Annotated in this window: 48 protein-coding genes, 1 pseudogene and 1 riboswitch; of the genes and pseudogenes, 22 read left to right on the forward strand and 27 right to left on the reverse strand. The window is 71.1% G+C overall.

From position 1 onward, the window contains the following. Positions 1–438: 438 nt before the first annotated feature. Positions 439–1,668: an MFS transporter gene (locus tag AB0N07_RS19880; RefSeq protein ID WP_365836691.1), complete on the reverse strand. Its 1,230-nt coding sequence runs from the start codon at positions 1,666–1,668 to the stop codon at positions 439–441. 124 nt (positions 1,669–1,792) lie between these two features. Between AB0N07_RS19880 and AB0N07_RS19885 the strand changes: the two genes are divergently transcribed. The 9 genes and pseudogenes from AB0N07_RS19885 (at position 1,793) to AB0N07_RS19925 (ending at position 9,700) form a co-directional block, all read left to right on the forward strand. After that, entirely contained in the window at positions 1,793–2,386 is a 594-nt protein-coding gene (locus AB0N07_RS19885; RefSeq protein WP_365836693.1) for a TIGR03086 family metal-binding protein, read from the forward strand. A gap of 211 nt (positions 2,387–2,597) precedes the next feature. Then, entirely contained in the window at positions 2,598–3,350 is a 753-nt protein-coding gene (locus AB0N07_RS19890; RefSeq protein ID WP_365836695.1) for an MBL fold metallo-hydrolase, read from the forward strand. A 158-nt stretch (positions 3,351–3,508) separates the two neighbouring features. Continuing rightward, complete coding sequence (locus tag AB0N07_RS19895) at positions 3,509–4,177, forward strand: GntR family transcriptional regulator (RefSeq protein ID WP_365836697.1); 669 nt, start codon at positions 3,509–3,511, stop codon at positions 4,175–4,177. Continuing rightward, positions 4,174–5,085 carry a dihydrodipicolinate synthase family protein gene (locus tag AB0N07_RS19900; RefSeq protein WP_365836699.1) on the forward strand — a complete coding sequence of 304 codons (912 nt, stop codon included), beginning with the start codon at positions 4,174–4,176 and terminating at the stop codon, positions 5,083–5,085. The genes AB0N07_RS19895 and AB0N07_RS19900 overlap by 4 nt, the downstream gene beginning before the upstream one ends. Further along, a complete protein-coding gene (araD, locus tag AB0N07_RS19905; protein ID WP_365836700.1) occupies positions 5,082–6,812 on the forward strand; it encodes an L-arabinonate dehydratase in 1,731 nt (576 codons plus the stop codon). Before AB0N07_RS19900 ends, araD begins: the two co-directional genes overlap by 4 nt. Positions 6,813–6,905: 93 nt before the next feature. Next, complete coding sequence (locus AB0N07_RS19910) at positions 6,906–7,430, forward strand: hypothetical protein (protein ID WP_365836702.1); 525 nt, start codon at positions 6,906–6,908, stop codon at positions 7,428–7,430. After that, positions 7,427–8,572 carry a Gfo/Idh/MocA family oxidoreductase gene (locus tag AB0N07_RS19915; protein WP_365836704.1) on the forward strand — a complete coding sequence of 382 codons (1,146 nt, stop codon included), beginning with the start codon at positions 7,427–7,429 and terminating at the stop codon, positions 8,570–8,572. The genes AB0N07_RS19910 and AB0N07_RS19915 overlap by 4 nt, the downstream gene beginning before the upstream one ends. Beyond that, a pseudogene (locus AB0N07_RS19920) lies at positions 8,572–8,700 on the forward strand (DUF6807 family protein); the annotation flags it as partial. The gene AB0N07_RS19915 and the pseudogene AB0N07_RS19920, both read left to right, overlap by 1 nt. Before the next feature lie 202 nt (positions 8,701–8,902). After that, entirely contained in the window at positions 8,903–9,700 is a 798-nt protein-coding gene (locus tag AB0N07_RS19925) for an HAD family acid phosphatase (protein ID WP_365836706.1), read from the forward strand. Between the two features lie 176 nt (positions 9,701–9,876). Here the strand turns inward: AB0N07_RS19925 and AB0N07_RS19930 are convergent, their stop codons facing one another. From AB0N07_RS19930 to AB0N07_RS19940, 3 genes are all read right to left on the reverse strand, one after another. Further along, positions 9,877–11,559, reverse strand: a complete 1,683-nt coding sequence (locus tag AB0N07_RS19930) for a rhamnogalacturonan lyase B N-terminal domain-containing protein (protein ID WP_365836708.1) — start codon at positions 11,557–11,559, stop codon at positions 9,877–9,879. A 140-nt stretch (positions 11,560–11,699) separates the two neighbouring features. Next, on the reverse strand, positions 11,700–12,527 hold the full coding sequence (locus tag AB0N07_RS19935; protein WP_365836710.1) for a hypothetical protein: 828 nt from the start codon (positions 12,525–12,527) through the stop codon (positions 11,700–11,702). After that, the gene (locus tag AB0N07_RS19940) at positions 12,524–13,090 is read right to left on the reverse strand and encodes a SigE family RNA polymerase sigma factor (RefSeq protein WP_365836712.1); all 567 of its coding nucleotides are present in this window, start codon (positions 13,088–13,090) and stop codon (positions 12,524–12,526) included. Before AB0N07_RS19940 ends, AB0N07_RS19935 begins: the two co-directional genes overlap by 4 nt. A 267-nt stretch (positions 13,091–13,357) precedes the next feature. Between AB0N07_RS19940 and AB0N07_RS19945 the strand changes: the two genes are divergently transcribed. Then, complete coding sequence (locus AB0N07_RS19945) at positions 13,358–14,809, forward strand: NCS2 family permease (protein WP_365836714.1); 1,452 nt, start codon at positions 13,358–13,360, stop codon at positions 14,807–14,809. Positions 14,810–14,819: 10 nt separating this feature from the next. Here the strand turns inward: AB0N07_RS19945 and AB0N07_RS19950 are convergent, their stop codons facing one another. The 3 genes from AB0N07_RS19950 to AB0N07_RS19960 all read right to left on the reverse strand — a co-directional run bounded on the left by AB0N07_RS19950 (position 14,820) and on the right by AB0N07_RS19960 (position 17,614). Then, positions 14,820–16,271 carry a penicillin-binding transpeptidase domain-containing protein gene (locus AB0N07_RS19950; RefSeq protein WP_365836716.1) on the reverse strand — a complete coding sequence of 484 codons (1,452 nt, stop codon included), beginning with the start codon at positions 16,269–16,271 and terminating at the stop codon, positions 14,820–14,822. Between the two features lie 80 nt (positions 16,272–16,351). After that, complete coding sequence (locus AB0N07_RS19955) at positions 16,352–16,822, reverse strand: GNAT family N-acetyltransferase (RefSeq protein WP_365836718.1); 471 nt, start codon at positions 16,820–16,822, stop codon at positions 16,352–16,354. Between the two features lie 18 nt (positions 16,823–16,840). Beyond that, positions 16,841–17,614 carry an IclR family transcriptional regulator gene (locus AB0N07_RS19960; RefSeq protein ID WP_365836720.1) on the reverse strand — a complete coding sequence of 258 codons (774 nt, stop codon included), beginning with the start codon at positions 17,612–17,614 and terminating at the stop codon, positions 16,841–16,843. Positions 17,615–17,777: 163 nt separating this feature from the next. Here AB0N07_RS19960 and AB0N07_RS19965 point away from each other — a divergent pair, with 163 nt between their 5' ends. Together AB0N07_RS19965 and AB0N07_RS19970 are read left to right on the forward strand one after the other, a co-directional pair. After that, on the forward strand, positions 17,778–19,307 hold the full coding sequence (locus tag AB0N07_RS19965) for an aldehyde dehydrogenase (NADP(+)) (protein WP_365836722.1): 1,530 nt from the start codon (positions 17,778–17,780) through the stop codon (positions 19,305–19,307). 48 nt (positions 19,308–19,355) lie between these two features. After that, entirely contained in the window at positions 19,356–19,964 is a 609-nt protein-coding gene (locus tag AB0N07_RS19970; RefSeq protein WP_365836724.1) for a DUF1349 domain-containing protein, read from the forward strand. Between the two features lie 78 nt (positions 19,965–20,042). On the opposite strand, the gene AB0N07_RS19975 is transcribed toward AB0N07_RS19970, so the two are convergent. After that, the gene (locus tag AB0N07_RS19975) at positions 20,043–21,410 is read right to left on the reverse strand and encodes an MFS transporter (RefSeq protein WP_365836726.1); all 1,368 of its coding nucleotides are present in this window, start codon (positions 21,408–21,410) and stop codon (positions 20,043–20,045) included. A 70-nt stretch (positions 21,411–21,480) separates the two neighbouring features. Here AB0N07_RS19975 and AB0N07_RS19980 point away from each other — a divergent pair, with 70 nt between their 5' ends. From AB0N07_RS19980 to AB0N07_RS19995, 4 genes are all read left to right on the forward strand, one after another. Continuing rightward, positions 21,481–22,476: a helix-turn-helix domain-containing protein gene (locus AB0N07_RS19980; RefSeq protein WP_365836728.1), complete on the forward strand. Its 996-nt coding sequence runs from the start codon at positions 21,481–21,483 to the stop codon at positions 22,474–22,476. Further along, on the forward strand, positions 22,473–22,979 hold the full coding sequence (locus AB0N07_RS19985; protein WP_365836730.1) for a GNAT family N-acetyltransferase: 507 nt from the start codon (positions 22,473–22,475) through the stop codon (positions 22,977–22,979). The genes AB0N07_RS19980 and AB0N07_RS19985 overlap by 4 nt, the downstream gene beginning before the upstream one ends. Positions 22,980–23,048: 69 nt before the next feature. After that, complete coding sequence (locus AB0N07_RS19990; RefSeq protein ID WP_365836732.1) at positions 23,049–23,765, forward strand: DsbA family oxidoreductase; 717 nt, start codon at positions 23,049–23,051, stop codon at positions 23,763–23,765. Positions 23,766–23,864: 99 nt separating this feature from the next. Further along, the gene (locus AB0N07_RS19995) at positions 23,865–24,914 is read left to right on the forward strand and encodes an aminotransferase class V-fold PLP-dependent enzyme (protein ID WP_365836734.1); all 1,050 of its coding nucleotides are present in this window, start codon (positions 23,865–23,867) and stop codon (positions 24,912–24,914) included. A 247-nt stretch (positions 24,915–25,161) separates the two neighbouring features. Here the strand turns inward: AB0N07_RS19995 and thpD are convergent, their stop codons facing one another. The 6 genes from thpD to AB0N07_RS20025 all read right to left on the reverse strand — a co-directional run bounded on the left by thpD (position 25,162) and on the right by AB0N07_RS20025 (position 30,441). Next, complete coding sequence (gene thpD, locus AB0N07_RS20000; protein ID WP_365836736.1) at positions 25,162–26,049, reverse strand: ectoine hydroxylase; 888 nt, start codon at positions 26,047–26,049, stop codon at positions 25,162–25,164. 7 nt (positions 26,050–26,056) lie between these two features. Next, positions 26,057–26,467, reverse strand: coding sequence for an ectoine synthase (locus AB0N07_RS20005; RefSeq protein WP_030933607.1), 411 nt, complete (start codon positions 26,465–26,467; stop codon positions 26,057–26,059). A 30-nt stretch (positions 26,468–26,497) separates the two neighbouring features. Continuing rightward, positions 26,498–27,769: a diaminobutyrate--2-oxoglutarate transaminase gene (ectB, locus tag AB0N07_RS20010; RefSeq protein WP_365836738.1), complete on the reverse strand. Its 1,272-nt coding sequence runs from the start codon at positions 27,767–27,769 to the stop codon at positions 26,498–26,500. Positions 27,770–27,862: 93 nt separating this feature from the next. After that, positions 27,863–28,369 carry a diaminobutyrate acetyltransferase gene (gene ectA / locus AB0N07_RS20015; RefSeq protein ID WP_030933613.1) on the reverse strand — a complete coding sequence of 169 codons (507 nt, stop codon included), beginning with the start codon at positions 28,367–28,369 and terminating at the stop codon, positions 27,863–27,865. Between the two features lie 318 nt (positions 28,370–28,687). Continuing rightward, positions 28,688–29,206 (reverse strand): DinB family protein, encoded by a 519-nt coding sequence (locus AB0N07_RS20020; RefSeq protein WP_365836740.1) that lies wholly within the window; start codon positions 29,204–29,206, stop codon positions 28,688–28,690. Between the two features lie 134 nt (positions 29,207–29,340). Further along, complete coding sequence (locus AB0N07_RS20025) at positions 29,341–30,441, reverse strand: aminotransferase class V-fold PLP-dependent enzyme (protein ID WP_365836831.1); 1,101 nt, start codon at positions 30,439–30,441, stop codon at positions 29,341–29,343. Between the two features lie 189 nt (positions 30,442–30,630). Here AB0N07_RS20025 and AB0N07_RS20030 point away from each other — a divergent pair, with 189 nt between their 5' ends. The 5 genes from AB0N07_RS20030 (at position 30,631) to AB0N07_RS20050 (ending at position 35,362) form a co-directional block, all read left to right on the forward strand. Continuing rightward, entirely contained in the window at positions 30,631–31,488 is an 858-nt protein-coding gene (locus tag AB0N07_RS20030; RefSeq protein ID WP_365836742.1) for a transporter substrate-binding domain-containing protein, read from the forward strand. 3 nt (positions 31,489–31,491) lie between these two features. Continuing rightward, positions 31,492–32,328 (forward strand): amino acid ABC transporter permease, encoded by an 837-nt coding sequence (locus AB0N07_RS20035; protein ID WP_365836744.1) that lies wholly within the window; start codon positions 31,492–31,494, stop codon positions 32,326–32,328. Further along, positions 32,325–33,098: an amino acid ABC transporter ATP-binding protein gene (locus AB0N07_RS20040; protein WP_365836746.1), complete on the forward strand. Its 774-nt coding sequence runs from the start codon at positions 32,325–32,327 to the stop codon at positions 33,096–33,098. Before AB0N07_RS20035 ends, AB0N07_RS20040 begins: the two co-directional genes overlap by 4 nt. 71 nt (positions 33,099–33,169) lie before the next feature. Further along, on the forward strand, positions 33,170–34,258 hold the full coding sequence (locus AB0N07_RS20045) for an amidohydrolase family protein (RefSeq protein WP_365836748.1): 1,089 nt from the start codon (positions 33,170–33,172) through the stop codon (positions 34,256–34,258). Positions 34,259–34,435: 177 nt separating this feature from the next. Continuing rightward, entirely contained in the window at positions 34,436–35,362 is a 927-nt protein-coding gene (locus AB0N07_RS20050) for an SCO1860 family LAETG-anchored protein (RefSeq protein WP_365836750.1), read from the forward strand. A gap of 105 nt (positions 35,363–35,467) precedes the next feature. Here AB0N07_RS20050 and cobC read toward each other — a convergent pair whose 3' ends face one another. From cobC to cobM, 6 genes are read right to left on the reverse strand one after another with little or no spacing between them, the layout of a single operon-like run. Further along, a complete protein-coding gene (gene cobC / locus AB0N07_RS20055; RefSeq protein ID WP_365836752.1) occupies positions 35,468–36,538 on the reverse strand; it encodes an Rv2231c family pyridoxal phosphate-dependent protein CobC in 1,071 nt (356 codons plus the stop codon). Then, positions 36,528–37,451, reverse strand: a complete 924-nt coding sequence (locus AB0N07_RS20060) for a sirohydrochlorin chelatase (RefSeq protein WP_365836754.1) — start codon at positions 37,449–37,451, stop codon at positions 36,528–36,530. Before AB0N07_RS20060 ends, cobC begins: the two co-directional genes overlap by 11 nt. After that, a complete protein-coding gene (locus tag AB0N07_RS20065) occupies positions 37,448–38,038 on the reverse strand; it encodes a precorrin-8X methylmutase (protein WP_365836833.1) in 591 nt (196 codons plus the stop codon). Before AB0N07_RS20065 ends, AB0N07_RS20060 begins: the two co-directional genes overlap by 4 nt. A gap of 20 nt (positions 38,039–38,058) precedes the next feature. Next, entirely contained in the window at positions 38,059–39,750 is a 1,692-nt protein-coding gene (gene cobJ / locus AB0N07_RS20070; RefSeq protein WP_365836756.1) for a precorrin-3B C(17)-methyltransferase, read from the reverse strand. Beyond that, positions 39,747–40,985 (reverse strand): precorrin-6y C5,15-methyltransferase (decarboxylating) subunit CbiE, encoded by a 1,239-nt coding sequence (gene cbiE, locus AB0N07_RS20075; protein WP_365836758.1) that lies wholly within the window; start codon positions 40,983–40,985, stop codon positions 39,747–39,749. Before cbiE ends, cobJ begins: the two co-directional genes overlap by 4 nt. Beyond that, on the reverse strand, positions 40,982–41,800 hold the full coding sequence (cobM, locus tag AB0N07_RS20080) for a precorrin-4 C(11)-methyltransferase (protein ID WP_365836760.1): 819 nt from the start codon (positions 41,798–41,800) through the stop codon (positions 40,982–40,984). Before cobM ends, cbiE begins: the two co-directional genes overlap by 4 nt. A 112-nt stretch (positions 41,801–41,912) precedes the next feature. Between cobM and AB0N07_RS20085 the strand changes: the two genes are divergently transcribed. After that, complete coding sequence (locus tag AB0N07_RS20085; RefSeq protein WP_365836762.1) at positions 41,913–42,641, forward strand: ZIP family metal transporter; 729 nt, start codon at positions 41,913–41,915, stop codon at positions 42,639–42,641. Between the two features lie 8 nt (positions 42,642–42,649). Here the strand turns inward: AB0N07_RS20085 and cobI are convergent, their stop codons facing one another. From cobI to AB0N07_RS20120, 7 genes are read right to left on the reverse strand one after another with little or no spacing between them, the layout of a single operon-like run. Further along, positions 42,650–43,393, reverse strand: coding sequence for a precorrin-2 C(20)-methyltransferase (gene cobI, locus AB0N07_RS20090; RefSeq protein ID WP_365836764.1), 744 nt, complete (start codon positions 43,391–43,393; stop codon positions 42,650–42,652). After that, the gene (locus tag AB0N07_RS20095) at positions 43,390–44,919 is read right to left on the reverse strand and encodes a cobyrinate a,c-diamide synthase (RefSeq protein WP_365836766.1); all 1,530 of its coding nucleotides are present in this window, start codon (positions 44,917–44,919) and stop codon (positions 43,390–43,392) included. The genes cobI and AB0N07_RS20095 overlap by 4 nt, the downstream gene beginning before the upstream one ends. Continuing rightward, complete coding sequence (gene cobO / locus AB0N07_RS20100) at positions 44,882–45,481, reverse strand: cob(I)yrinic acid a,c-diamide adenosyltransferase (RefSeq protein WP_365836768.1); 600 nt, start codon at positions 45,479–45,481, stop codon at positions 44,882–44,884. Before cobO ends, AB0N07_RS20095 begins: the two co-directional genes overlap by 38 nt. Further along, positions 45,481–47,478: a putative cobaltochelatase gene (locus AB0N07_RS20105; RefSeq protein WP_365836770.1), complete on the reverse strand. Its 1,998-nt coding sequence runs from the start codon at positions 47,476–47,478 to the stop codon at positions 45,481–45,483. The genes cobO and AB0N07_RS20105 overlap by 1 nt, the downstream gene beginning before the upstream one ends. After that, positions 47,475–51,128, reverse strand: coding sequence for a cobaltochelatase subunit CobN (cobN, locus tag AB0N07_RS20110; protein WP_365836772.1), 3,654 nt, complete (start codon positions 51,126–51,128; stop codon positions 47,475–47,477). Before cobN ends, AB0N07_RS20105 begins: the two co-directional genes overlap by 4 nt. Beyond that, positions 51,125–52,672 (reverse strand): cobyric acid synthase, encoded by a 1,548-nt coding sequence (locus tag AB0N07_RS20115; RefSeq protein ID WP_365836774.1) that lies wholly within the window; start codon positions 52,670–52,672, stop codon positions 51,125–51,127. Before AB0N07_RS20115 ends, cobN begins: the two co-directional genes overlap by 4 nt. After that, complete coding sequence (locus AB0N07_RS20120; protein WP_365836776.1) at positions 52,669–53,682, reverse strand: cobalamin biosynthesis protein; 1,014 nt, start codon at positions 53,680–53,682, stop codon at positions 52,669–52,671. Before AB0N07_RS20120 ends, AB0N07_RS20115 begins: the two co-directional genes overlap by 4 nt. Before the next feature lie 99 nt (positions 53,683–53,781). Beyond that, positions 53,782–53,924: riboswitch (cobalamin riboswitch) on the reverse strand. Between the last annotated feature and the right edge of the window lie 134 nt (positions 53,925–54,058).

Raw genomic sequence — 54,058 nt, forward strand, 5'->3', positions numbered from 1 at the left:
GCCGGGCATCTGAGCGAGGGAGGCGGCGACAAGTCGGCAGCACGGTTTCGCCGGCCGCGGATCTGCGTGGACAGGGCGTCGGAGCGGTCGAACTGTAGCTGTGGGGTGCGGGGTTGGCGTCGGGCGGCGACTCGGAGGCGGTGTGTTCGGTGCTTGCCGGGCATCTGAGCGAGGGAGGCGGCGACAAGTCGGCAGCACGGTTTCGCCGGCCGCGGATCTGCGTGGACAGGGCGTCGGAGCGGTCGAACTGCGGCTGCGGGGTGCGGGGTTGGCGTCGGGCGGCGACCTGGAGGCGGTGTGCTCGGTGCTCGCCGGGCATTTGATGGAGGCGGCCGGCAGGGTTGCGGCAGGGGCCTGCCGGCGCCCTTTGCCGGGGATGGGTGGCAGTCCGCGGGCGCTGGCCGCGGACGCGGCGTGGGCGGTCGAACTGCGGCTGTATCACGCCGGGTTGGCATCGGACCGTGACCTGGAGGCGGTGCGGTCGGTGGTTGCCGGGCTTTGGAGGAGTCGGGTGGCCGTGGGTAGCAGGGTTGCGCCGAGGGCTATGAGCAGGGGTCGGTAGTCCGTGAGTTCGACCAGGGCTGCCCCCGTGGCCAGACCGAGTACGTTCGGCGTGAAGAGGACGGTGTTCGCCGTGGCGGCTGTGCGGCCGAGCAGAGCGTTCGGTGTCTCGTGCTGTACGGCGGTCAGTGCGGCGATCAGGACGCAGGGGAGCCCTGCTCCGATCGCCGCGCTGCACAGCAGGGCCACCAGGTCCGAGGGGGTGGCCCGGGCGGCGATCGCGACGCCCGTGAGGGCGATCCCGTAGGCCGCGAAGCGGTGTTCGCCCAGGCGGCGCAGGGCCGGACCGGAGGCCAGGCCGACGGCCACCGAGCCGATGCCCTGGACGGCGTACAGGACACCGGCGTAGTCGGGGGAGTGGCCGAGGCCGTCGATGACGGCGTAGAGCAGCGCCCCGGACAGGCCCGCGCAGAACATCGTCGTGGCGCCCGCCAGGACGAGGGGGCGCAGCCGGGCGTGCTGCCAGAGGTACCTGATGCCGTCCGCGGTCGGTGCTCGACGGCCGGGCGGCTGCGGGTTCTGCTCGCGGACCCGCAGCAGGGCGTACAGGCCCGTGGCCAGGACGAACGTGACGGCGTCCAGCAGGGCGACGCCCGGGCCGCCGTACGCTGCGAAGAGGGCCGCGCCCGCGAGTGGGGCGACCAGCTTCATGCCCTCGGTCGCCGTCATGCGCAGCCCGTTGAAGTCGCCCAGCAGGGACCGGTCGACGGCGGCCGCGACGAGGGCCGACTCGGCCGCGTCATGGACGACGCCCGCGGCGCCGTACACGAACAGGACCGTGTAGAGCAGCCACAGCCGGCCCGGGGAGCCGACGGCGAAGAGGGTGAGCAGGAGGGCGGCCAGGAGTAGGTTCGTGCCGATCAGAAGGGGTTTGCGGCGGAGCCGGTCGGCGAGGGTGCCGAGCAGGGGGCCGGCGAGCGTGGGCGCCCACATGGCGAGCAGGCACAGCGCGGCCAGTCCGTCCGAGCCGGTCAGCTCCTTGACCCATACGCCGGACGCCAGCCACAGCGCCGACGTCCCGAAGCCGGAGATCACCGCGCCGGCGAGATACAGACCCGCGCTGCGGTCGCGCAGGACCCGCACGACCGCCCATGTCGATGTCGTCATGCCTGGCCATGGTGGGTCTAAGGCCCCCGGCCGGGGATGAGGCAAGTGCCCTAACCGGGGCTGCGATGAGTTTCGGGGGCGCGGTCGGTCCACATCGACGAGACCCGACCGTGAGGAGCAGTGCATGAGTGACACGACCCTCGACCTCGGACCCCAGACGCGCGTCGTCGCGCGGCTCGCGGAGGGCGTGAGCGACGAGCAGCTGGCGGATCCGACGCCCTGCCCGGACTGCGCGGTGCGCAACATGCTGGGCCATCTGCTCGGACTGTCCGTCGCCTTCCGCGACGCGGCCCGCAAGGACCTGGGGGGCACGACCGACACCAACCCCGGCGCCGCCGCCCCGGACCTCGCCCCCGACTGGCGCGAGGCCCTGCCCAAGGCTCTCGATGAACTGGCCGAGGCCTGGCGCGACCCGGTCGCCCGGACCGGTATGACCAGGGCCGGCGGCATCGACCTGCCCGGCGAGGTCGCTGCTGCCGTCGCCGTCGACGAACTGGTCATCCACGGCTGGGACCTGGCCCGCGCCACCGGCCAGGACTACACCCCCGACCCTGCCGCCCTGCATGCCTCCCACGACTTCCTGTTGGCCGCGGCCAACGACCCGACCCGCGGCGGCGGCATCTTCGGGCCCGTGGTGCCCGTACCGCCGGATGCTCCGCTGCCCGACCGGGCGGTGGGGCTCAGCGGGCGGGACCCGGGGTGGACACGCACGCCGTGATGTGCGCGGCGATGGCGTCCGGCCCCGGGCTGGCCGCGGATGCGGTGACCGGGCGTCGGCGGGGGCCGGGAGCTAGCCCGCCGCGGATTTCGGTCGCCGCGCCGCCGGGCCCGACCGCTGATCGAGGCGACGTGGGCCCACGTGGGCACGAGCCGGGTGCGTGTGCCGGGACCGAGGGGCGTGGTGTGCGAGCGGACCGTAAGCTCTCCGCATGCCCCTCGCCCTCACCGTCCTCGGCACGGCCTCCCCGCACCCGCGGCCCGGCCGCCCCTGCTCCGGGCATCTCCTGCGCGGTGGGGGCGCCGAGGTATGGGTGGACGCCGGACCCGGCAGTTTCGCGGAGTTGCAGCGGCACACGGACCCTGCGCGGCTGAGCGCCATCTGGATCTCGCACCTGCACGCCGACCACAGTGCCGATCTGCTGTCCGCGGTGTACGGACTGGCCTACGGGGGACTCACTCCGCCCTCGCCCATCCCAGTCTACGCACCCGGCGACTGTGCCTTGCGCCTCGCCGGGTTCTTCGGGCGCCCCGATGCCGGATTCCTGAGCGGCATCCTCGACTTCCGGACCTTGCACGACGGCCACACCGCCCGGCACGGCGACCTGCTCCTCACTTCCCGCGCCGTCAAGCACGACATCGAGGCCTACGGGCTGCGCGCGGAAACCGAGGGGCGAGTGCTCGCCTATTCCGGGGACAGCGGCCCCTGCGAGGCGCTCGGCCAACTCGCCGCCGACGCCGACCTGTTCCTGTGCGAGGCCGACATCGACGCCCATCACGAAGGCGAACAGGTGCACCTGACCCCCGAGGACGCCGGCGCCACGGCCCGCGCGGCCACCGTGAGTCGACTGCTCGTCACCCACGTCGGACCCACGCTCACCGAGGAGTCGGCGACGAAACGGGCCGCCGCGGCCTTCGGCGGCCGCACCGCCACAGCCCGTGAGGGCGAGACCACGACCGTCTGATCGGCCGACCCCGCAACCCCAACTCCCTTTGTCAGAAGCATTGACGAAACATGCGGCCCCTCCTACCTTCAACGCGTCGTACTTCGTACGTCATATATGAGACGCGATACACGAGATCAGATACCCGAGATCTGACACGTGACATCCGAGAGGCGCGCATGACCTCTGTGCCCACGCCCACGCCGATCCCGTCCCGCACGCAGTACGTGCTGGACGCGATCAAACACCGCATCCTCACCGGACAGTTGACGCCGGGCCGGGCCCTGGTCGAGACCGAGCTCGCCGCACAGTTCGGGGTGTCCAAGACCCCCGTGCGCGAGGCGCTCAAGACCCTGGCCGGCACCGGGCTCGTCGTGATGAACCAGTACAAGGGCGTCACGGTGCGCATGGTGGACGCGGACATGGCGCGTGAGGTCTACGACGTGCGGCTGCTGCTGGAGCCCGAGGCGCTCAGGCGTGCGGTGCGGCGAGGGGCCTCACTCGACGCCGCACGCACCGCGCTGACCAGGGCCGACGACGCCACCGACATGGCCGAACGGTCCCTCGCCAACCGGGAGTTCCACCGCGCCCTGTATCTGCCCTGCGGAAACCCGCTGCTCGGCCGCATGCTCGACGAGGTCCGCGACCAGGCGGCCCTCGTCTCCGCGGTGGCCTGGGCGGCCTCGCCCTCCTGGGAGCAGGAGGCCGGCGAGCACCGGGAGATCCTGCGGCTCGCCCTGGCGGGCGACGCCGACGGCGCGGCCCGCGCCCTGCACGTCCATATCGCGTCCTTCGTCGAGCGGGCGTTCCCCCAGGCGGTCACGGACAACCAGGAAGGCACCGCATGAGCAGCATGACGTTCGAGGCCCAACGGACGGCCCTGGCCGATGTGGTGGCGATCCCGGTGACCCCGTTCGCCGAGGACGGCACCGTCGACCAGGACACCCACCGGGCCCTGCTGCGTCGGCTGCTGGAGGGCGGAATCAGCATCCTCACCCCCAACGGAAACACCGGCGAGTTCTATGCGCTCTCCCCCGAAGAGCGCCGTCTTGTCACCGAGTTGACCATCGAGGAGGCCGACGAGCGCGCCGCGATCCTCGTCGGCGTCGGCCACGACGTGCCCACCGCCGTCGCCTCCGCACGGCACGCCCGTGAGCACGGCGCCCAGATGGTGATGGTCCATCAGCCCGTCCATCCGTACGTCTCCCAGGGCGGCTGGGTCGACTACCACCGCGCAGTCGCCGAGGCCGTCCCCGAGCTGGGCGTCGTCCCCTACATCCGCAACGCCCAGCTGGCCGGCGCACGCCTCGCCGAGCTCGCCGACGCCTGCCCGAACGTCATCGGGGTCAAGTACGCCGTCCCCGACGCGGCCAAGTTCGCCGCCTTCGCACGGGACGCGGGGCTCGACCGCTTCGTGTGGGTCGCCGGTCTCGCCGAGCCCTACGCGCCCTCGTACTTCTCCGCGGGAGCCACCGGCTTCACCTCCGGACTCGTGAACGTCGCCCCGTCCGTCTCGCTGAACATGATCGAAGCGCTTCGATCCGGCGACTACCCGGGCGCCATGAAGGTCTGGGAGCAGATCCGCCGCTTCGAGGAACTCCGCGCGGCGAACGGCTCCGCCGACAACGTCACCGTCGTCAAGGAGGCCCTCGCCTCGCTCGGTCTGTGCCGCCGCGACGTCCGCCCCCCGAGCAGCACCCTTTCCGAGGACGAGCGCGCCGAGGTCGCCGCCATAGCCGCAGGATGGTCGCTGTGACCGACAAACTGCGCCCCGAGGAACTCAGAAGTCATCAGTGGTACGGCACCGGCGGCCGGCTGCGCACCTGGTCGCACAACGCCCGTATGCGCCAGCTGGGTTACGAGGCGGAGGAGTACCGGGGCCGCCCGGTGATCGCCGTGCTCAACACGTGGTCCGACATCAACCCCTGCCACGTCCATCTGCGCGAGCGCGCCGAGGCGGTCAAACGGGGCGTGTGGCAGGCGGGTGGCTTTCCGCTGGAGTTCCCGGTCGCCACGCTCTCGGAGACCTATCAGAAGCCGACCCCCATGCTCTACCGCAACCTGCTCGCGATGGAGACGGAGGAGCTGCTGCGGTCGTATCCGGTGGACGCGGCGGTGCTGCTCGGCGGCTGCGACAAGTCGACCCCGGCGCTCCTCATGGGCGCCGCCTCGGCCGACGTACCGTCGGTCTTCGTGCCCGCCGGACCGATGCTGCCGGGGCACTGGCGAGGTGAGACCCTCGGTTCCGGCACCGACATGTGGAAGTACTGGGACGAGCACCGCGCCGGCAACCTGACGGACTGCGAACTGCGGGAGCTGCAGGGCGGGCTGGCCCGTTCCCCCGGCCACTGCATGACCATGGGGACCGCCTCCACGATGACCGCGGCCGCCGAAGCCCTCGGCATGACGCTGCCGGGCGCCTCCTCGATCCCGGCCGTCGACTCCGGGCACGAGCGGATGGCCGCCGCCTCCGGGCGCCGAGCCGTGGACCTCGCCTGGACCGGGCTCAAGCCGTCCGGAATCCTCACCCGCGAGGCCTTCGAGGACGCCGTCACCACGGTGCTCGGACTCGGCGGCTCCACCAACGCCGTCATCCACCTGATCGCGATGGCGGGCCGCTCCCAAGTCCCGCTCACCCTCGACGACTTCGACCGCATCGCGCGGACCGTGCCGGTGCTGGCCGACGTCCGTCCCGGCGGACAGACGTACCTCATGGAGGACTTCTACTTCGCCGGCGGCCTGCCCGCCTTCCTCTCGCGGATCACCGACCTGCTGCACCTGGACCGGCTGACGGTCAACGGCACTCTGGGCGAGCAGATCGAGGGCGCCGTCGTCCACAACGACGACGTCATCCGCACCCGCGAGAACCCGGTCGCCGCCGAGGGCGGAGTCGCCGTCCTGCGCGGCAACCTCTGCCCCGACGGCGCCGTCATCAAGCACATCGCCGCCGAACAGCACCTGCTCAAGCACACCGGTCCCGCGGTCGTCTTCGACGACTACAGGACCATGCAACGCACCATCGACGACCCGGAGTTGAACATCACGGCCGACAGCGTGCTGGTGCTGCGCAACGCCGGCCCCAAGGGCGGCCCCGGCATGCCCGAGTACGGCATGCTGCCGATCCCCGACCACCTCCTCAAGCAGGGTGTACGGGACATGGTCCGCATCTCCGACGCCCGGATGAGCGGCACGAGTTACGGCGCCTGCGCGCTGCACATCGCCCCCGAGTCGTATGTCGGCGGCCCGCTCGCCCTCGTCCGCTCGGGCGACCTCGTCACCCTCGACGTCGAGGCACGCACCCTCCATCTCCACGTGGCCGACGAGGAGCTGGAGCACCGCAGGGCGGCCTGGACACCCCCGCCCACCCGCTACGAACGCGGCTACGGCGCCCTCTACAACGACCAGATCACCCAGGCGGACACAGGCTGCGACTTCGAGTTCCTGGCCCGGCCGGGCAAGGTACCGGACTCCTACGCAGGTTGACCGTGCCCCCGTAGCCGCAAGCGGCACCCCCATGCGCACCGAGAAAGCGTTTGCCCCGCAAGAGCCGGCCGTACCGAGAACGGAGACCCTGTCATGGCCCAGGTCGCAGCCGTGGCGAACCCGCCCGCGCCACCCCGGCGGCGCCGTGCCCCCGCCACGCCGCGCAGGCTGCCGTATCTGCTGATCGCCCCGGCGGCCCTGCTCATGCTGGGCTTCATCGCCCACCCGGTGATCAGCGTCTTCTACTACAGCCTGCAGAACTTCAACCCCACCAAGCCGTGGCGGAACGGCTTCGCGGGCTTCGACAACTTCGTCCAGATCTTCACCAAGGACACCAAGGCGATGCTGATCGGCAACGACGACTCGGCGACGGGGAACCGCGGCAAGCGGCGGGTGACCCTGCACCACAACCGGTTCGAGTCCGTCGTCCAGCGCGCACCACGCGTCCGCTCCGGACAGGTGCGCGTCGACGACAACCGGTACGTCGTCCCCGAGGGGAGCGAACGCGACGTCACGGCCGACCCCGGCTGGACGCCTACCCTGCACACAAAGATCGGCAGCGCCGAGGAAGCCGACCGAGAGGTGGCGCACGGCGCGGGCGCAGGGAGGACCCCATGAGCACCGTAGACCTCGTCCTGGCGGGCGCGCGCGGCCACGGCCGCTGGCACCTGGACAACATCCGCCGGCTCCAGGACAAGGGGATCGTACGGCTGGCAGGCATCTGCGAGCTGACCCCGCTGACCGCGCACGAGATCCCCGACGGCCTCGGCACGCCCGAGCAGTCCGCCGACTTCGGCGCGCTCCTCGACTCCACCGGCGCCCGGATCGCCGTGATCTGCACCCCGATCCCCACCCACACCGACCTGGCCCTGACGGCCGCCCGCAAAGGTGTCCACCTGATCCTGGAGAAGCCGCCCGCGCCGTCGTACGCCGAGTTCCGGCGGATGGCCGACGGGGTCGCCGAGGCGGGCGTGGTCTGCCAGATCGGCTTCCAGTCGCTGGGCTCGCACGCCGTCCCCGCCGTCCTCGGGATGGTCGCCGAGGGCGCCGTCGGCGAGCTCGTCGGCATCGGCGGGGCCGGTGCCTGGGTGCGCCCCGAGGCCTACTACCGGCGGGCGCCCTGGGCGGGCAAACGGCGTCTGAACGGCGTCGACGTCATCGACGGCGTGCTCACCAACCCCCTCGCGCACGCCGTGGCCACCGCGCTCGCCGTCAACGGCACCACACGCGCCGAGGACGTCACCGGCATCGAGCTCGAACTGCTGCGCGCCAACGACATCGAATCCGACGACACCTCCTGCGTCCGCATCACCACCGCACCGGGCCGCAGGGTCACCGTCGCCGCGACCCTGTGCGCCGAGCAGGACGACGAGCCGTATGTCGTCGTGCACGGCACCCGCGGCCGGATCACCTACTGGTACAAGCAGGACCGCGTCCTGCTCCAGCGCGCCGACCACGGCCCCGAGGAGTACGAGTACGGCCGCACCGACCTGCTGGAGAACCTGGTAGACCACCTCACCGACGGCGCCGACCTCCTGGTCACCCCGGACGCGACGGGCGCCTTCATGAAGGTCGTTGAAGCGATTCGGCAGGCCCCCGACCCGGTCCCGCTGCCGGCCGCGGCCTGGCACCCGGTCCCCGACGAGGGCCGCAGGGTCGTGCCCGGCATCGACGGACTCGTCGCAGCCGCCGCCGACACCCTCTCCCTCTACTCCGAGCTCGGCGCCACCTGGGCGCCACCGAAAGTGGTGAGCACCTGATGACGACCACCGACTCGCCCGTCCTGCGCGTCGCAGGCCGCCCGGTCGGCCGTTACGTCACCCGGCCCGAACTGCCGGCCCGGCTCTCCCCACGCCCGTACCTCCGCCCCGTCATCACCCTGGCCGGCAGGCCGCCTGGGGCAACGCCGGCAACGGCTTCACCGGGAACTCCAACACCGGCTCGACGACGAGCGGGGCGACGGTGACCTGAGCGGTACCGATCCGGAACCCTCCCGTCCAGGGCGCTTGACCCGTTTTTTGCCTACCGAAGAGATATCGATCAGGCAACGGGTCTCGCGTCCACCGGGGTGACGCGCGTAGAAACCTGTCATGCATAAGCCATTTCGTATCGCGGCGATCGCCGCGGCGTGCGCCCTCGCCGGCGGCGCCCTCTACGGCGCCGGTGCGGCCACGGCCGGCCAGTCCACGGCCAACTCCACCCACGAGCCGTACAACATCGGCCTCCTGGTGAAGGACATCGACACCTACTACGGCACCACGGCCGACGCGGGCGGCGTGTACCAGGCGTCCCCGGACAGCCCGTACGCCCAGGATCTGGCGCACATCGACGCCGCCGCCAGGAAGTACATCGACCAGGCCGCCCGCAAGGCGCACCACCGGGGCGAGAAGCCCGCGGTCATGTTCGACATCGACGACACGCTGCTGCTCAGCCTCGACTACGAGAAGCGCTACAACTACACGTACAACCCGACCACCTGGGCCGACTACGTGAACAAGGCCGACCGCCCGGGCGTGTTCGGCAGCGCCGAGCTGGTCCGGTACGCCGAGTCCAAGGGCGTCGAGGTCTTCTACAACTCGGGTCTGAGCGAGGCGCAGCGCACCGCCGCCGTCGCGAACCTGAAGAAGATCGGCGCCGATGTGAACCTCGACGCCGACCACATGTTCCTCAAGGACAAGGCGAACCCGCCGGCCTATCTCAGCGCCTGCGCCACGCCGGGCACCTGGACCTGCACGACCGTCCAGTACAAGTCCGGCACCCGCAAGCACATCGAGGACGACCTCGGCTACGAGATCGTCGCCAACTTCGGCGACCAGTACTCGGACCTGGACGGCGGCTACGCCGACCGCACCTACAAGCTGCCGAACCCGACGTACTTCGTCAGCTGAGCCCGTCCCCGTAGGCGGCGAGCAGCCACTCGTACTCGGCCCCCGTCACCGGCAGCACCGTGCCGTGGCGGGGGCCGGCCGGCAGCGCGTGGTTCGTGGACTGCGTCCACTCGCCGGAGGCGAAACGCCCCGCCGGTCGTCACCGGCGGGGCGTTCTTCTGCTGACCGAGGGGGGCTCAGGCCAGCAGGTCCAGGCAGTCGAACGACGTGCCGGCGCTGAGATAGGCCGTGCCGCCCGAACCGCTCACGATGTTGATCTTCAGGACGTTGTACTGGGAGGTGTCCGTCTTCCACGCACTGTTAGGGACGTTGAAAGTGAAGGTGTGGTTGTTTCCACGGTACGAGCCCGTGGTGAGGGAACGAGTCGAGGGCTGTGTGGGTGCTGTGGGAATGGCCGAAAGCCAGTCGTTCACGGCCACCCGCGGCCGCCCGCCGGCGAACGCGTCCGTCACCCCCACCCGCAGCGTGTGCGCCGCCGCGGCCTGCGCCTCGGTCAGCTTGAAGTAGACCAGGATGCCGTCATTGACGTCCTTCCACATGTACGCCGGGAAGGACGCGGCCTCGCTGCCGCCGCCGATGGTGACGTTGCCGGTCCACTTGGCCGCGCGGCCGTCGGAGGGATGCGCGTACGTCATCAGCTCGGCGTTCTTGAACTCGCCGGGCGTTCCGTCCCAGTCGCCCAGCCGCCAGACGGTGGACGCGGCGGACGGGTCACCGGTGATGCCCAGGGTGTGCAGGGACGTCGTACCGCCCGCCGTCACCTTCACCGACTCGGTGTGCACGGCGAGTTCGCCCTTGTAGACGGTCAGCGTGTACGTCCCCGGCAGCATCCCCTTGCAGGAGAAGGCGCCGGTGCCGGCCGCGGCCTTCGCCCAGTACTGCGCGTCCGCGTTCGCGAAGCCCACGGTGTAGGGGTACTTGGCGTCCATGCCCTTCAGGCCGACACCCGCCACCTTGCCGCGGCCCGCCTTGCCGACCCAGCCGGTGACGCCGAGCCCGTCCACCCACGAGGTGTCCAGGTTCGCCTGGAAGAGCGCGGAGGAGGGGGCGCCGCCGTCGGTGAGGGCGATGACGTACGGCCCCTGCAGGCCGAAGCGCTCCGCCTCCGTCTGGGCCTCGTTGTAGTGCAGGATCTCGTACAGGCCCGCGCCGCCGTCGTTCGAGTGCCGCAGCAGCGAGCGGTAGAAGGGTCCGCCGGAGGCCTTCTCGTGGTTGGAGCGGACCATCCAGAGGCCGACCGAGCCGGTGGTGAGGCCGACGTAGTCGTAGTCGATGGTCCGCTTGCCCGAGTAGTGCTTGGAGTGGGTCGTGCCGTCCGGGCTCTTCCAGACGTCACCCGCCTCGATGATCCTGTCCCTCGTCGAGTCCCAGGCGTCCGAGCCGGTGTTGGGGAACATGCCGGGCTCGAGGCGGACGATGTAGCGGGTCGCTGTGAAGGACGCATCGGTCTTGTTCGTCCACAGGTACACGTTGTTCTGGCCGCTGCGGGCCGCGTACCACTGGGTGATCGCACCGTGCACGACCTTGATCAGGATCGTCGGACCCGACTGCTTGATGGTGACGGTGGAGGCCCCGAGCCCCGACTCGACGTGCGAGTGCCTGCCGCCGTAGCCCTCGTACTCCTTGCCCCGGTAGACGAGGGACGTGAGGTCACCGGTCGTCTTGGAGACCTTGAAGACGAGCAAGGCCCCGGTGTCGACGACGTAGTTCCTGCCGTCGTCCTGGTAGCCGAAGGCCGCGGCGGACGCGGACGACAGCAGACCGGCGCCTCCCGCTACGGCGGCACCGGTGGCGGCGACACCGAGCGCGGAGGCCCCGAGCACCCGGCGGCGGGTGAGGTGTCTCTTGTGGGTGCTCAAGGGGCGAAGTCCCGTCGTACTTGAATGTTCACTCAGCTGCAGGTGAAGAAGTCGTCCTGTACTTCCTGGTTGCCGCCGCCGAGGAACGGGTTGCCGCCCTTTTCAAGATTTTTTGCGCGAGGTTCTGGATCAAGAGCTGTCTACGAGTCGCCCGCACCGTTGGTGTGGGCCTCGAAGCCGCCGCCGACCGCACGCTGCGTGCCGTCCGCCGTTCCCGTGATCGCGTAGGTGTCGCCCGTGGCGTCGCGGCCGCCGTGCTGGTGGTTGTACTGCCCGGCGAACACCCACTCGCCCGTGGGGACCGTACGGCCCGCCTTGAGCGTCCAGGTGTAGACGAGGAAGCCGTTCTGCTCGCCGACCGTGAGGTCGAAGTCCTGCTCGGGCAGCGAGCGCCACGCGCCGGTCGAGCTGACCCCGCCGGTCTGGGCGACCTTCAACTGCACGGTCAGGGCGGTCAGTTGCCGGCTCGTCCTGAGCGTGATGTCGCTCTGCGCCCAGAAGTCGTTGCTGTGCGGGTCCACCGAGCCGTCCGACCGCAGCGGACCGTCGGCGGGCGTCGGCACGGCGGCGGAGGGCTTGCCGGCAGGGGTGTTGCTCGGCTTGTGGGGCGGTCGGGCGGTGCTCGGCGTCCGGCCCGCCGGCGGGACGGGCGCCCGTCCCGTCGCATCGGGGGACGGCGTGGGCGTCGGGGCGACCGAGACCGTCTGCCGCTGCGGGGGAGTGTCGTCCTTCACCGCGGACGCCACCGCGTAACCGCCGACCGCGAGCATGCCGGCGACCGCGGCCGTCGCACTCACCACCCGGGCCCAGCCCCACACCGGCGGACGGGTCGCCCGGTGGTCGGGGCGGCTGTGCTCGCTCATGCCCCGCTCGATCCGCGCCAGGATCCTGGCCCGGTCCGGCTGGTGTGCCTCGGCCGTCTCGTGCAGCCGGGCGCGCAGCTCGTCGTGCACGTCCTGCTGCCTCATCGGCCCGTCCCTCCACTCTCGCCGCCGCGCGCCATCGCCGCGTGCACCCTCTGCGGTACGCCCTGGGAGCCGAGGATCTTCTGCAGCTCGGCCATCCCCTTGGACGTCTGGGACTTAACCGTACCCACGGAAACACCCAGAGCGAGAGCGGTGTCCTTCTCCGACAGGTCGAACGCGTGCCGGAGCACCACACACGCCCGTTTCCTGAACGGCAGCCTGCGCAGCGCCTCCTGGACGTCGACAACGCCTGCCATGTCTGGATTCTCGGTCTTCTCCTCGCGCTGCGACCAGAACAGCGAGATCCGCCGGCGCTCACGCACGGCGCTGCGGATCCGAGTGCGGGCCAGGTTGGCGACGACTCCGCGGGCGTACGCGGCCGGGTGGTCCGCGGCGCGCACCCGGTCCCAGCGGTGCCACAGGGCGAGCAGTGCGTCGGCGGCAAGATCGTCGGCGGCATCCGCCTCGCCGGTCAGCAGGTGGGCGAACCGGGACAGTTCGGCGTAGTGCCGCTCGAAGAAGGCATGAAACTCCACGGAGGCTGCATCGTCGACGACAGTGCCCACGGGCGCCCTCTCTACGTGTGGCATGTAGATGACATGTGAGACATGTGAGACATGTGATCATCCGGAGGAGGCCCGGACGAGATCCGGAGCGTAGCAGTGGTCAAACTGCCGGGTTCGCACGGGGCTTCGAATCTGTACGGCACCTCGAACGAAGCCCGGCGGGTCGACCGATTCCGTAACACGGAGAAAACCTGAAACGGGTTCACCGCGGGAACAATCCAGCCAGCATCCGCACACTGATCAATCAGGCACCTAGGAGCACCCGCCATGTCCGACACCAGGAAGACGACCGACCTGCCGAGTGCCGCGCCACCAGCGGCGAACGGCGTCGACCGGTTCTTCAGGATCTCCGAGCGGGGATCCACCTTCGGCCGGGAGATACGCGGCGGCTTCGCCACGTTCTTCACGATGGCCTACATCCTTGTCCTGAATCCCATCATCCTCGGCAGCGCGAAGGACAAGTTCGGCCACAGCCTCGACACCGGCCAACTCGTCACCGCCACCGCCCTGGTGGCCTGTGTGATGACGATCATCATGGGCGTGGGCGGCAACCTCCCGCTCGCCATCGCCGCGGGCCTAGGCCTCAACGCCGTCGTCGCCTTCCAGCTCGCCCCGTTGATGAGCTGGTCCGACGCGATGGGCCTCGTCGTCCTCGAGGGCATCCTGATCTGCGTCCTGGTCGTCACCGGACTGCGGAAGGCGATCATGGACGCCATTCCGCAGCAGCTCAAGCAGGCGATCGGCGTCGGCATCGGTCTGTTCATCGCCTTCATCGGCTTCGTGGACGCCGGGTTCGTCAGCCGTATCCCGGACGCGGCACAGACCACCGTGCCGGTGCAGCTGGGGGCCGTGGGCCGGCTGACCGGCTGGCCCGTCCTCGTCTTCTGTCTCGGCGTGCTGCTCACCATCGCGCTGCTCGCCCGCAAGGTGAAGGGCGCCATCCTGATCAGCATCGTGACCATGACGATCGTCGCGATCGTCATCGACGCGGTGGCGGACATCAAGAGCTGGGGCCTGACCACCCCACGTGTGCCCGACAAGATCGTCTCCACCCCCGACTTCGGGCTCGTCGGTCACTTCAGCCTGTTCGGCGGCTTCGCCAAGGCCGGCATCCTCACCGCCGTCCTGCTGGTCTTCACCCTGATCCTGTCGGACTTCTTCGACGCCATGGGCACCATCGTCGGCATCAGCGCGGAGGCCGGACTGCTCGACGAGAACGGGCAGGTGCCGGGGATCGGACGCGTGCTGTTCATCGACGGCGCGGCGGCGGTGGCCGGCGGTCTGGGGTCCGCCTCCTCCAACACCGCTTACATCGAGTCGGCGGCCGGTGTGGGCGAGGGGGCGCGCACCGGCTTTGCGAACCTGATCACCGGCGGGTTGTTCGGGCTCGCGCTGTTTCTGACGCCGTTGCTGACGATCGTGCCGCTGCAGGCGGCTGCGCCTGCGCTGATCGCGGTCGGGTTCCTGATGATGACGCACGTCAAGCACATCGACTGGGACCGGTACGAGATCGCCATCCCGGCGTTTCTGACCATCGCCACGATGCCGTTCACCTACTCGATCACCGACGGCATCGGGGCGGGGTTCCTGGCCTACGTCCTCATCAAGGCGGTGTTGGGGAAGGCCAAGGAGGTGCACTGGCTGCTGTGGGGGGTGTCCGCGCTGTTCCTGGTGTACTTCGCCATTGACCCGGTGGAGCAGATTCTGGGCGTGAAGTAGCAGACTGGACTCAGTTCTTGAGAGCCGCCTCCATCACGGCCTTGGCCACGGGGGCGGCCAGGCCGTTGCCGCTGACCTCCGAGCGGGTCGCGTTCGACTGCTCGACCATGACGGCCACGGCGACCTCCTTGCCGCCCTCCTTGCCGTAGGACGTGAACCAGGCGTACGGCGTCTTGCTGTTGTTCTCGCCGTGCTGGGCCGTGCCGGTCTTGCCGCCCACGGTGGCGCCCGATATCTGGGCGTTCGTGCCGGTGCCCTTCTCCACCACCGTCTGCATCGCGGACTGCAGTTGCCCGGCGGTCGAGGAGCTGACGATCTCCTTGGTGCTCGCGCTGTCGTCGTAGTTCTTCAGCACGTCACCGCCGCTGTCGGTGATCTGCGAGACCATGTGCGGAGAGACCAGCTTGCCGCCGTTGGCTATTGCGGCCGACACCATGGCCATCTGGAGGGGGGTCGCGGTGACGTTGTACTGGCCGATGCCCGTCAGGGCAGTGGAGGACCTGTCCAGGCCCGAGGGGTAGGCACTGGTGTAGGCCCGCACCGGCACGTCCTGTTCCGTGTCGTTGAAGCCGAACTTCTCGGCCATCGCCCGCACCTTGTCCTGGCCCAGGTCGACGGCCATCTTCGCGAAGACGTTGTTGCAGGAGTACTGCAGCGCGGTACGGATCGTCGCGTTCTCGCAGGGCGCGTTCGGGTTCTCGTTGGACAGGTCGTGGGTGGTGCCCGGGAGCGTGTACGGGTCCGGGCTCTTCGTGTTCTCGTCCACGGACGAGTACAGCCCGTCCTCCAGCGCCGCGGCCGCGACGACCAGTTTGAACGTCGAGCCCGGCGGCAGTGGCTGGCGCAGTGCGCGGTTGGTCAGCGGCTTGTCGGAGTCCGCGTTGAGCGTCTTCCAGGCCGTACCCGCGGCGTTGGCGTCCGTCAGCGTCGACGGGTCGAACGACGGTGTCGACACGACCGCCAGGATCCTGCCGGTCTTCGGATCGATCGCGACGGCCGCGCCCTTCTTGTCACCGAGCGCGTCGTACGCCGCCTTCTGCACGTCCGGGTCGATCGTCGTGACCACGTTGCCCGGGTCGGCCCGCTTGCCGGTGATCGTGTCCATCACGGTCCTGAGACGGCTGTCCGTCCCGTCCAGGAGGTCCTGGTAGATGCCCTCCAGCTGGGTCGGCGCATACGCCTGCGAGGCGTAGCCCGTCACCGCCGCATACAGCTTGCCGTCCTTGTACGTGCGCTTGTACTTGAGGTCGCTGTTCTTCGTCACCGCGGAACCGGTGATCGCGTTGCCGCCCACGATGATGTTCCCGAGCGGGTCCGCGTACGTCTGGATCGCGTTGCGCCGGTTGTACTTGTCGTCCGCGAGGGCATTGCCGTCGTAGAACTGCACCCAGGTCGCCCTGACCAGCAGAGCGATCACCAGCAGCAGTGTGAAGACGGCGGCCCGCCTGATCGTCTTGTTCATCCCACTCGGAAGACGATCAGAAGCGGGTCGATCGTTCCCTTGCGTCCGTCTTTCTCATCGGACGCTCATCCGCGGCGGTGTCAGGCGTCCAGCGCGAGCACGAACTCGTCGATCTCCTCGCCGCGCGCGTTGGCGAACCCGGAGGCCCGGGCGGTCACCCGGAATCCGCACTTGCTCAGGACCCGCAGGGAGCCGGTGTTGTCGGCGGCCGCACGGGCGTACAGCGGACGCTCGGGCACCTGGGCCACCAGCTCCCGCAGGGCGGCCGTGGCGATGCCCCGGCCCCAGTGCGCGCGGTCGATCCAGTAGGTGACCTCGCGCTCGCCCGGCTCGCCGTACACCGCGGCGCTGCCCACCACGTCACCGTCGACCAGGACCGTGCGCAGGACGTCCTCGGAGGCCCGGATCCGTTTCCAGTGGGCCTCGAAGGCGTCCCGGTCGGCCGGGTCCTTCGGGGTGAACGCGGCCATGCGCAGCGCCTCGGGATCGTTCATCTGCCGGAAGAAGACCGGCAGATCACTGTCGTGCACTTCACGGAGTACGACGTCCATGACGCCGAAGCCTAGGAGTCAGAGCCTGCGTGTCGCCAGGGTCAGCCGGTCGCGCGCGTCGAACAGGGCGTCCTTGACCGTCTGTTCGTGGGCCGGGGTGAGCCGCGCCACCGGCACCGAGCAGCTGATCGCGTCGCGCGCCGGAGTGCGGTAGGGGATGGCGACGCCGAAGCAGCGCAGCCCCAGCGTGTTCTCCTCGCGGTCCACGGCGAAGCCCTGCTCCCGGACCTGGTGCAGCTCCTCGATGAGCTTCTCCCGGTCGGTGATGGTGTTCTCGGTCAGCGCAGGCAGGGTCTCCGGGAGCATCTTGCGGACCTGCTCGTCCGTGTACGTGCTCAGCAGCGCCTTGCCCAGCGAGGTGGAGTGCGCGGGCAGCCGGCGCCCCACCCGGGTGAACGGGCGCAGATAGTGCTGCGACTGCCGGGTGGCCAGGTACACCACGTTCGTGCCGTCCAGGCGGGCCAGGTGAATGGTCTCCGTGGTGTCGTCCGACAGCCGGTCCAGGGTCGGGCGGGCCGCCGCCACCACCTCGTCGCCGTCGATGTACGAGGTACCGACCAGCAGCGCCCGCACCCCGATGCCGTACCGCGTGCCCGTCGCGTCCGTCTCCACCCAGCCCAGCTCCACCAGGGTGCGCAGCAGCATGTACAGACTGGACTTGGGATACCCGACGGCCTCCTGGACCGAAGCGAGGGAGTGCATACCGGGCCGGCCGGCGAAGTATTCGAGCAGTTCGACCGTCCGCACCGCGGACTTGACCTGTGCCCCGCCGCCTGTCTCGGCTACCGACATCGCCCTTGACCCTTCGTTCGACGGGAAACCGAAGATATAGTCTCCAACAGCATATTCATCATCAGAGACAGCGTTCAGTATATCGAACGACCCTGGTGGATGACCCAGATACTGCGGCAATACAAGCAGGACATACCGCAAGACATACGTGGAGGGACCCGCGGTGGCAGCAGCACCAGTCTGGAGTGTCGACCCCCGTACCGGGAAGCAGCGTGAACAGGTTGCGGTGGAGGCCACAGCCCAGGAGGTGGACGCCGCCGTCCGCGCCGCGCACGCCGCGCGCGGCGCCCTCGCCGACCGCGCGGTCCGCTCGGCCTTCCTGCGCACCGCCGCCGAGCAGCTGCAGGCGGCGAAGGACGGGCTCGTCGAGACCGCCGACGCCGAGACCGCGCTCGGCCCGGTCCGGCTCACCGGCGAACTCGCCCGCACCTGCTACCAGTTGCGGGCCTTCGCGGACATCGTCGACGAGGGCGCCTTCCTCGACGTGATCATCAACCACCCCGACGACACCGCGACCCCGCCCATCCCGGACCTGCGCCGCTACAAGGTGCCCCTGGGCGTCGTCGCCGTCTACTCGGCATCCAACTTCCCCTTCGCCTTCTCGGTCGCCGGCGGCGACACCGCGAGCGCGCTGGCCGCGGGCTGCCCGGTCGTCGTCAAGGCCCATCCCGACCACCCGGCCCTGTCCGAGCTGGTCGCCAAGGTGCTGCGCCGGGCCGCCGCCGCGCACGGCATCCCCGACGGCGCCGTCGGCCTGGTCCACGGTTTCGAGGCCGGCGTGGAGCTGGTCAAGCACCCCCTCGTCGCGGCGGCCGGCTTCACCGGTTCCGTACGGGGTGGCCGCGCCCTCTTCGACGCCGCCGCCGCACGGCCGACCCCGATCCCCTTCCACGGCGAGCTGGGCTCCCTGAACCCGGTCGTCATCACCGAGGCCGCGGCCGCCGAGCGCGCCGAGGCCATCGGCGCGGGCCTCGCCGGGTCGATGACGCTGGGGGTCGGCCAGTTCTGCGTGAAGCCGGGCCTGGTGCTCGCGCCGAGCGGCGCGGCGGGCGACCGCCTGGTCAAGTCCCTCACGGACGCGGTCAGCGACACCGACGCCGGGGTCCTGCTGGACCACCGCATGCGCGACAACTTCATCGCCGGGGTCGCCGAGCGTGCCGAGCTTCCCGAGGTCGAGTCCCCGGTGACGCCGGGCGCGGGCGGTGAGCACACGGTGAGCGCCGGCTTCCTGACGGTCTCGGCGGACAAGCTGGCCGAGGAAGGCCAGTACGACCTGCTCCTCGAGGAGTGCTTCGGGCCGGTCACCGTGGTGGCCCGCTACGAGGACGAGGCCCAGGTGCAGGGGGTGCTGTCGCGGCTGCCGGGCAATCTCACGGCGACGGTCCATCTGTCGGCGGAGGAGGCGGCCGGGGAGGGCCGTGGCGCGGAACTGCTGGCCGAGCTGACGCCGCTCGCGGGCCGTGTGCTGGTGAACGGCTGGCCGACGGGTGTCGCGGTGGCCCCCGCCCAGCACCACGGCGGCCCGTACCCGGCGACCACCTCCACGTCGACGTCGGTCGGCGGCACCGCCATCGAGCGGTGGATGCGGCCGGTGACGTACCAGACGGCGCCGGAGGCGATCCTTCCGCCGGAGCTTCGGGACGACAACCCGCTGGGGTTGCCCCGGCGGTTCAACGGGCGGCTCGAGCGTTAGCGCTCCGCGGGGTGCGCCGGTGGCTTCACCGGCTGCGACAATCAGCTGATGGACGTGGAACTTCCCGAACTGCCTTTCGCTCTCCGCACCTACGGCCCCGACGGGCACTGGTTGTACGAGGACGGGATCCTCAGCGGATGGGCAGGCCCCCGCCAGGACCGGTTCGTGCCGCCCACCGGGGAGGCGCTGGAGCCTGCCTCCGACGCCCCCCGGCTGCTCGGGGCGCCCGAGGGGGACTTCCAGCTGATCGCGCGCGTCACGGTCGGGTTCGCCTCGGCCTTCGACGCGGGGGTCTTGTACGTCCATGTCGGCGAGCGGGCCTGGGCCAAGCTCTGCCTGGAGTACTCCCCGGACGTGCCCACCGTCTGCACGGTGGTCACACGGGGGCACTCCGACGACGCCAACTCCTTCACCGTGGAGGGCAGTTCGGTCTGGCTCCGGGTGAGCCGCACCGGCCGCGCCTTCGCCTTCCACGCCTCCCGGGACGGCAAGCGCTGGACCTTCATCCGCCTCTTCACCCTGGGCAACGAGAAGGAGACCGGCGACGCCCTCGTCGGCTTCATGACCCAGTCACCGATGGGAGAGGGCTGCGTGGTCACCTACGACCACATGGAGTTCCGCCCCAACTGGCCCGCAGACCTGCGGGACGGCCGCTGAGCGCTCCGCGGGGCGTGCGGTGTTCGTCTGCTGCGCCGTTGTGGCTTGTCGCGCAGTTCCCCGCGCCCCTTCAGGGCGCTACCGCAACCGGGATGTAGCCGCACCCGTCAGCGCGAGCAACCCCGCGCTGATCGCCAGGCTCAGACGCATTCCCCCGGTGAACCCGTGGGACACCAGCGTCCCGAAGACGGCGATCCCCAGCCCTCCCGCCACCTGCCGCGCAGCATTGAGCACACCGGCCGCGAGCCCGGCCCGTTCCGCCGGCACCGCGTCCATCATCGCGGCCGTCAGCGGCGGCACCGTCAGTGCGCAGCCCAGGGCCAGCGGTACGAGGAGCGCGGCCGTCAGGACGGAAGACGTGCCGGCGTCGACGTACAGCAGGACCAGCAGTCCCACGACGGCCAGCGCCTGCCCCACGAGCATCGGCAGCCGCGGCCCGTACCGCCCCGCGAGCTTGCCCGCCGCCACGTTCGTCACCGCGATCAGGCCCGTCATGGGCAGGAACGCCAGCCCGGCGCGCAGCGCGGACAGGCCCTGGACCTGCTGGAAGAAGAGGGAGAAGACGAACACCCCGCTGTAGAAGGCCACGCTCACCGCCGCGCCCGCCGCGACCGCCACGGCCACCGTCCGGTTGCGGAAGAGCCCGAGGGGGACGACCGGATGCGGGCTGCGCGTCTCCACGCGGAAGAAGACCACGGCCGCCAGGACGGCGACGGCCAGCGCCGCCCATCCCGCCGTACCGCCCTCGATCGCCGCGAACGTCAGGCCCGTGAGCGCCACCACCGCCGTCGCCTGCCCCGGCAGGTCCAGGGGTGAGGGGCGGCGTTCGGAGCGCGGGGCCCGTACGAGCAGGGCCACGATCAGCGCCCCCACCGGCAGATTGACGAAGAAGATCCCGCGCCAGTCCCACGCGGTGGTCAGCAGACCGCCCGCCACCGGGCCGAGCGCCACCGCCACCGAACCGCCGGCGGCCCATGTCGCCACCGCGCGCGCACGCCGCTTCGGCTCCGGGTACGCCTGCCGCACCAGCGACAGCGAGGCCGGGAGCACGACGGCCGCCGCCGCGCCCTGCGCCACCCGAGCGCCGATCAGCGCCGGCAGGTTCGGTGCCAGTCCGCAGGCCGTCGAGGCGAGCGTGAAGACCGTCGTGCCAAGTGCGAACGCGCGGCTCGCGCCCGCTCGGTCCGCGAAGGCCCCGGTGGACAGCATCAGCGCGGCGAAGGGAAGGGTGTAGGCGTCCACCACCCACTGCAGGCCGGACATCCCCGCGCCGAGGGAGGAGCCGATCGCGGGCAGCGCCACGTTCACCACGGACGCGTCGAGGCAGATCAGCGCGAAGCCGAGGAGGGCGGCGGTGAGGGTGAGCCCGGGGGAGGGCCGCTTGGACGTCAACTCCCGCTCGGAGCGGTTGGGTTGTACGTCCTTGAGGATCCGGTCGGTCGACATGACTCCATGCTGCGGATCGGGGCCGTCGTACAGTAGTGGCCCGAATGCCACGCACCCGGAGGTTCTGGCCATGTCCGACCGGTTCGCCCCGCACCGCATCGCCGTGATCGCGCCCTCGCCCGTCTCGATGTTCAACCTGGCCATCCCCGAGCTGCTGTTCGGCAAGGTCGAGGTGGCCGGGCGGCCGGGCTACGACGTGGTCATCTGCGCCGCCGAGCCCGGGCCCGTGCCCACCAGTGGAGGGCTCGACCTGTATGTGCGCGACGGGCTGGAGGCCGTGCGGGAGGCGGACACGGTGGTCGTGGCCGGCACGGGCGCGCCCTACGAGCCGGACCCGCGGATCGTGGCCGCCGTCCGCGAGGCCGCCGACGCCGGCAAGCGGATCGCGTCCCTGTGCACCGGCGCCTTCCAGCTCGCGGAGGCGGGCCTGCTCCAGGGCCGCAGGGCGACGACGTACTGGGCGCACGCCGAGGAACTGCGCCGACGCTACCCGCAGGTCGACCTCCAGGGAGACGTGCTGTACGTCCAGGACGGCCCGTATGTCACGGCGTCCGGATACGCCGCCGGCATCGATCTCTGTCTGCACGTCATCCGCACCGACTACGGCGCCGCCGTCGCCAACGAGGTCGCCCGGCTCGCCCTCGTCGCCCCCGTACGGCCGGGCGGTCAGACCCAGTTCACGCACACCCCGCTGCCGCCCGAGCGCGGCACCGTCTGCGCCGACACCCGCGGCTGGGCCATGCGCAACCTCGACAAGCCGCTCACCCTGACCGACCTGGCCCGCCACGCGGGCGTCTCCGTCCGCACCCTCACCCGCCGCTTCCACGCCGAGAGCGGCGTCAGCCCCCTGCAGTGGCTGCTGCACCAGCGCATCGAGCGCGCCAGAGAGCTCCTGGAGACCACCGCCCTGCCCATGGACCAGGTGGCCCGCGCCTGCGGCCTGGGCACGGCCGACTCACTGCGGACCCATGTGGTCAGGCGCACCGGCCTGACCCCGAGCGCCTACCGGGCACAGTTCACCCGCCTGGGAACCGAGGCCGCCGCCGTCACGTCCTCCGCTGCATGATCAGAGCGAACAGGACCGTCGACTCCCTGGTGATCCGAACCGCGCTGCCGGCCGAGGTCGCGCCCGTCGCCGCCCTGCATGAGCGCGCCCGCGCCACCTACTACCCCGACGGCCTGCCGGACGACGGCTTCGACTGGCAGGCCGCCTGGCTGCAGGCCATCGAGCGCCCCGACGGCCAGGTGCTGTGCGCGGTCCGCGATGCCCGCCTGGTCGGCATCGCGTCCTTCCGTATCCCGGAGGGCGCCCCGGCGGAAACGGTCAAGCTCTTCCAGTTCCACGTCGACCCCGACCACTGGCGCTTCGGCATCGGTACCGCCCTGCACACCGCCTGCGTCGAGCAGTGGCGGGCCGACGGCAGGCGCACGGCCGTCCTCGACGTGCACGTCGACAACGAGCGCGCCCAGGCCTTCTACGCCCGCCAGGGCTGGGACCCGGACCCGCAGAACCCGCCCACCGAGGGCGACCACCACCTCTTCCTGCGCTTCTCGGTGTCCGGGGAATGATCCCAGCTGCTTGAACGTTCATCCACTCGGCGGAGGCGGCCTCCGTAGCCCGAACGAGCTGGAGAGAACATGAAGGTCGAGATCTGGTCGGACATAGCGTGCCCCTGGTGCTACGTAGGCAAGGCCCGCTTCGAGAAGGCGCTCGACGCCTTCCCGCACCGCGACCAGGTCGAGGTGGTGCACCGCTCCTTCGAGCTGGACCCCGGCCGCGCCAAGGGTGACGTCCAGCCGGTGATCAGGATGCTCACCAAGAAGTACGGCATGAGCGAGGCTCAGGCGCAGGCCGGAGAGGAGAACCTGGGTGCGCAGGCCGCGGCCGAGGGTCTCGAGTACCGCACCCGGGACCGCGACCACGGCAACACCTTCGACATGCACCGCCTGCTGCACTTCGCCAAGGACCAGGGCAGGCAGGACGAGCTGATCCAGCTCCTCTACCGGGCGAACTTCGCCGAGGAGCGGTCCGTCTTCAGCGAGGGAGACGAGCGGCTGGTCGAGCTGGCCGTCGCCGCCGGTCTGGAGGCCGAGGACGCCCGCAAGGTGCTCGCCGACCCGGCCGCGTACGCCGAGGAGGTCCGCGCAGACGAGCGCGAGGCCGCGCAGCTCGGGGCCAACGGGGTGCCGTTCTTCGTGCTCGACCGCAAGTTCGGCGTCTCTGGCGCACAGCCCGCCGAGGTCTTCACCCGGGCGCTGACCCAGGCCTGGGGCGAGCGCCCGCCGCTGCAGCTGATCGACCAGGGTGACGCGGACGCCTGCGGTCCCGACGGATGTGCGGTGCCGCAGCACTGAGAAAGCGTGCAGGTCGGGGCGGACCTATAAGCATTGCTTAGTGAAACCACGAAGAAATCGGCGATGGACTATGGGTGCTCCCGGGCTCACAGTGGATCCATGGAGACCTTCGAGAGCCTCGTCCGTGCCGAGTTCGCCCCGAAGAACACCTATCTCAACACCGCGAGCACCGGACTGCTGCCCGCGCGCACCGTGGCAGCCATGCGCATCGCCGTGGAGGCGGCCGCGGCCGGTGATCCGACCGACATGTTCGCGGACGTCGAGGCGAGCCGCGCCTGTTTCGCGCGGCTCGTCGGGGTGCCCGGGCGCCGGGTGGCAGCCGGGGCCTCGGTCGCCGTCTACACCGGGCTGATCGCCGCCTCCCTGCCGGAGGGCGCCGAAGTCCTCACCGCCGACGGCGACTTCAGCTCCACCGTGAACCCCTTCCACGTCCGCTCCGACCTCAAGGTGCGCAGCGTGCCGCTGGAGCGCGTCGCCGAGTCCGTGCGGCCCGGCACCGCCCTGGTCGCGGTCAGCGCCGCGCAGTCCGCCGACGGGCGGGTGACCGATCTGTCCGCGATCCGGCAGGCGGCGCGCGAGCACGGAGCACGTACGTACATCGACGCGTCCCAGGCCGCCGGATGGCTGGACTTCGACGCGGACGCGTACGACTACTGCGCCTCCGCCGCCTTCAAGTGGCTCCTCTGCCCACGGGGCGTGGCCTTCCTGGTCGTACCGGAGGATCTCGGCGGGCTCACTCCGCTGTTCGCCGGGTGGGTGGCGGGGGAGCACCCCTGGGACGCCTGTTACGGTCCCATCGACGAACTCGCCCACTCCGCAAGGCGGTTCGACGAGAGTCCCGCCCTGTTCTCCTACGCCGGTGCCCGCCGCTCCCTCGAACTCCTGGAGGAACTCGGCACGGACGCCGTACGCGCCCACGACCTCGCCCTCGCCGACCGCTTCCGCGCGGGCCTGGCCTCCCTCGGCCACGAGCCCGTCCCGTCGCCCGGTTCCCCGATCGTCTCGATCCCCGGACTGGGCCGCCGCCAGGGAGAGTTGAGCAGCGCAGGAGTGGAGGTCTCCGACCGCGCGGGCAACCTGCGCGCCGCCTTCCACCTGTACAACACGGCGGCCGATGTCGACCGCCTGCTGGACGTCCTGGCCGACTGAAGCCCGGCGCGCAGCGTACCGGAGCGGGCGGCGTCACTGTCGTGGCTGTGAAGCCTGTGACGCCGCCCGCTCCAGGATGAGTCACCGGACGGGGGTGAAGTCCCGCGCGCCGATGCTGTGTCCGATTGCCGCTGCGCGGCGGGCCGGCCGCCGGGCGGCAGCGCTCATCGGACGGGGGTGAAGTCCCGCGCACCGATGCTGTGTCCGATTGCCGCTGCGCGGCGGGCCGGCCGCCGGGCGGCAGCGCTCATCGGACGGGGGTGAAGTCCCGCGCACCGATGAACTCAGGCCGCCGAATCGGCGCCGCGAACGGCTCGACCGCCGCGTTCTCCACGCTGTTGAACACGATGAACACGTTGCTGCGCGGGAACGGCGTGATGTTGTCGCCCGAGCCGTGCATGCAGTTGCAGTCGAACCAGGTGGCCGAGCCGGCCCTGCCCGTGAACAGCTTGATGCCGTACTCGCTCGCCATTGCGGTCAGCGCCTCGTCCGAAGGCGTGCCCGCGTCCTGCATCTGCAGCGACTGCTTGTAGTTGTCCTTGGGCGTGGCTCCCGCGCAACCGAGGAACGTCCTGTGCGACCCAGGCATGATCATGAGGCCGCCGTTGGTGTCGTAGTTCTCGGTCAGCGCGATCGAGACGGACACCGTGCGCATGTTCGGGAGGCCGTCCTCGGCGTGCCAGGTCTCGAAGTCCGAGTGCCAGTAGAAGCCGCTGGCCCCGAAGCCCGGCTTGACGTTGATCCGCGACTGGTGGACGTACACGTCCGAGCCGAGGATCTGCCGTGCCCGGCCCACGACCCGCTCGTCGCGCACCAGATTCGCGAACACCTCGCTGATCTTGTGCACCTCGAAGACGGAGCGGATCTCCTTGGACTTCGGCTCGATGATCGAGCGCTCGTCGGCCCGGATCGCCGGGTCGGTGACGAGGCGCTCCAACTCCTGCCGGTAGACGACGACTTCGTCGTCGGCGATGAGCTGGTCGATGGCCAGGAAGCCGTCGCGCTCGAACGACTGGAGGTCGCCGGTCGTGATCGGGCCCGGTGTGTCGGGGGAGCCCCACACGACGGGGTCCTGGCGCGGGGTCGACACCTCGGTGGTGCCGCGGCTGGGGTAGAGATCGGTGACGGTGGTCATGGTGATGTCACACCTCCTCGGGCTCGGGCTCGGTGAGCAGCGGGTAGACGCCGTTCTCGTCGTGGTCCTCCCGGCCGGTCACGGGCGGGTTGAAGACACAGATGCAGCGGAAGTCCTCCTTGATCCGCATCGTGTGCCGCTCGTGCCCGTCGAGGAGGTACATGGTGCCGGGCGTGATCGTGTACTTCTGCCCGGTCTCGTCGTCGGTGAGCTCGGCCTCGCCCTCGACGCACACGACGGCCTCGATGTGGTTCGCGTACCACATCGACGTCTCCGTACCCGCGTACAGGATCGTCTCGTGCAGGGAGAAGCCGACCCTCTCCTTGGCGAGGACGATGCGTTTGCTCTCCCATGTGCCGGACGCGGCCTTCACATGCCGGTCGGTGCCTTCGATGTCCTTGAACGAACGGACGATCACGGTGCTTGCACTACTCCTTGCTGGTCGTTGCTAGATGGTTTCGCGTACGGCGCGGGCGAGGATGCTGAGCCCCTCGTCCATCTCGTCGGCCGTGACGGTGAGCGCCGGGAGGAGCTTGACGACCTCGCTCTCGGGGCCCGACGTCTCGATGAGCACACCGAGTTCGAAGGCGCGCTTCGCGATCCGCCCGGCCCGGCCCTTGTCGTGGAACTCCAGGCCCCACACGAGTCCGCGTCCGCGGTACTCCTTGACGTCGGCCGGGTTCTCCTCGGCGATCGCGGCCAGCGTCTGCTCGACCTGCTCGCCGCGGGCCCGGGTCTGCTTCTCCATCGCGGACCCGTCCGCCCAGTACGCCTCCAGGGCGGCGGTGGCCGTGACGAAGGCGGGGTTGTTGCCGCGGAAGGTGCCGTTGTGCTCGCCCGGCTCCCAGATGTCCAGCTCGGGCTTGAACAGGCACAGTGACATGGGCAGTCCGTAGCCGCTGATGGACTTGGAGACGGTGACGATGTCCGGGGTGATCCCGGCCTCCTCGAACGAGAAGAAGGCTCCCGTCCGCCCGCAGCCCATCTGGATGTCGTCGACGATGAGCAGCATGTCCTGGCGCTCGCAGAGGTCGGCCAGCGCCCGCAGCCACTCGGGCCGCGCGACGTTGATGCCGCCCTCGCCCTGCACGGTCTCGACGATCACGGCGGCCGGCTTGTTGAGCCCGGAGCCCTGGTCCTCCAGGAGCCGCTCGAACCACAGGAAGTCCGGCACCTTGCCGTCGAAGTAGTTGTCGAACGGCATGGGCGTGCCGTGGACGAGCGGGATGCCGGCCCCGGCCCGCTTGAAGGCGTTCCCGGTGACGGCCAGCGATCCAAGGGACATCCCGTGGAAGGCGTTGGTGAACGACACGATGGCCTCGCGCCCCTTCACCTTCCTCGCCAGCTTGAGCGCGGACTCCACGGCGTTGGTGCCGGTCGGGCCCGGGAACATGACCTTGTACGGCAGGTCGCGCGGCCGCAGCACCAGGTCCTGGAAGGTCTGCAGGAAGGAACGCTTGGCGGTGGTCGACATGTCGAGCCCGTGCGTGACGCCGTCCCGCTCCAGGTAGTCGATCAACGCCCGTTTCAGGACGGGGTTGTTGTGGCCGTAGTTCAGCGAGCCCGCTCCGGCGAAGAAGTCCAGGTACTCATGGCCGTCCTCGTCGTACATGCGGCTGCCGTGCGCACGGTCGAAGACGGTGGGCCAGCCGCGGCAGTAGCTGCGCACCTCGGACTCGAGTGTCTCGAAGACGCTGAGGTCGGGCTGGGTGATGGTCACGACGAATCGCTCCTCGTTGCGTGGGGGGAGTGCGTGTGGGGCGTCAGTGGGGTGGGTCATCGGGGCCGTCATCGGTGTGGTCGTCCGCGTCGGTCAGAGGGAGAGGGGACCGATGCGGTACAGGACTTCGGGGTCGTGCGGCCCGTCGGGGAACAGGCCCTCGTCGAACAGCACCTCGCGCTCCACGAGGGCGCCGTGCCGCTCGGCGAACGAGGTGAACAGGCGCTCGGAGCCGGTGTTGCCGGGTGTGATGGTGGTCTCGACGGCGGTGATCCGGTGCGCGGCACCGGCCCGCGCGACAAGCCCGTCGAGCAGTGCACCGGCCAGGCCGCGCCCGCGGTACGCCTCGTCCACGGCCACCTGCCACACCAGCAGGGTGCGCGGGCGGTCCGGCCGTACGTACGCGGTGACGAAGCCGACCGGCTCCCCGCGCCCGTCGCGGGCCACGGCCGAGGTGGCCGCGAAGTCGCGACACCACAGCAGATAGCTGTACGACGAGTTCAGGTCGAGGGCCTTCGAGTCCTTGGCAATTCGCCACAACGCGGCTCCGTCCGCGACCTGCGGACGGTCGATGTGCAGATCTGCTTGAGCGGCGGTCATGCGGATTTAATTTACCGAGGGAAATTCGAAATTGCATCGCTGGTGAGGGTTACGCGCGGCGGGCTTGTGTGTTATCACGCGGGCGCGAGCGGTCGCACGAGGTGGAGGCGATATCGGAGGTATTGTCCGGAAAATACGGGGCAAATCGACCGCGATGTGTAACGCGTCACAGGCATGTAACCCCCACGAGATCTGCCCGAATTCCCCCGGTTGGTGTTCGCGAAATCTTTGCGTTTAGGCCGGGGAAAAGCGGGCAGACGAATACGGGAAGCTGTGCAGAAGTGAATTCCTGAATTACACCCGGAGTTGGGCCTGGAATTAGAATCCGGTTACTCCGTCGATCCGTTCCCGCAGGATATCGGCGTGCCCGTTGTGCCGGGCGTACTCCTCGATCATATGAATGAACACCCACCGCAGACTGACCTCCAGCCCTGCCATGGGGCCGTCGACGAGCCGCCCGGTGTCGTCCAGCGACCGCCCGGCACACAGCTCACGCCCGCGCGCGATCTCCCGGCGCCATGCGTTCAGCGCCTCGTCGAGCCCGCGCGCCGGGTCGAGCGCGTACCCGGTCTCCTCGCCGAACACCGGCGGTACGTCGAGCCCGCCCACCACCCGCTGGAACCAGTTCCGCTCGACCTCGGCGAGGTGCTGCACCAGCCCGAGCAGCGTGAGCGCCGACGGCTCGGCGGACGCCGTCCGCACCTGCGTATCGTCCAACTCCGCACACTTCAGGGCCAGGGTGCCCCGGTGGAAGTCGAGCCAGCTTTCGAGCATGGGGCGCTCGTCGCCGGTGAGGTGGGGGACGGGACGCCCGTCGGGAAGAGTCTGGTCAGCCATGGGGATGAGCATGGCACCTGTGCACGCGCTGGGGACTGCCGCCCCCAGGCCCCCGCTTTCGGCCTGAACGGTCTCGTCCTCAAACGCCGGACGGCTGAAAAGATCAAGCGCCGACGGGCGAAGAAGTCCCGTGGTCACCCCCAGCCCTGCTCCACAGCCCGCCGAGCCCCGGCAAGGTCAACCGTCACCCCGAGCTCCGCCAGCGCACCGCCCAGCGCCGCCAGGCAAGCCTGCACCACTGCCGCCGAAGCATCCGTCCCATAGTGATTGACCCGAACCATCTTCTTGGCCAACGCACCCCCACCCGCCGCCAACGGCAGCGAAGGCTCACCCTCAAGCGCCCGAGCCACCACCTCCGACGCCACCACCCCGTCAGGAACCCTCAGCGTCGTGGCCACCGGCGCAGCCTCCCGCGCCTCGTACACATACGGCTCCAGCCCTCCACCGAGAGCCCCCGCCCCCGCCGGAGTCGCCGTCGCGGCCGCCGCATGCCGGGCCATGACGGCAGTCGGCCCCACCGTCTCGATCCGCTCGACACACGCCTCGAGCGCCAGCATCTCCAGCTGCGCCGGCGCATGCAGCAGGGCCTTCCGCCCGCCGTCGACCCACCGCTCCTTCCAGTCGAGCAGCGACAGATACGACCGACGCGGCGCCCCCGGGTTGGCGGCCATCCGCGCCCACGCCCGCTCGCTCACCGACACCGCCGACACCCCTGCCGGGCCGCCCATCGCCTTCTGCGCCCCGATGACGCACAGATCCACACCCCATGCGTCCGGCAGCACCGGCTCGGCCCCGATGGAGGCGACGGCGTCCAGATGGAACAGCGCGCCCTGCTCCCGTACGACCTCCCCGATCTCCGCGACCGGATTGGTGTTTCCGGTCGCCGCCTCCGCATGCACCAGCGACACGAAGTCGATCTCGGGCCGCTCGGCGAACGCGGCCCGGATCTGCTCGGCGGTGACCGCCGTGTGGAAGGGCACGGCCAGGTCGATCACCGTCGCCCCGCAGTCCCGCAGCCAGTTCCCGAAGGTCTGCCCGTACGGACCCGTGATGACGTTCAGCGCCACCGTCCCCGGCCCGGCGGCCGCGCGAATCGCCCCCTCCAGCGGCAGCAGCGCCTCACCCTGCATGATCACGACGTCCTGCTCGGTGCCGAGGAGCCGCGCCACCCGGTCCTCGATCGACGCGAAGTGCGCGGCGCTCATCGGGGGCAGATCGAGGAAGGGGTGGGTCACGGCGGTGCTCTCTTCGTTCACGAGTGGTCGGCCCGGTCGAGGGTATCCACCACCCGTGACCCCACTCCCGCCCCTCCTGCCACTTGCGACTTCTTAGGCCGGACAGCCCCGCAACCATCGGTTTGATTTGAGAGACCCAAACATCTCCTTATAATCAGAACCCACAGTTCCCACACAGGAGGCCACCCCGTGAAGACGTTCTCCGGGCGCCGGACCCGCATTCTGGCCGCCACCACCGCGACGGCCGGGCTGGTGCTCGTGGCTGCCTGCACGTCCACCGGCAACGGTGGCAGCGGGAGCAAGACCGCCGCCGGTGGCGTCCAGCTCGTCAAGGCCGGGCAGCTCACCACCTGCACCCACCTGCCGTACCCGCCCTTCCAGTCGGAGATCAACGGCAAGGTGCAGGGCTTCGACGTGTCGCTGATCGACCTCGTCGCCAAGGACCTGGGCGTCAAGCAGCAGATCCTCGACACGCCCTTCGAGAACTTCAAGACCGGCGCCTTCCTCAACTCCGGCGAGTGCGACGTGGCCGCGGCCGGCATGACCATCACCGCCGAGCGCAAGAAGAACGTCGACTTCTCGGACCCCTATTTCGACGCCACCCAGGCGCTCCTGGTCGACAAGAACAGCGGCATCACCTCGCTCGCCGACGCGAAGGCCAAGAAGGTCAAGCTGGGCGCCCAGGCGCAGACCACCGGCGAGGACTACGCGAAGAAGCAGGGCTTCGACCCGGTCTCCTTCGAGTCCTCCGACGCCGTCCTCAACGGCCTGCGCACCGGCCAGGTCAAGGCCGTCATCATCGACTACCCGGTGGTCCAGGGCTGGCTCAAGGACAAGGCCAACGCGGACAAGTTCAAGGTCGCCGACAACCTCAACACCGGTGAGCAGTACGGCTTCACGGTGAAGAAGGGCAACACCAAGCTCCTCGCCGCCGTCAACAAGGCGATCAAGGACGCCAAGGCGGACGGCACGTACAAGAAGCTGTACGAGAAGTGGATCGGCCCGTACAACCCCGCCGCCGCCTCCCCGTCCCCCGCCGCGTCCTGACCCATGAGCACCGACACGGACGTACAACTCCAGCCCAGGAAAAAGGGCCTGACGCGCAGTCAGAAGCGCAGCCTGTCGCGCGGTGCGCAGTACGTCGTCTTCGTCGCCGCCGTGATCGCCTTCGCGGTCTCGGCGGACTGGGGGCGGCTGAAGAACCAGTTCGCGCAGGGCAGCATCGCCAAGCAGATGTTCCCGGACGTCATCACGATGGCGCTGAAGAACACCGTGCTGTACACACTGTCCGGGTTCGTGGTCGGCCTGGCGCTCGGCATGGTGATCGCGCTGATGCGGCTGTCGCCCGTGGGCCCGTACCGCTGGCTGGCCGGCATCTACATCGAGATCTTCCGCGGCCTGCCCGCCCTGCTGATCTTCATCTTCATCGGGGTCGCCGTCCCGCTGGCCTTCCCCGGCACGGAGATCGTCGGCGGCACCTACGGCAAGGTGGCCCTGGCGCTCGGCCTGGTCGCCGCCGCCTACATGGCCGAGACGATCCGCGCGGGCATCCAGGCGGTGCCCAAGGGCCAGATGGAGGCGGCCCGTTCGCTGGGGTTCTCGCCGGGCCGCGCCATGGTCTCGATCATCATCCCGCAGGCGTTCCGCATCATCCTCCCGCCGCTGACCAACGAGCTGGTCCTGCTCTTCAAGGACTCCTCGCTCGTCCTGTTCCTCGGCGTCACCCTTGAGGAACGCGAACTGTCCAAGTACGGCCGTGACCTGGCCAGTACGACCGCCAACTCCACGCCGATCCTGGTCGCGGGCCTGTGCTACCTGCTGATCACCATCCCGCTCGGCTTCGTCGTACGCCGTATGGAGGCGAAGGCCCAGGAGGCCGTCAAATGAGCCGTCCGGAGATCGAAGTACGCGGTCTGCACAAGTCCTTCGGCGACAACGAGGTGCTGCGCGGCATCGACCTGGAGATCGGCCAGGGCGAGGTCGTCTGCGTCATCGGACCGTCCGGCTCGGGCAAGTCGACCCTGCTGCGCTGTGTGAACCTGCTGGAGCAGCCCACCAAGGGCCAGGTCTTCGTGGGCGGCACCGAACTCACCGACCCCGACGTCGACATCGACGCCGTACGCCGCCGTATCGGCATGGTCTTCCAGCAGTTCAACCTCTTCCCGCACCTCACGGTGACCGAGAACCTCACGCTGCCGCAGCGCCGGGTGCTCAGGCGGGACAAGGCGAAGGCCGCGCAGGTGGCCGCCGAGAACCTGGCGCGCGTCGGCCTGTCGGAGAAGGCGGACGCCTACCCCGCCTCTCTCTCCGGCGGCCAGCAGCAGCGCGTGGCGATCGCCCGCTCGCTTTCCATGGGTCCCGAGGTGATGCTGTTCGACGAGCCGACCTCGGCGCTCGACCCCGAGCTGGTGGGGGACGTACTGGCCGTGATGCGCATGCTCGCCGACGAGGGCATGACCATGATGGTCGTCACCCACGAGATGACCTTCGCCCGCGAGGTCGCCGACCGGGTCGTCTTCATGGACGGCGGCACGATCGTCGAGGACGGCACCCCCGGCCAGGTCATCGGCAACCCGAGCCATGAGCGGACCCGCCATTTCCTGTCCCGACTGCTGGACCCGGCGATGGCTCAGGTGGAGGAGGACCGCGCCCCGTAGGGGCGCGACCAGCCCCCCACTCGTCCGCAGTCGAAGAACAACGGTTTCGGCCGAGCGTTTATCGTGCGGGCATGAGCGAAGCGGTGCTGCATGTGAAGGGCAGGGTCCTCGTCGGACCCGAGGACGTCCGGGACGAGCTGTGGGTGGTCGACGGCCGCGTCTCCTACGACCGGCCCGGCGGCGCGGACGACGTCCGTACCGTCGCGGGCTGGGCGCTCCCCGGACTCGTCGACGCCCACTGCCACGTGGGCCTCGGCCCGCACGGGCCGGTCGAGCAGGACGTCGCCGAGAAGCAGGCGCTCACCGACCGCGAGGCGGGCACCCTGCTCATCCGTGACGCGGGCTCGCCCTCGGACACCCGCTGGGTCGACGACCGCGAGGACCTCCCGAAGATCATCCGGGCCGGACGCCACATCGCCCGCACCCGCCGCTACATGCGGGGCTACGCCTGGGAGATCGAGCCGGACGAACTGACCGCATACGTCGCCCAGGAGGCCCGCCGCGGCGACGGCTGGGTGAAGCTGGTCGGCGACTGGATCGACCGCGACCTCGGCGACCTGGCCCCCAGCTGGCCCCGGGAGCCCGTGGAGGCGGCGATCGCCGAGGCCCACCGCCTCGGTGCCCGCGTCACCGCGCACTGCTTCGCCGAGAACTCCCTCCAGGACCTGGTCGAGGCCGGCATCGACTGCATCGAGCACGCGACGGGCCTGACCGACGACCTGATCCCCCTCTTCGCCTCGCGCGGCGTCGCGATCGTCCCGACCCTCGTCAACATCGCGACGTTCCCCCAGCTCGCCGACGGCGGCGCGGACAAGTTCCCCCAGTGGTCGGCCCATATGCGCAGGCTCCACGAACGCCGCTACGACACCGTGCGGGGCGCCTACGACGCCGGCATCCCCGTCTACGTCGGCACCGACGCCGGCGGTCACCTCGCGCACGGCCTGGTGGCGGCCGAGGTGGCGGAGCTGGTCACCGCCGGCATCCCGCCCGTCGAGGCGCTGTCCGCGACCACCTGGGGCGCGCGGCAGTGGCTCGGCCGCCCGGGCCTGGAGGAGGGGGCACCGGCCGACCTCGTGGTGTACGAGAGCGATCCACGGGCCGACGTACGTGTACTGGAGGCCCCTCGGCGGGTAGTGGTGAACGGACACGTCGTCGGCTGACCGACGCGGGCACAAGGCGATACGGCGGTGAATGAGTGGAACGCCTGTGCCTGGGGATTCGAAAATGTTCACGGCGAACGCACGATGGGGTGAAGTGGCGCCGGAATGCCGTCAGGGCACCCTTGGTGCGCAATTCTTGACGGGTCCCGAGCAAGAATCCTCTGAGGGGTCCCCACCTTGAACGGCAAGAACTTCCGCATGCCCGCACGCCGTCTCGCCACCGTCGCGACGGCCACGGCCCTCGCCGCAGGTCCCGCGGCGCTGGCCGGCGCGGGCGCCGCGCACGCGTCCGGCGACCAGGGCCGGGCGAGCGCCGTCGTCCTGCGCACCGGGCTCGACGTGTCCCTGCTCAACAAGACCGTGAACCTGCCCCTCTCGGTCTCGCTCAACCAGGTCGAGGCGCCGCAGAGCGCCGAGAAGACGGCGCTGAGCGCCGAGCTGGACGGCGTCAACGGCGGTAGGCCCTTCAACGTGCTGGACGCGAAGACGGCGAAGTCCGCGGCGAGCGTCACCTCCGCCAGGGCCGAGGCCTACACCAGCCTCGCCCACGCCGGCGTCCACGTCCCGGGTCTGCCGCTGCTGTCCCTCATCGAACTGGAGCAGGTCACGTCGAAGGCGGTCTGTGAGGCCGGGAAGAAGCCCGTCGCCTCCTCGAACCTGGGCGGCTCGGTGACCGTTCTGGGCAAGAAGGTCACCCTGACGACCGGCGGCACCACGGAGGTGAAGGCGGCCGGCATCGGTGAGGTGCGTCTCGTCCTGTCGAAGACGGAGACGACCTCGCGTACGGCGGCCGCGACCGCCCTCGAACTCAAGGTGTCCGTCAACCCGTTGAAGCTGAACGTGGCCGAGGTGGGGGGCACCCTCACCTCGGCGAAGGCGACCTGTGAGGCCCCGGCGGGCGGCTCCGTCGGCTCCGTCGGCTCCAGCGGCACCGGCAGCACCGGTGGCTCCGGTAGCACCGGTGGCGCCAAGGCGCAGGGGGAGGAGTCCGGGCTCGCCGAGACCGGCGGGAGCTCCATGACGCCGTATGTCGCGGGTGGCGCGCTCGCTCTGGTTGTGGCAGGTGGGGGAGCGGTGGTGCTGGCGCGGCGCGGGCGGAGCTGAGCGCTTCGCGGGGTGCGCGGGATGGGCCGTCCTTTTGTCTGCGGGTTCGTGGGGGCGGGTCGCGCAGTTCCCCGCGCCCCTTTGGGGCGCTACCCGGCCCCGCGGCTATCTGTGACCCGGCGGCGACGTCAGGGTCAGGGCTCGGCCCAGTGCCTGCAAGAAGGTGCTGATCGTCGTCCTGTCCCGCACCGCCAGGCGCAGCCACTCCTCGCCCAGGCCCGGGAACGTGTCGCCGCGTCGGACCGCGAAGCCCAGGTCCCGCAGGTGCTCGCGCATGGCGGCCGCCTGGGGCAGTCGTATGAGCACGAAGGGGCCTTCGGCGGGCTGCGTCACCCGTAGGCCGTCCGAGGTGAACTCACCGAGACCGGCGATGAGATGGGCCCGGTCGGCGGCGATGCGGTGCGCCGCGTGTGCCGCCTCCGCCAGGGCCTGCGGTCCCATGCAGGCCTCGGCGGCGGCCAGCGCGGGTGTGGACACCGGCCACAGGGGCTGGGCGCGCTCCAGTTCGGCGATCGTCTCGGGGGCGGCGAGGACGTAGCCGATCCGCAGTCCGGCCAGCCCCCAGGTCTTGGTGAGGCTGCGCAGGACCACCAGCCCCGGCACGTCCGTCCGCCCGGCCAGCGCCTCCCGCTCGCCCGGCACCGCGTCCATGAACGCCTCGTCCACGACCAACGTCCGCCCGGGACGGGCGAGTTGGGCAATGACCGCGGCGGGGTGCAGGACGGATGTCGGGTTCGTGGGGTTGCCGATCACCACCAGGTCCGCGTCCTCGGGGACCGCCGCCGGGTCCAGCCGGAAGCCGTCCTCCTCGCGCAGCAGCACCCGGTCCACGGTGTGACCCGCGTCCCGCAGCGCCGCCTCCGGCTCCGTGAACTGCGGGTGCACGACCACCGGCTGACGCACCTTCAGGGCGCGGGCGAGCAGCACGAAGGCCTCGGCGGCACCGGCCGTCAGCAGCACCCGCTCCACCGGGAGGCCGTGCCGCGCCGCCACCGCCGCCCTCGCGGCCCGTCCGTCCGGATAGGCAGCGAGGGAGCCGAGCGAGCCCGCGATGCGCTCGCGCAGCCAGGCGGGCGGGGTGTCCGCGCGGACGTTCACCGCCAGGTCGACCATGGCGGAGCCGCCGTCGCGCACCTCGGCGTCGCCGTGGTGACGGAGATCGTGCTCAGTGCGCATGGGCGTGTCCGCCGTGGTGGTGGTGACCGTGGTGGTGACCGTCGTCGTCCGGGTGGAAGTGCGGCTGCTGCGGCAGCCCCACCTTGTCCTCGAAGCCCGGCAGCGCGATCCGGTACACGCACGAGTCGCAGTTCATGCGCAGATCGCCCTTGACGGCCTCCTCGTACCGCTCCATCACCAGATCGAGCAGCTCCGGCTCCGGACCGATGACGTCCGCGGAGCGCACCTCGACCTCCGGGTGCGCCGCCGCCCAGCCCTCGGTCTGCTGCCGCACGCGGTCCGGCAGGATGCCGGTGAACAGGAAGTACGGGAGGACCACGATCCGCTTCGCGCCCAGCTTCGCGCACCGGTCCAGGCCGCTCGGCACGTCCGGCGCCGCCAGCGACACGAACGCCGTCTCCACGCCCGCGTACCCGCGCCCCTCCCACAGCAGCCGTGCCGCCTTGTACACCTCGGCGTTGGCGTCCGGGTCGGTGGACCCGCGGCCCACCAGCAGCACGGTCACGTCGGCCCGGTCCTCAGGCGTCCGTGCCGTCCCGCCGAGCGCCTCGTCAAGGCGCCGCTCCAGGACCGACAGCAGCGACGGGTGCGGGCCCAGCGGGCGCCCGTACGTGTAGGAGATGCCCGGGTGGCGCTCCTTCTCACGGGACAGGGCCGCCGGGATGTCGCCCTTGGCGTGCCCGGCGGAGACCAGCATCAGCGGCACGGCGGCGAAACGCCGTACCCCCCGCTCCACCAGCTCGGCGACCGCCTCGCCGAGCGGCGGCGGCGACAGCTCGATGAAGCCGCCCGCGACGGGCAGGTCGGGGTGGCGGTCCCCCAGCTGCCGTACGAAGTCGCGGAACGCCTCGGCTCCGGCCTCGTCCCGGGTGCCATGACCGGCGATGAGCAGGGCGGGCGGCGGGGTGGTCACGATGTCTCCTCGGAGTACGAAGTGGGGTGGTACAGCAGGGCGTTCAGGGCGGCCGACGCGACCGCCGAGCCGCCCTTCTCGGACACGTTGCTCACGGCGGGCAGCCCGCTCCCGCGCAACGCGGCCTTGGACTCGACCGCGCCGACGAAGCCGACGGGCAGGCCGATGACGAGTGCGGGGGCGGCGTCCAGGGTCAGCAGCTCCTCCAGGGCGGTCGGCGCGTTGCCGATCACCCAGAGGGCTCCCGGGCCGACCTGCTCGTAAGCGAGCCGTATCGCGTGCGCCGAACGGGTCAGTCCGGGACCGGCGACGGCGTCCCTGAGCCGGCAGACCGTCTCGCGGCGGGTGATCCCGGCCGCGACCATCTCCACGTCCACGACGACGGGCGCCCCGCCGTGCAGGGCGGCATACGCCTTTTCGAGGGCGGCCTCGTCCATGACGAGATCGGTCGCGTAGTCGAGGTCGGCGGCGGAGTGGACGACCCGCTCCACCACCGCCCGCGTCAGCGGCGGGAAGTGCGAGGTGTCCAGGCGGGCCCGCAGCCGCCGGTAGGACTCCAGCTCGATCGGGTGGACCACACGGTTCACCGGCCCGGCGACGGAGTCGCTCATGATGCAGCCTCCTGCCAGCGGTAGCCGCGCGGCGTCACCATGCGCCCCGCGATCTCACGGGTCGCCGTGTTGCCCACGGTCACGACCGTCATCATGTCGACCGTCGCCGGGTCGAGCGAGCCCAGGTCCGTCAGTCGGCTCGATTCGTCCGGCCGCGACGCGTTGCGTACGACACCGACGGGCGTCGTCGGCTCCCGGTGCTCCGCGAGGATCGCGAGCGCCTTCGGCAGCTGCCAGTCCCGGCCCCGGGAACGGGGGTTGTAGAAGGTCACCACCAGGTCCGCCGCGGCCGCCGCCCGCACCCGCCGCTCGATGACCTCCCACGGTGTGTGCAGGTCGGAGAGGCTGATGGACACGTGGTCGTGGCCGAGCGGCGCGCCCAGGATCGCCCCGGCCGCGAGCGCGGCGGTGACGCCGGGTACGCCGATCACGTCGATGTCGTCGGAGGCCTCGGCGAGCGCGGGCGAGGCCATGGCGTACACGCCTGCGTCGCCGCTGCCGATCAGCGCGACCGACTGACCCTTCCGGGCCTCGGCCACCGCGGTCCGCGCCCGCTCCTCCTCGGCACCGAGCCCGGACTCCAGGATCCGGGTGCCGGGCCGCAGCAGATCGCGGATCTGGTCGACGTACTGGTCGAGCCCGACGAGCACCGAGGCGCGCCGCAGTTCGGCCGTGGCCCGCGGGGTGAGCAGATCGCGTGCGCCGGGACCGAGTCCGACGACTGCCAGCCGGCCGCGCGCAGGGCGCCGCACGACGGCACAGGTCGCCATCGAGGCGTGCCCGTCCGCACGAGCCGACTTCCGCTTGGGGACGAGGAGTTCCCCGCCGCGGGCGAGCGCGGAGGCCTCGGCGACCGACGGCGTGCCCACGGCGGTGAGCGGGGCGTCGGAGGGGTTGGGGACCTCGACCTTCGCCAGCTCCTCGGCGGAGTACGTCACCAGGGGCACCCCGAGCCGCGCGGCCGCCTCGACGATGCCGGGCTCGTCCCGCTTGGCGTCCACGGTCGCGAGTTCGGCGAGGCTGCGAGGAGACAGCCCCGTGTCCCGCAACGCGCTCTCGACCAGCCCGAGCACCTCCTCGACGGGGGCGCCCTTGGACGCGCCGACACCGACGACGAGGGACGGCGGACGGAGCAGCACCTCCCCGTCGGCGGGTTCGACCGCTCGGTCCGTCAGCCGGACGGTGTGCCTGCCCTGCGGGACGAACGGCACCGGCGGCAGCGGCCACGCCACCTCCGCGTCCAGCGCGACCGGTTCGCCGTCCAGCAGCGCCCGCGTCACACCGGCCACGTCGCCCTCCACCGGGAGGCCGAGCGTGTCCAGGCCGGGGATGCCGACCGCGTCCGTCGCCGTGGTCACCACGGGCTCGGCACCCAGCAACTCGCCCACCCGCTCGGCGAGTTCATTGGCGCCGCCTCCGTGTCCGCCCACCAGCGACACGGCGAACCGCCCGCCCTCGTCGACGCACACCACACCGGGGTCGCTCTTCTTGTCCCCCAGCAGGGGCGCCACGAGCCGAACCACCGCCCCCGTCGCCAGGAAACACACGAGCTGCTCGCACTCCGCGAACGCGGCCCGTACGGCGTCCCCGACGGGACCCTCGTACACCCGCGTGCGGTCCGGCCACGCCGCGGCCAGCCGGTCGCGCGCCGCCGCCCCCGCCGCGGTGGCGGAAATGAGGCCGATCACAGGGCAACTCCTTCATGAGAATCGGGGGTTCTGGCCCCCCAGAGCAGGAAAACCGGATTGGTCGCCGCCAGCCGGGTCACGTCCCCCGGCAGCGGTGCGAGCCGCGAGGACTGCAGCAGCACCCCGTCGCAGTCGAACCCGGCATCGGTGAGTGCCGTGCGCACCGCGGGCACCCGGTCCAGTGCGGCCATGGCGACCACGACCGTCCGCCGGGCCCGCCGCGCGCACGCACGCACGATGTCGGGCAGCTCACGCCCCCCGCCCCCGACGAACACGGCGTCGGGAGCGTCGAGTCGATCCAGCGCGTCCGGCGCCGTCCCGTGCACCACGTGCACGTCGACGCCGTGCGCCCCGGCGTTGGCGCGGATCCGCTCCACCCCGTCCGGTGCCTTCTCGACGGCGCTGACGGCGGCACCCAGCCGCGCACACTCCACGGCGACGGATCCCGAGCCGGAGCCCACGTCCCAGACCAGATCGCCGGGGCGCGGCCCGAGCCGGGCCAGTGCCAGCGCCCGTACCTCGAACTTGGTGATCATCGAGTCGCGGTGCGCGAACTCGCCCTCGTCCAGGGCCCATCCGGAGGGCCGTCCGGCCGCCCCGGCGAGTGTCCGTACGGGACCCGGCGCCCGCGTCTCGTCCAGGCACAGGACGACACTCACCGCCGTACCCCAGTCGCGGCCCGCGGCCTCGGCCGGGGAGAGCCGCTCCAGGCTCTCCTCGCCGGAGCCCAGCGCGGAGGCGACGACGAGGACCCGGCCGGGGCCGGTACGGGCGAGCGCGGCGCCCAGTTCCGCCGGACCGGAGCCCGGACCGGTCAGCACGGCCACTTTCGGGTGCGCCCGGCACACGTTGACGGCCGTGCGCGGATCCCGCCCGTGCGCACTGACGACGACCGCGTCGTCCCAGGTCAGTCCCAGCCGGGCGAAGGCGGTGGCGACGGACGAGACACCCGGCCGTACGTCCAGACGCTCCGCGCCGAACCGCTCGGCCAGCGCCCGCACGATCCCGAAGAACCCGGGGTCGCCGGAGGCCAGGACGACCACCCGCCGGTCCTTGCCGACGTACTCCTCCATGGCGTCCAGAGCGGGCGCCAGCGGCCCGAGCACGATCCGCTCGGCGGTCTCGGGCAGCCGTACGGCGTCCAGGTGCCGACGCCCGCCCACGACGAGCTCGGCCCCCGCCACCGCTTCGAGAGGGACCGGCGCGCCCGTCCCCGTACCGACGACCGTGATCACGTACTGGCACCCCGCGAGCGCAGGGCCCTGCGGGCCTCCGGGTCGGCCTTGCGGTAGCCGTGGAAGTGACCGGGGTGGTACAGGTGCGAGCGGGTGCCTTCGGCGTCCAGCGCGGGGCCGACCAGGAAGAGGGTGTGCTTCCAGAGCTTGTGCTCCTTGACCGTCTCCTCCAGCGTCCCGATCGTGCACCGCACGACGAGCTCCTCCGGCCAGGTCGCCTGGTAGGCGACGACGACCGGCGTGGACGTCGGGTAGCCGCCCTCCAGCAGCTCCCGCACCAGCTGCCCGCTGCGGGCGGCGGACAGGAAGATCGCCATGGTGGTGCCGTGCCGGGCGAACTCCCGCACCTCCTCCCCGGGCGGCATCGGCGTCTTGCCGCCGCCGAGCCGGGTCAGCACGACGGACTGCGCGACCTCCGGGATGGTCAACTCGCGCTGCGCGAGCGCGGCGACGGCCGAGAACGCGGACACACCGGGCACGACCTCCGTCTCGATGCCGATCCGCGCGCACCGGTCGAGCTGCTCCTGCGTACCACCCCAGAGGGCGGGATCCCCGGAGTGGATACGGGCGACCTTCAGGCCGGTGCGATGCGCGCGCTCGTAGACGGCGACGACGTCCTCCAGCGACATCGTCGCCGAGTCGAGGATCTCCGCGTCCTCGCACGCATGCTCGAGGACCTCCGCCTGCACCAGGCTCGCCGCCCAGATCACGACGTCGGCCTCGGCGATCGCGCGCGCGGCACGGAACGTCAGCAGGTCGGCGGCGCCGGGGCCGGCACCGACGAAGGTCACCTTGCCGGTGGGGGCATCGGCCATGGGAACGGTCCTCTCTGGTAAAGCTCTGGGTCGGGCTCTTGGTGTTACGAGTGCGGTGTGGTTACTGCCGTCGGACGTGCGTGAACGGGGGTTGATCGGATAGCAAGGGCGTATGGCGGTCTTCGTCGCGCTCGGCGCGTTCCTGATGACGCTGGCCGGCGGCTGGACGGCACAGCGTGTGACCGACCGCCGCCACCTGGTTCTGGGCCTGGCCGGCGGACTGATGCTGGGTGTCGTCGGCCTGGACCTGCTGCCGGAGGCGCTCAAGGCGGCGGGCGAAGAGGTCTTCGGCGTACCCGCGGCCCTGCTCCTGTTCGTGGCCGGCTTTCTGCTCGCCCATCTGGTGGAACGCCTGCTGGCCGCCCGCCAGGCCTCGCACGGCGGGGAGGAGAGCAACGGGCGCGCACCCGAGGTGGGCCTCACGGCGGCCGCGGCGATGGTCGGTCACAGCTACATGGACGGCGTGGCGATCGGCGCGGCCTTCCAGGTCGGCGGCGGCATGGGCGCGGCGGTCACGCTGGCCGTCGTCGCCCACGACTTCGCGGACGGCTTCAACACGTACACGATCACCAGCCTGTACGGAAACGCCCGCCGCAAGGCCCTGACCATGCTGTTCGCGGACGCGGTGGCCCCGGTGGCCGGCGCGGCCTCGGCGGCGTTCGTCACCATCCCGGAGGGCCTGCTCGGCGGCTACCTCGGCCTCTTCGGCGGTGTACTCCTCTACCTCGCCGCCGCCGAGATCCTCCCCGAGGCGCACCATGAGCACCCCGCCCGCTCGACGCTGCTGTGCACGGTGGCGGGGGCGGCGTTCATCTGGCTGGTGGTGGGCCTGGCCGCGTGAGCCGCCGGTCACAGCTTGCCGCCGCGCCCGCCGTCGCGCGGCGCGGGCGCGATGAGCGTGGAGAGGTAGGGGAGGGGCTCGCCGTCCAGCTCGGACGCCGGCCGGATGGACTCCGACTCCAGCCCGAGCGCGGAGCCCCACACGGCATCGTCGATCCGCCCGGTCTCGCGCAACGCCTCGGCGACCTCGCCGGCCTGCCGCCCGAACTTGTACGCGACGACCGTGCCGGGCCCGTTGAGGGCGTCCTTCAGCACGGCGGCCCCGGCGGTGACGGGCACCAGCGTGAGCGGCTCGGTGCCCTCGGTCAGGACGGCACCCGAGCGCGCCGCGAGATCCTGCATGGCGGTGATCCCCGGGACGGTCTCGACCACGGTCCCCGGCACGAGCTCGGCAATGGTCTGCGCGAGATAGGTGAAGGTCGAATAGACATTGGGATCACCGATGGTGGCGAACGCGACGACACCCCGCTCCCGCAGCAACTGCGCGACCCGCTCCCCGGCCGCGTCCCAGGCAGCCTCCCGCCTTCCGCGATCACTGCGCTCGTTCAGCGCGAACACCACGCGTACGACCTTCTCCGCGGGCACGTAGTGCAGCACGGTGGCCTCGGCCCGCCCCCGCTCCAAGGTGTCCATGACGGGCACGACGACAACATCGGCGGCCCGCAGAGCGTTGACCCCCTTGACGGTCACCAGCTCGGGATCACCCGGCCCGACCCCGACCCCGATCAACCTGCGGCTGTCGCTGCTGCTCATGACGTCCGGCACCTCTCCACGAACCGACGGGCGACACCGGGCTCGGACGCCCAGTGCGTGTGCAGATAACTGGCGTGCACACCTTGTTGTACGAAGCCTTCGACCCGCGGCGCAGGGGCGCGCACACCCCAGGCGGGAGCCGCTCCCGCCCCGGGTTCGACGACCGTCCGATGAAACTCGTGGCCCCGCATCCGGGTCCCGGCGGGCGCCAGCACACTGTCACCGACGGCCACGGCGTCCCGATACCCGAGAGTGAGCCGCCCGCTCATCCGCGCCCTCGCATCGAGCACCCCGCACATGGGCTGCCCGTCGAGCTCCTCGCACAGGTACAGCAGCCCGGCACACTCGGCAGCAACGGGAGCCCCGCCCTGAGCGAGCGCGGCGACGGCTTTGCGCAGCGGTTCGTTGGCGGACAGCTCGCTCGCGTACACTTCGGGAAACCCGCCGCCGATGACCAACCCCCGTGCCCCGTCGGGCAGTTGCTCGTCGCGGAGCGGATCGAAGCGAACAACTTCGGCACCTGCGGCAGCGAGCAGTTCACTGTGCTCGGCATAGGAGAAGGTGAAGGCGGCCCCACCGGCAACGGCAACCACCAGCCCGTCATGGGGGTCCCCCCGCTCGAGCGAAGCCGAGAGTGGGGGAGTTTGAGGACGAGGCCCTTCAGGCCGAAAGCGGGGGCCTGGGGGCGCAGCCCCCAGGGTCGGGACGGGAAGGGGCGGCGGGGGCGAGGAATCCAAGGCCTCAGCCGCATCCCAGGCCGCACACGACAACGCACCAGCACTCCGCGCCAGCCCGACCAACGCGTCTAGATCGCACCCTGCGGAAACCTGTGCCGCCATGGCGGCAACCGTCTCCACCGCCGCGGCCCGCCGCTCGGCAACAGGCACCAACCCCAGGTGCCGAGAAGGCGTATCCACCTGCGCAACCCGCCGCAGCACCCCCAACACCGGCACTCCCGCAGACTCCAACGCCTCCCGCAACAACTCCTCATGCCGATCCGAAGCAACCTTGTTGAGGATCACGCCACCGACCCGCACCTCCGGATCCCAGGCCGCAAACCCATGCACCAACGCCGCCACGGAACGAGACTGCGACGACGCGTCGACCACCAGCACCACCGGCGCCCCGAGCAGCTTCGCCACCTGAGCGGTGGACGCCAGTTCACCCTCCCCCGCGGCCCCGTCGAACATCCCCATCACACCCTCGACGACGGCTATGTCACACCCACGAGCCCCGTGCAGGAACAACGGCCCCACCAACTCCGGCCCGCACAGATACGCGTCGAGGTTCCGCCCCACCCGCCCGGTGGCGAGCGCGTGGTACCCGGGATCGATGTAGTCCGGCCCGACCTTGTGCGGGGACACGGCAAGCCCCCGCGCGGCGAACGCGGCCATCAACCCCGTGGCAACGGTGGTCTTGCCGCTGCCCGAGGAGGGCGCGGCAATGACCAGCCGAGGGACGCAGGACAGGGAGGAACTCACGAGGACATCACCACTCGATGCCCCTCTGGCCCTTCTGGCCCGCATCCATCGGATGCTTGACCTTGGACATGTCGGTCACGAGATCGGCGAACCCGACGAGCTTCTCGGGCGCGTTCCGCCCGGTGATCACCACATGCTGGGTGCCGGGCCGGTTCTGCAGCACGTCGACGACCTCATCGGTGTCCACCCACCCCCAGTGCATCGGGTACGCGAACTCGTCCAGCACATACAGCCGGTACGTCTGAGCGGCGAGGTCCCGCTTGACCTGCTCCCAGCCCTCCCGGGCCTTCTCCTCGTTGTCCATCTGGGAGTCCCGCTGCACCCAGGACCAGCCCTCGCCCATCTTGTGCCAGTCGACGGTCCCGCCCTCGCCGGAGGCACCGAGCACCCTGAGCGCGTTCTCCTCGCCGACCTTCCACTTCGCCGACTTGACGAACTGGAACACCCCGATCGGCCACCCCTGGTTCCAGGCCCGCAGTGCCAGCCCGAAGGCGGCCGTGGACTTGCCCTTCCCGATGCCCGTGTGCACGACGACCAGCGGCCGGTTACGACGCTGCCGAGTCGTCAGCCCGTCGTCCGGCACCACACTCGGCTGCCCCTGCGGCATTACGCGGCCCTCCTGTTGCCCTGAACTTCCCTGACCAGCCCGGCGATCGAGTCCGCCCGCAACTCGTCGAGCGTCACCGCCGTCCCGCCGAGCTCCCCCGCGAGCTGCCTGGCGAGCCCCAGCCGCACCGGCCCCGACTCACAGTCGACGACCACGGAGGCGACCCCGTCGGCCGCGAACAGCCGAGCGGCCCGCCCGGCCAGCGCCACGGGCTCCGGACCACCAGTGGCCCGCCCGTCCGTCACCACCACGAGCAGCGCCCGCCGCGCGGGATCCCGCAGCCGCTCGACCCGCAGCACGTCGTGCGCCTTCAGCAGCCCCGCCGCGAGCGGCGTCCGCCCACCCGTCGGCAGCGACTCCAGCCGTACGGCCGCGGCGTCCACGGACGAGGTCGGCGGCAGCGCGACATCCGCGGCCGACCCCCGGAACGTCACCAGCCCCACCTTGTCCCGCCGCTGATACGCGTCCAGCAGCAGCGACAGCACGGCGCCCTTCACGGCACTCATCCGCTGCCGGGCCGCCATCGACCCCGACGCATCGACCACGAACAGCACGAGGTTCCCCTCGCGCCCCTCCCGGGTCGCCTGCCGCAGATCGTCCCGCCGTACGACCAGCCCCCGCCCGGACCGCCCCCGCGCCCGCTGATGCGGCGCGGCGGCCTGCACGGTCGCCGCCAGATGCAGCTTGGTGAGCGCCCCTTGAGGCCGCCGGGCCCCCGTCGTCCGCCCATGCTCCGTCCGCGCCCGTGAACGCCGCCCGGCCGCCCCCTCGCCGATCCCGGGCACGCTCAGCACCTTGGTACGGAAGGGCTCCGAGGCCCGTACGGCCGACTGCTCGGCAGCCCCCGAGGCCTGCGGCTGTCCGCCCTCCCCGGCCTCGGGCCGCGCATCGGTGTCACCGCCCTGCGGGCCGTCGGAGTCACCGGAGGGCGGCTGCCCGCCACCGCCCGGTCCGCCGCCGTCGGGGTCCGGGTCGGGATCGTCGCCCTCGGAGAACTCCTCCAGCGTCTCGTCGAGCTTGTCCTCGTCGAGACCCGGCGCGTCGAAGGGGTTGCGGCGCCTGCGGTGCGGCAGCGCCAGCAGTGCCGCCCGCCGTACGTCCTCGGCGAGCACCTCGGTCCGCCCCGCCCAGGCCGCCAGCGCGGTGGCCGTGCGCGCCATCACGATGTCGGCCCGCATGCCGTCCACCTCGAAGGCGGCACAGGTCGCCGCGATCTGCCGGAGCGCGCCGTCACCCAGCCGCACCGATGGCAGCAACTCCCGTGCGGCGACAATCCGTTGACGTACAGAAGCCTCCTCGTCGGCCCAGCGGGCCGAGAAACCGCCCGGATCGTCGTCGTAGGCGAGCCTGCGCCGTACGACCTCCACCCGCTGGTCCGGCTCCCGGGAGGCGGCGACCTCGACGGTCAGCCCGAACCGGTCGAGCAACTGCGGCCGCAGTTCGCCCTCTTCGGGGTTCATCGTGCCGACGAGCAGGAAACGCGCGGCATGCCGCACCGAGACGCCCTCGCGTTCGACGTACGACGCACCCATCGCTGCCGCGTCCAGCAGCAGGTCGACGAGATGGTCATGAAGGAGGTTGACCTCGTCGACGTAGAGGATCCCGCGGTGCGCGTCCGCGAGCAGGCCGGGCTCGAAGGCCTTGACGCCCTCGGCGAGCGCCCGCTCGATGTCGAGGGCGCCGACGAGGCGGTCCTCCGAGGCGCCGACCGGCAACTCCACCATGCGGGAGGGTCGTCGGGTGCCGGACCCCGGCTCGTGCGGTCCGTCCGGGCAGGACGGGTCCGGTGCCGCGGGGTCGCAGGAGAAACGGCACCCGGGGACGACGGCCACCTCCGGCAGCAGCGCCGACAGCGCCCGCACGGCCGTCGACTTGGCGGTGCCCTTCTCGCCGCGCACCAGCACACCGCCGACGGCCGGTGACACGGCGTTCAGCAGCAGCGCGAGCCGCAGGTCGTCCTGGCCGACGACGGCCGTAAAGGGGAAGGGGGTGGTCACTGGTCGCCCTCCAAGTCGCCTTCCAGCTCCAAATACGTGGCGCGCAGCCGCTCCAGGGTCTCCGCGTCCGGCTCGGCCCACAGGCCGCGGTCGGCGGCCTCCAGGAGCCGTTCGGTGATCCCGCGCAGCGCCCACGGGTTGGACTGCTTCATGAACTCCCGGTTCTCCGGGGCGAAGACGTACTCGGCGCTGAGCTTCTCGTACATCCAGTCGTCCACGACGCCGGCCGTGGCGTCGTAGCCGAAGAGGTAGTCGACGGTCGCCGCCATCTCGAAAGCACCCTTGTAGCCGTGCCGCCGCATGGCCGCCATCCAGCGCGGGTTGACGACACGCGCACGGAAGACGCGGTGGGTCTCCTCGCCGAGCGTCCGTGTCTTCACCTGGTCCGGGGTGGCGGAGTCGCCGACGTACGCCTCGGGGCTCTCGCCCGTCAGGTGCCGCACCATGGCGACCATGCCGCCGTGGTACTGGAAGTAGTCGTCGGCGTCCACGAGGTCGTGCTCGCGGGTGTCGACGTTCTTCGCGGCGACGTTGATCCGCTTGAACGCGGTCTCCATGTCCCCGCGGGCCGCCCGGCCGTCGAGCCCGCGCCCGTACGCATAGCCGCCCCACACCGCGTACACCTCGGCCAGATCCGCGTCCGACCGCCAGTTGCGGGCGTCGATCAGCGGCAGCAGACCGGCGCCGTAGGCCCCCGGCTTGGAGCCGAAGATACGGGCGGTCGCACGCCGCCGGTCGCCGTGCTGTGCCGTGTCCTCGTCGGCGTGGGCGCGCACGAAGTTCTGCTCGGCGGGCTCGTCCAACTCGGCGACCTTGCGCACGGCGTCGTCGATCAGCCCGACGACGTGCGGGAACGCGTCCCGGAAGAACCCGGAGATGCGGACGGTGACGTCGATGCGCGGCCGCCCGAGCTCGTCGAGAGGGATCACCTCGAACCCGGTCACCCGGCGCGAGGCGTCGTCCCAGACGGGACGGCAGCCCAGCAGGGCGAGGATCTCGGCGATGTCGTCGCCCTGGGTGCGCATCGCGGACGTGCCCCAGACCGTCAGTCCGACGGACTTCGGGTACTCGCCGGTGTCCTGCAGATACCGCTGGACGAGGGAGTCGGCGAGCGACTGGCCGACCTCCCAACTCAGCCTGGAGGGAATGGCCTTCGGGTCGACCGAGTAGAAGTTCCGGCCGGTCGGCAGGACGTTGACCAGCCCGCGGGTCGGCGAACCGGACGGACCGGCGGGCACGTAGCCGCCGTCGAGTGCCTTGAGGATGTGGCCGATCTCGTCCGTCGTACGGGCCAGCCGCGGCACCACCTCGGTGCAGGCGAACTCCAGTACCGCGACGGCGTCCGGGAGTTCGGTGCCGAGCACCCCGCGTACCAGAGCCGGGGCGAGTGTGACGTCCCAGTCCCGTGCCTCCATGCCCTCGGCGATCCGCCGGCACAGCTGTTCCAGCAGGTCGACGGCGTCGGCGGCGGTACGGGAGGGGCCCTCGACGAGATCGCTCAGCTCGACCGGCACCTTCACCGGAGCACCGGGCTCGGCGAGCAACTCCTTCTCGACCAGCCCGAAATGAGCGGCCAGCGAAGCCCTGAGCCCCGGCAGCGCGTTCGCCTGCCCGCCCCACACCTGCGAGGCGCGCAACACGGCGAGCACGAGGTTCACCCGCGGCTCGCCGACCGGCCCGCCGCCCAGGATGTGCAGGCCGTCGCGGATCTGCACGTCCTTGATCTCGCACAGATAGCCGTCGATGTGCATGACGAACTCGTCGAAGGCGTCCTCGTCCGGCTGCTCGTCCACATGCAGGTCGTGGTGCAGCTCCGCCGCCTTCACCAGCGTCCAGATCTGGGCCCGTACCGCGGGCGCCTTGGTCGGGTCCAGGTCGGAGACCAGCGCGTACTCGTCGAGCAGCTGCTCCAGCTTGGCCAGATCGCCGTAGGTGTCGGCCCGGGCCATCGGCGGTACGAGGTGGTCGACGACCGTGGCATGCCCGCGCCGCTTGGCCTGGGTGCCCTCACCGGGGTCGTTGACGATGAACGGGTAGATCAGTGGCAGCTCACCGAGGACCGCGTCCGGTGCGCATCCGCCGCTGAGCCCGAGTCCCTTGCCGGGCAGCCACTCCATCGTGCCGTGCTTGCCCATGTGGACGATCGCGTCGGCGCCGAAAGTGTGGTCGAGCCACCGGTAGGCCGCCATGTAGTGGTGCGAGGGCGGCATGTCGGGGTCGTGGTAGATCGCGATCGGGTTCTCGCCGAAGCCGCGCGGCGGCTGGATCATCACGACGACGTTCCCGAACTGGAGGGAGGCGAGGACGATGTCCTCCCCGTCGACGTACAGATTGCCCGGCGGCTCGCCCCACGCCTCCAGCATCCCGTCCCTGAGCTCCGGGTCGAGCTTGTCGAACCACGCCCGGTAGTCGGCGAGCGGCACACGCGCGGGCGCGGCGGCCAGCTGCTCCTCGGTCAGCCACTCCACGTCGTGACCGCCGGCCGCGATGAGCCGGTGGATCAGCTCGTCGCCGCCGGAGGGGTATTCGGTGAGCGAATACCCGGCGGCCTTCAGCGCGTCCAGCACCTGCACCGCCGACGCCGGCGTGTCCAGGCCGACCGCGTTGCCGACCCGCGAGTGCTTCGTCGGGTACGCGGTGAAGACGAGCGCCAGCTTCTTGTCGGCATTCGCCTTGTGCTTCAACTGCGCGTGCCGTGCGGCGATCCCGGCGACCCGCGCGGCCCGCTCCGGGTCGGCGACGTACACGGGCACGTCGTCGGGACCTTGCTCCTTGAAGGAGAACGGGACGGTGATGAGCCGTCCGTCGAACTCGGGGATCGCGACCTGCATGGCTGCGTCCATGGGGGACAGGGCGGCATCCGACTCGTCCCAGGTCTCCCGCGAGGACGTCAGGCAAAGGCCTTGCAGGACGGGGATGTCGAGGTCGGCGAGCGCCCCGATGTCCCAGGCCTCCTCGTCACCGCCGGCCGATGCCTGCGAGGCATGCGTGCCGCCGGCGGCGAGGACGGTGGCGACCAGGGCGTCGGTCCGGCCCAGGATCTCGTACAGCCCGGCGTCCGCACCGCGCAGCGAACCGCAGTAGACGGGAAGGGCGTTGGCGCCCTTCGTCTCGATCGCGTCGCACAGGGCGTCCACGAAACCGGTGTTGCCGCTCAGCTCATGGGCCCGGTAGAAGAGCACACCGACGGTCGGGCGGCCCTCGACGAACGGGCGCTCGCCGTGGATGCCGTACTCCGGCATCTTCTGCGGCTCGACGAACCCCTCGCCGGTCAGCAGCACGGTGTCGGACAGGAACCGGGCGAGCTCGGTGAGGTTGGCGGGTCCGCCCTCGACGAGGTACCTGAGCGCCTCCGCCACCACACCGGCGGGTGCGGACGACTCGGCCATCAGCTCGGCGTCGGGGACGGTTTCCCCGCCGAGCAGCACGGTCGGGATCCCGGACGCCCTGAGCGCGGCGAGCCCGTCCTCCCAGGCCCGCTTCCCGCCCAGCAGCCGTACGACGGCGATGTCGGCGCCGTCGAGGAGGCCGGGCAGCTCCTCGGTGACATCCACCCGGGTCGGGTTGCCGATCCGGTAGTCGGCACCGGACGCGGCCCGAGCGGCCAACAGATCCGTGTCGGCGGTCGACAACAACAACACTGTGCTCATGCGGGCGCTCCCGGTGGAATGAAAGGCAGTCCTTGCGGCGCGCCCGACTCGATGAGCCGCCACAGCGCGTCCGTGTCCGCGTGTTGTTCGATCAGGTCGCCGAGCCGGTCGAGCTGCTCCTCGCGCAGCGCGGCGAACGAGGTGTCCGGCGCCGGTACGAAACGACGGCCCGCGGCGGCCGCCACCTCGCGCAGAAAAGCCCGCCGGAACCCGTCCGACTCCAGCGAACCGTGCCAGTGGGTCCCCCAGGTCTGTCCGACCCGGATGCCGTCCAGGAAGGCTTCCCCTCCGCCTATGTCGGCGACCCCGTGATGGATCTCGTACCCCTCGACGTGCTCGCCGAGGGCTTCCCCCACGGGCCGGGTGAGGGTCTTCTCGCGGGCGAACCGCACCCGCACGGGCAGCACTCCGAGCGCTTCCACATGCCCGCGCCGGCTCTCGACCTCGTCCTCGATGTGCTCGCCGAGCACCTGGAAGCCACCGCAGATGCCGAGGACGGGCCGCTGTTCGGCGGCCCTGCGGACCAGGGCGTCCGCAAGTCCCCGCTCGCGCAGCCACTCCAGGGCCTTCACGGTTCCCCGGGTGCCCGGAACGACGACGAGGTCGGCGTCGGCGAGTTCCTCGGGCCGGTCCACGAACCGCACCACGACGCCCGGTTCGGCGGCCAGGGCGTCCACGTCGGTGAAGTTGGACATCAGCGGGATCGCGCACACGGCGACCCGCAGCACGTCCTCGCCGACGGGCGGCGCGACGCTCGACTCCCGGACCGTCCCGCGAAGAGAGACCCTCCCCCACGCTCGGCTTCGCTCGCGCGGGGGGACCCCCATCCCGTCCTCCTCGTCGATGCCGAGGCCGTGCTGGAAGGGCAGGACGCCGTAGGTGTGCCGTCCGGTGAGTCCGTGCAGCATGTCGAGCCCGGGCTCCAGGAGGCTCACGTCCCCCCGGAACTTGTTGACGAGGAACCCGGCGACCAGCTCCTGGTCCTCGGGCGAGAGCAGGGCGACGGTGCCGAAGAAGGAGGCGAAGACCCCGCCGCGGTCGATGTCACCGACCACGAGCACGGGAAGCCGTGCGTTGCGGGCGATCCCCATGTTCACGATGTCGGTCCGGCGCAGGTTGATCTCGGCGGGAGAACCCGCACCCTCACAGATCACGGCGTCATACGTGCCCCGCAACTCGGCGAGACAGTCGAGCACCGTCCCCAGAAGCTGCTGCTGCCGCCCACCGTGATACCCGCGCGCACTCAGCTCGCCGACGGGCTTGCCCATCAGCACGACCTGACTGCTCTGCTCGCCACCGGGCTTGAGCAGCACGGGGTTCATCAGCGCGGTCGGCTCGATGCGGCAGGCCTGCGCCTGCATGGCCTGAGCCCGCCCGATCTCGGCCCCCTCCCGCGTCACGAACGAGTTGAGGGACATGTTCTGCGCCTTGAACGGCGCGACTTTCACTCCCTGCCGCACCAGCCACCGACAGATCCCGGCGGTGACGACACTCTTCCCGGCATCGGAGGTCGTACCGGCAACGAGAAGACCCCCGCCGCTCATGACACCCACCCCGACCCTGTGCCGACCGCTGTGGGCAGTCGTTCCGCCGGCACAGCCCCCACCGCCGGGCGCCGTGCGACCCGGCCTCGCAGCACCGCCCCAGCCGCACTCACCCCCAACGCCAGCCACCCCACCCGCCGCGACAACCGCACGGCACGCTCGATGTCGCCGACTTCCACGGCTCGCCCCTCCTCGTTCAGCACAGGCCGATGCTCGACCCGCCCCCCGTAGGACAAGGTCCCCCCGAGCCGCACCCCCAGCGCCCCCGCGAAGGACGCCTCCACGGGCCCGGCGTTGGGGCTCGGATGCTTACCGGCGTCAGAACGCCAGGCCCGCACCGCCCCGCGACGGTCACCCCCCGCGACGGCTGCAAGCACGGCGGTCAGCCGGGCCCCCGGCCACCCCGCCACATCGTCCAGCCGCGCCGAAGCCCACCCGTACCGCCGGTACTTGGCCGACTTGTGCCCCACCATGGCGTCGAGCGTGTTGACGGCCCGGAACCCGAGCAGCCCCGGCACCCCGCCCACGGCGCCCCACACCAGCGCCCCCACGACGGCGTCGGACGTGTTCTCGGCGACGGACTCCACCACGGCCCGCGCGATCCCGTCGGCGTCCAGTGCCTGCGGATCCCGCCCGCACAGATGCGGCAGCCTGGCCCGGGCGGCCTCGACGTCCCCGGCCCCTAGCGCACGCCCGATGCCACGGGCCTCGCGCGCGAGTGAAGTCCCCCCGACGACGGCCCAGGTGGCGGCCGCGGTCAGTGCGAGGGAGGCGGTACGGGACGGACGTACGGCCCGCTGCGCGACGACACCGAGCGCGATGGCGCTCCCGGCGCACACGGCGGTGTGCAGCGCGCCCCACCCGCGATGGTTGCGCCACAACACCCGCTCCACGGCGCCCGCGGCCCGCCCGAACGCGGCGACCGGATGCCCACGGCGCGGATCGCCGAGCAGATGGTCACCGAGGAGGCCGGCGGCGGCGCCGTACGCGAAGACGCGATCGGCACGCATCGGCTCAGCCGGCCGCGGTGTCGGGCAGGGACGTGGTCCGGTACCTCAAACGGCAGGCTGGCATGGCGACATGTCCTCACTCAGGGTGTCCACGCCCTGGTTCGACGAGACCGGCGGTGAGAGTTCCTGGCTCCCGGGGCTTACTACCCCGGTGACAGTGGCGGGACCGCGCCGGACTCGCACCGGCTTCCTCTCGCGCCGCCGTATATGGCTTCGGCAGTCCACCACGCCCCCGAACGGCAGTCAACTTGCCGTTGACCTGCGACGGGGGAGTGTGCTGAGGCCCACACCCGGCGCCCGAGCGCCTGGAACTGGTGGGGGGCCTGGCCCGCCGTTTCTTCGCCAAACAGGGCCACAACGGCCGGATCGTGACGAC

The organism is Streptomyces sp. NPDC051172 (assembly GCF_040682555.1).
Lineage (GTDB): Bacteria > Actinomycetota > Actinomycetes > Streptomycetales > Streptomycetaceae > Streptomyces.

Bases quoted from the DNA above. Each gene is read 5' to 3' on its own strand.
- AB0N07_RS19925 (WP_365836706.1), top strand. From the start codon at position 8,903: ATGCATAAGCCATTTCGTATCGCGGCGATCGCCGCGGCGTGCGCCCTC.
- cobO (WP_365836768.1), bottom strand. From the start codon at position 45,481: ATGCCGCAGGGGCAGCCGAGTGTGGTGCCGGACGACGGGCTGACGACT.
- AB0N07_RS19945 (WP_365836714.1), top strand. From the start codon at position 13,358: ATGTCCGACACCAGGAAGACGACCGACCTGCCGAGTGCCGCGCCACCA.
- AB0N07_RS19970 (WP_365836724.1), top strand. From the start codon at position 19,356: ATGGACGTGGAACTTCCCGAACTGCCTTTCGCTCTCCGCACCTACGGC.
- AB0N07_RS19975 (WP_365836726.1), bottom strand. From the start codon at position 21,410: ATGTCGACCGACCGGATCCTCAAGGACGTACAACCCAACCGCTCCGAG.
- AB0N07_RS19910 (WP_365836702.1), top strand. From the start codon at position 6,906: ATGGCCCAGGTCGCAGCCGTGGCGAACCCGCCCGCGCCACCCCGGCGG.
- cobM (WP_365836760.1), bottom strand. From the start codon at position 41,800: ATGGCCGATGCCCCCACCGGCAAGGTGACCTTCGTCGGTGCCGGCCCC.
- AB0N07_RS19885 (WP_365836693.1), top strand. From the start codon at position 1,793: ATGAGTGACACGACCCTCGACCTCGGACCCCAGACGCGCGTCGTCGCG.
- cobI (WP_365836764.1), bottom strand. From the start codon at position 43,393: ATGAGCAGCAGCGACAGCCGCAGGTTGATCGGGGTCGGGGTCGGGCCG.
- AB0N07_RS19935 (WP_365836710.1), bottom strand. From the start codon at position 12,527: ATGAGGCAGCAGGACGTGCACGACGAGCTGCGCGCCCGGCTGCACGAG.
- AB0N07_RS20040 (WP_365836746.1), top strand. From the start codon at position 32,325: ATGAGCCGTCCGGAGATCGAAGTACGCGGTCTGCACAAGTCCTTCGGC.
- AB0N07_RS20115 (WP_365836774.1), bottom strand. From the start codon at position 52,672: ATGAGCGGCGGGGGTCTTCTCGTTGCCGGTACGACCTCCGATGCCGGG.
- cobC (WP_365836752.1), bottom strand. From the start codon at position 36,538: ATGCGCACTGAGCACGATCTCCGTCACCACGGCGACGCCGAGGTGCGC.
- AB0N07_RS20045 (WP_365836748.1), top strand. From the start codon at position 33,170: ATGAGCGAAGCGGTGCTGCATGTGAAGGGCAGGGTCCTCGTCGGACCC.
- AB0N07_RS19960 (WP_365836720.1), bottom strand. From the start codon at position 17,614: ATGTCGGTAGCCGAGACAGGCGGCGGGGCACAGGTCAAGTCCGCGGTG.
- AB0N07_RS19890 (WP_365836695.1), top strand. From the start codon at position 2,598: ATGCCCCTCGCCCTCACCGTCCTCGGCACGGCCTCCCCGCACCCGCGG.
- thpD (WP_365836736.1), bottom strand. From the start codon at position 26,049: ATGACCACCGTCACCGATCTCTACCCCAGCCGCGGCACCACCGAGGTG.
- AB0N07_RS19990 (WP_365836732.1), top strand. From the start codon at position 23,049: ATGAAGGTCGAGATCTGGTCGGACATAGCGTGCCCCTGGTGCTACGTA.
- AB0N07_RS20120 (WP_365836776.1), bottom strand. From the start codon at position 53,682: ATGCGTGCCGATCGCGTCTTCGCGTACGGCGCCGCCGCCGGCCTCCTC.
- AB0N07_RS19980 (WP_365836728.1), top strand. From the start codon at position 21,481: ATGTCCGACCGGTTCGCCCCGCACCGCATCGCCGTGATCGCGCCCTCG.
- AB0N07_RS20095 (WP_365836766.1), bottom strand. From the start codon at position 44,919: ATGCGGGCCAGAAGGGCCAGAGGGGCATCGAGTGGTGATGTCCTCGTG.
- cobN (WP_365836772.1), bottom strand. From the start codon at position 51,128: ATGAGCACAGTGTTGTTGTTGTCGACCGCCGACACGGATCTGTTGGCC.
- AB0N07_RS20035 (WP_365836744.1), top strand. From the start codon at position 31,492: ATGAGCACCGACACGGACGTACAACTCCAGCCCAGGAAAAAGGGCCTG.
- AB0N07_RS19950 (WP_365836716.1), bottom strand. From the start codon at position 16,271: ATGAACAAGACGATCAGGCGGGCCGCCGTCTTCACACTGCTGCTGGTG.
- AB0N07_RS20085 (WP_365836762.1), top strand. From the start codon at position 41,913: ATGGCGGTCTTCGTCGCGCTCGGCGCGTTCCTGATGACGCTGGCCGGC.
- AB0N07_RS19900 (WP_365836699.1), top strand. From the start codon at position 4,174: ATGAGCAGCATGACGTTCGAGGCCCAACGGACGGCCCTGGCCGATGTG.
- AB0N07_RS20020 (WP_365836740.1), bottom strand. From the start codon at position 29,206: ATGGCTGACCAGACTCTTCCCGACGGGCGTCCCGTCCCCCACCTCACC.
- AB0N07_RS19995 (WP_365836734.1), top strand. From the start codon at position 23,865: ATGGAGACCTTCGAGAGCCTCGTCCGTGCCGAGTTCGCCCCGAAGAAC.
- AB0N07_RS19880 (WP_365836691.1), bottom strand. From the start codon at position 1,668: ATGACGACATCGACATGGGCGGTCGTGCGGGTCCTGCGCGACCGCAGC.
- AB0N07_RS19955 (WP_365836718.1), bottom strand. From the start codon at position 16,822: ATGGACGTCGTACTCCGTGAAGTGCACGACAGTGATCTGCCGGTCTTC.
- AB0N07_RS19895 (WP_365836697.1), top strand. From the start codon at position 3,509: ATGACCTCTGTGCCCACGCCCACGCCGATCCCGTCCCGCACGCAGTAC.
- AB0N07_RS19985 (WP_365836730.1), top strand. From the start codon at position 22,473: ATGATCAGAGCGAACAGGACCGTCGACTCCCTGGTGATCCGAACCGCG.
- AB0N07_RS19915 (WP_365836704.1), top strand. From the start codon at position 7,427: ATGAGCACCGTAGACCTCGTCCTGGCGGGCGCGCGCGGCCACGGCCGC.
- ectA (WP_030933613.1), bottom strand. From the start codon at position 28,369: ATGACCGCCGCTCAAGCAGATCTGCACATCGACCGTCCGCAGGTCGCG.